We start from the raw sequence: 57,671 nt of genomic DNA, 5'->3' as shown, positions 1-57,671 counted from the left end.
AGCCAAAGGAGCGGTTGAAGTGCTTGAAGGTAGAACAATCAGGAAGATTGAGGATGAAGCAGAAAGAGAGAAATATATTCATGATAAAGAAGATGAATATGTAGAAAAATTCGCTAATCCATACCAAGCTGCTAAATACGGTTTTATTGACGATGTGATTGAGCCTCGGAATACAAGATTCAGAATTTGTAGAGGATTAGAAGTCTTAGCCACTAAAAAAGAGGTAAATCCTCCTAAGAAACACTCTAATATTCCACTTTAAAAAATCGCATATGGAACATCAATCATTAGTTGTGGAACTGAATGAAGGGTTAGTAGTGACCCTGGTAGGATTAGCATTAGTCTTTTTAACATTGACTTTACTCTTCTTACTCTTCTCTTATGTGATGCCAGTTGTTATGAAGGTGATTAGTAAAAAGCCTAAAAAAATTGTCATCAAAAATGATAAGCAAGAAGATCAATTAATCAGCTCTACAAAGGTATCAGGTGAAGTAAATGCGGTGATTGCAGCAGCAATTTATCAGTATTTAGAAGAAGCTCACGATGATGAAGCTACAATCCTGACAATACTAAAAGTTAAGAAAGCCTACTCACCATGGAGTTCAAAAATTTATTCTGTACATGGTAGTCAGCTCAACCGTTAATCTCACAAAAAATGAAAAAATATAAATTTAAAGTTAACGGAAATAACTACTCCGTTAAAATAAATGGAGTTGAAGGACAAACAATTGAATTAGAAGTGAATGGTACTCCTTATGCTGTGGAAATGGAGAAGGAAGTGAAAGCTTCTAAAACACCAAAATTAGTTCGTTCATCAGCACCAAGAACATCAGCACCAAAAGCGGTAACACGATCTGCTAAGAAATCGAATGTGGTTGCTCCACTTCCAGGTACAATTATGAAAATTAGTGTTCGTGAAGGAGATGAAATCAAGAAAGGTGATCTTCTAATGACGATGGAAGCCATGAAAATGGAAAACAATGTTTTAGCAGAAGCTGATGGTGTGGTAGGAACATTAAAAGTTCAAGAAGGTACAGCTGTTTTACAAGGTGAAGTCCTTGTAGAGATGGCGTAATTGATTTCATTTAATTGAGTAACATGATGAAAACAAAACGCTTATTTATCGTCTTCGGTGCCATTGCGGCTATTATGATTTCTTGGGCTACTGTTAGTGCAGCAAGTTTTAGTAATCTAACAATAGGTGAAGTGACACAAAATGCTATTGCAGCAGGTACAACACCAAGTTTTGGGACTATGGCCTTAAATGGTTTAGCTAATTTTATTTCAATGACAGGTTTTGCTAACCTTACTTTACCCAATTTGGCCATGATTTGTGTTGGTTTATTCTTTATATTTTTAGCGATAAAATATGATTATGAACCACTACTATTAATCCCGATTGGTACAGGAGTTATTATAGGAAATATTCCATTTGTAGAAGGTAACCAAATTGGTTTATATGAAGAAGGTTCTGTATTGAACTATCTTTATTTTGGAGTAGAAAAAGGTATTTACCCTCCATTAATCTTTTTAGGAATTGGAGCCATGACCGATTTCTCTTCATTGATTGCCAATCCAAAGCTTATGCTTTTAGGAGCAGCAGCGCAAGTAGGAGTTTTCCTCACTTTTATTGGAGCAATTGCTTTAGGTTTTGATTTAAGAGAAGCAGCATCTATTGGTATTATTGGTGGTGCAGATGGTCCAACAGCCATTTTCTTATCTTCAAAAGAAGCCCCACATTTACTAGGAGCAATTGCGATTGCAGCCTACTCATATATGGCCCTAGTACCTGTAATTCAACCGCCAATTATGCGATTGATGACAACTCCTGAAGAGCGTAAAATTAGAATGAAACCACCAAGAACTGTTTCGAAAACAGAAAAAATTATTTTCCCATTGGTGGGGTTAATTTTAACAACGTTCATCTCACCTAGTGCATTGCCACTATTAGGGATGTTGTTCTTTGGTAACTTATTAAAAGAATCAGGTCATACAGAACGTTTAGCCAACACAGCCAGAACGTCAATGATCGATATTGTAACCATTCTTTTAGGAGTTACAGTAGGAGCTTCAACACAAACCAGTGAATTTATCACTTTAAATTCAATGAAAATATTCGCTTTAGGAGCAGCTTCATTTGCTGTAGCCACCTTCTCAGGTTTAGCTTTTGCAAAATTGATGAATGTGTTCTTAAAAGGAGACAACAAAATAAACCCACTCATTGGAGCTGCAGGTGTATCAGCAGTTCCAGATTCTGCAAGGGTAGTACAACAAGAAGGGTTAAAAGCAGATCCCTCGAACCACTTACTTATGCATGCAATGGCACCGAATGTTTCTGGTGTGATTGGTTCAGCTGTGGCAGCAGGTATATTGATCAGCTTCTTGACTTACTTCGCTCAAATAGGAGGAATTTAATTTTTTATCATATTTAATGAAGGTGTTTTCATCATGAAAATGATAACACCTTCAACACAACACTTAATATTATGACAAAGCAATATGTAAGCGCAGCGGAAGCTGTCAAGTTAATTAAGTCAGGAGACAGAGTTGTAGTTCAAGGTGGTGCTGGTACTCCACAAGCTTTAGTAAAGGCAATGACAGCTAGAGCTCCTGAATTAAGAGATGTTGAAGTTTGCCACATACATACTGAAGGTTATGCAGACTATGCAAAAGAAGAATATGCTGATAGCTTTAAGTCAAATAACTTTTTTATTGGTGGTAATGTAAGAAAAGAAATTTGGGCAGGTAATGCACAATACGTTCCAGTATTTTTATCTGATATCCCGAATTTATTTAGAAGAGATATTTTACCATTAGATGTTGTTTTAGTAAATGTTTCAACTCCAGATATACATGGCTATTGTTCATTAGGTGTATCAGTTGATATCATGGTAGCAGCTGTTGAAAAAGGAAAAACTATTATTGCTCAAGTGAATAAACAAATGCCTCGTTGTATGGGGGATGGTATCATTCACATTGACCGCTTTGATGCTATTATTGAAGTTGATGAGCCTATATATGAAATGAGTTTCTCCCAACCATCTGATGTAGAGCAACAAATAGGTGCTCATGTAGCATCTTTAGTGGAAGATGGTGCTACATTACAAATGGGTATTGGTGGTATTCCTAATGCTGTTTTGACCTATTTACATAATCACAAAGATTTAGGAGTTCATACTGAAATGTTCTCTGAAGGATTAATTGACTTATGTGAAAAAGGGATAGTCAACGGTGCCAAGAAAAAATTAAATCCTCATAAAATTGTATCAGGCTTTGCAATGGGAACGAAGCGTCTGTATGATTTCATGAATGATAATCCTGAAGTAGAAATGATGGATATTGCTTATGTAAATGATACCGCGAACATTCGTCAAAATCCTAAAGTTACAGCAATAAATTCTGCTATTGAAGTTGATTTAACAGGTCAAATCTGTGCGGATTCAATTGGTACTAGAATGTACTCTGGTGTTGGTGGTCAAATGGACTTTATGCGTGGAGCAGCCCTTTCTGAGGGAGGTAAGCCAATTACAGCACTTCCATCGATCACAGCAAAAGGAGTATCGAAGATTTCACCTTTCTTACAACAAGGTGCAGGAGTAGTTACAACAAGAGCTCATGCTCGCTTTGTTGTAACAGAATATGGTATTGCAGATCTTTTTGGCAAAAACTTAGCACAGCGTGCACATGCTCTTATAGCAATCGCTCACCCGATGCATAGAGAGAACTTGGACCGTGAAGCGAGAGAACGTTTTGGCAGAAGTTATTCATCATTTTCTTTAAATGTACCTGAGTTGGTATAATCAAAGAGAAATGTTTAAATTGTAATACCAATACACACTAAAATAACAAAGCAATGGCTGAAAAATTATTTTCAGACTTCGAACCAATCAGTAAAGAGACTTGGAAAGAAAAAGTAATCACTGATTTAAAAGGAGCTGATTTCGATAAAAAGCTGGTATGGAAAACTGAAAATGGAATGATGATCCAACCATACTTTACAGCAGAAGATAGAGTAGAAAAAACGGATGTATTATCCGATCTAAAAAATATATTACCTTCAAATGAAGAGGAAGGTTTAAACTGGAAAAGCTATCAAAGAGTTGTCGGAAAAGATAACGCAGAAGTGAATACCAATGCACTTTACCTACTAGATAGAGGTGTAGAAGGATTAATTTTCGATGTAGATAGTATTAAAGATTTTGATATTGAACTAGCCTTCAAAGGAATCAGTATTGAAATGATCAGCATCGGTTTTGAAAATGTAAAACATCCTCGTACTTTAATTAGAGATTATGTAGGGTATTTACACATTCATGGTGTTTCATTAAATCACGTATCTGGTTACATCAACTTTGACCCAATCCATCAATTTACAACTACAGGTGTACTGGATGAAGAAGGATTCCAACGTTTATCAAGATTAATTTCTTACACAGAAGAAATGCCTGCTTTCAAAGTAATGGCAATTTCATCAAGTGCTTTTGTAAACGCTGGTGCAAATCATGTTCAAGAATTAGCATTTACATTAAATACACTAGTTGAGTATATTGATCAGTTAGCGAAGTTCGATGTTGAACCTATCAATGTATTAAATAATGTAGTCTTCCAAGCAACAGTTGGAGGAGATTATTTCCATGAGATTGCAAAATTCAGAGCATTTAGATTATTAGCATTAGAAATTGCAAAATTATACAATAAAGATTTCTCATCTGAGAATATTGAAATTGTTGCAAATTCTTCACTATGGTCTAAGTCATTATATGATCCAAATGTAAACATGCTTCGTAATACAACGGAAGCAATGTCTGCAGTATTGGGTGGAGTTGATGCTATCAATATTGAAGCACATAATGCTTCTTATGAAGAACCAACAAAACAATCTCAACGTGTTGCACTTAACATCTCTCACATCTTGAGAGAAGAGGCTTACTTAGGTAAAGTGGCTGATCCTGCAGCAGGTTCTTATTACATTGATACATTGACTGAAAAGTTAATGGATGCAGCATTGATGCTTTTCCAAACTATTGAATCTGAAGATGGTTTCTTAAAAGCCTTTAAAGACGGAGGAATCCAAAATCAAATTCAACATACGAGAGATCTAAAGGAAAAAATGATCGCTCAAAGAAGAAGTGTGTATGTTGGGACTAATAGATATCCAAATCAACAAGAAATGATCAACCCAGAACAAGTAAAAGTTACTCACGATCATGTTGCAGAAGTTGAGTTATTATTACCACAAAGAGCCACACTTCAGTTTGAAAATCTTCGTTTAAAAACGGAAAAATATGTCCACGATGGAGGGCAAAGACCAAAAGTGTTCAACACTCTTTTTGGTAACCTTGCAATGAGAAAAGCTCGTTCGACTTTCGCAATGGATTTTTTTGGTACAGCTGGATTTGTATCTGAAGAGCAATTCTACAATTCAGTAGATGAAGCAATTCAAGGTGCTATTTCATCTGATGCCGATGTCATTGTAATGTGTTCTTCAGACCCAGAATACCAAGAGCATGTTGCAACTTTTGCTAAGGCTTTTAAAGCTTCTGAAGCAAAAAATAAAAAACTAATCTTGGCGGGTTATCCAGGTGAGCATGAAAGTGATTACACTGCTGCTGGAGTAGACGGATTTATTCATGTAAAGACAAATGCAATTCAAGCCTTGAGACAGTTCCAACTGGATTTGGAAATTAATTAAGAAAAGGTGCAAATGTTTTTGATTTAAAGAACGAAGAAAATGAAACCAGATTTTTCAAAATTAAATATAAATGATATCAAAGTTGTCACTCCTGAGAAGCTTGTGGAAGAACAAAACAAGCCATGGACAACTGCTGAAGGTATCGATGTAAAGCAAGGTTTTTCTAAAGAAGACACGCAATCAGCTGAACATTTAGCTTTTGGTGCAGGTTTACCTCCTTTCTTAAGAGGTCCTTACTCAGCAATGTATGCTTTACGACCTTGGACTATTCGACAATATGCAGGTTTTTCAACTGCAGAAGAGTCTAATGCGTTTTATAAAAGAAACTTAGCAGCTGGTCAAAAAGGGCTTTCTGTTGCCTTTGACTTAGCTACTCATAGGGGGTATGATTCTGATCACCCAAGAGTTGTAGGGGATGTAGGAAAAGCAGGTGTAGCGATTGATTCAGTTGAAGATATGAAAATTTTATTCAATGATATTCCATTGGATAAAATGTCAGTATCAATGACAATGAATGGAGCTGTGATACCTGTATTAGCCTTCTACATTGTTGCCGCTGAAGAGTCAGGAGTTTCAAAAGAGAAATTGAGTGGTACTATTCAAAATGATATTTTGAAGGAGTTCATGGTACGTAACACATATATTTACCCTCCAAAACCATCAATGAGAATCATCTCTGATATCTTCTCATATACTTCTAACAATATGCCGAAATACAACTCTATTTCTATTTCGGGTTACCATATGCAAGAAGCTGGAGCTACTGCTGATATCGAATTAGCTTATACGCTTGCAGATGGTTTAGAATACTTAAGAGCTGGTAAAGCAGCTGGATTAGATATTGATGCATTCGCACCTCGTTTATCATTTTTCTGGGCAATTGGTATGAATCATTTTATGGAAATTGCGAAAATGAGAGCAGGTCGTATGTTATGGGCGAAAATTGTAAAACAATTTAACCCTAAAAACCCTAAGTCAATGGCACTGAGAACACATTCTCAAACTTCAGGTTGGTCATTGTCAGAGCAGGATCCCTTTAACAACGTAGCTAGAACCACCATTGAAGCAATGGGTGCAGCGTTAGGACATACTCAGTCTTTACACACCAACGCATTGGATGAAGCAATTGCATTACCAACTGACTTCTCAGCTCGTATTGCTCGTAATACACAGCTATATTTACAAGATGAAACCAATATCTGTAAGGTTATTGATCCTTGGGCAGGGTCTCATTATGTAGAATATTTGACGAATGAAATTGCTCAAAAAGCTTGGGGACTTATTGAAGAAGTTGAAGAGCATGGCGGTATTGCAAAAGCAATTGAGAAGGGGATTCCAAAAATGAGAATTGAGGAAGCTTCTGCAAGAAAACAAGCACGTATTGATTCTGGTCAAGATACAATCGTTGGTGTAAACAAATACATCTCTGATGAAAAGACTGAAATCGACGTACTTGAAATCGATAACACTGCAGTAAGAGAAGGTCAGATTGCTCGTTTAAATAAAATGAGAGAAGAGCGTGATGCAGAAAAAGTAGAATCTGCTTTAACTGCCATCGAGAAAGCTGCTGCAACTGGTGAGGGGAACTTACTTGAGTTAGCTGTTGAAGCAGCAAGATGTAGAGCTTCTTTAGGTGAAATTTCTGATGCTATGGAAAAAGATTTCGGAAGATATAAGGCAACAATTCGTAATATCTCAGGAGTTTATTCTCATGAAGTAGCAGGTGACAAAGCATTTGCTGAAGCGAAAAGTCTAGCCAACGAATTTGAAAAATTAGAAGGAAAGCGTCCAAGAGTAATGATCGCAAAAATGGGTCAAGATGGTCACGATCGAGGTGCAAAAGTTATTGCAACTTCATTCGCAGATATCGGATTCGATGTGGACATGGGACCTTTATTCCAAACTCCTGAAGAAGTAGCACGTCAAGCAGCAGAAAATGATGTCGATTGTGTAGGTGCATCTTCATTAGCAGCAGGACATAAAACATTGATTCCACAATTAATTGAGGAGTTGAAACGCCTCGGTCGTGAAGATATCATGGTATTTGCAGGAGGTGTAATTCCTGAGCAAGATTACCAATTCTTATATGACAACGGAGTATCAGCAATCTTTGGACCTGGTACTAAGATACCTGTTTCAGCGAAGAAAGTACTTCAGTTACTGTTAGAAGAGGATGAAGTGGAAAAGTAAATGTCTAAATGAATTATTATAATAATTTGTGAGATAAATATTGGGGTACTGCTAATGCGATTGCAGTACCCTTTTTTCATTTTAATATAATTCTACTAGTTTAGTATATCTATCTATTTAAAAAACAAACTATGAAATATTACTTATTATTATTTTTATTAATATCAACACAACTTTTACATGCTCAATCTTCAAAAGTCATTGAAACAAAAACGGTAAAGAGTGAGATTTTAGGAAAAGAAAAAAAATATTCAGTTTATCTACCATCAGGTTATGATAAATCTGATAGAAGTTACCCTGTATTATATTTACTTCATGGTTATAGTGATAATCACACAGGTTGGATACAATTTGGTGAAGTGCAAAGGATAGCAGATAAAGCAATTAAAGAAGGGAATGCTACACCAATGATTATTATTATGCCAGATGCCGATACTGATCGTATTGGTTATACTAATACAATTGATGGGAATTGGAATTATGAAGATTATTTCTTCAAAGAGTTAATGCCTCATGTGGAGAAGACTTATCGCATAAGAAATGAGAAACGTTATCGAGCTATTGCTGGTTTAAGCATGGGAGGTGGAGGCACCTTCATTTATGCCTTAAGACATCCAGAATTATTTGCTGCAGCTTGCCCTTTGAGTGCATGGTTTAGTGAAGCTGACCCTGAGGAAAGAAGGGGTGAAGTTGATGAATACTATAAAGGGAAATCAAAAAAGGAAATACAAGAACATATCGACCGAAATAATCCCCTGAAACTTGTTGAAGCATTACCTGAAAAAATTGAATGGAAAAATCAACTCAGGTGGTATATAGATTGTGGAGATGATGATTTTCTTTATGAAGGGAATAGCAAAATGCATATTCTAATGAGAGATAAAAAAATACCTCATGAATATAGAGTTAGAGATGGAGGTCATTCATGGACTTATTGGAGAGAGTCATTACCAACAGTTTTAGCGTTTATTTCTCAATCTTTCCATCAATATTAAAACGAAAGAGTCTATCATTAGTACTAAGTTTGATAGACTCTTTTTTATTTTATTTCTTCACTGTCATCAGAATTTTTAGGTCTTTTGTCATCTTCATTGAGATATAATGTTTGTGTAGGGAATGCAAAATCAACCCCAATGTCTTCCGCTAACTTTATAATCGATAACATGACTTCTTCTCTAGCTTTTAATTCAATTATTCTATCAGGTGTCGTAATATACATTTGAAAAATAATATCTAATGAACTTGGTCCAAAAGTATGTAAATTAACATAATAAACATCTTCTCTATTCAACGGGTGTTTTTCAATGATTTTCTTAATTCCTGAAGTAAATTTTATAATTTTTTCTCTTGGTGTACCATAAGTGATTGATATGGTAGTAAGGAACCTTCTATAATTTCTTTTCCCTTTGTTATCTACTTTATTATCAGATAATTGATTATTTGGGATAACAAGTAATGAATCTTCAAATGTTCTGATTTTTGTAGATCTAAAACCAATTTCTTCAACAATGCCGCTTTGTGTGTCGATTTCAATATAGTCACCAACTTTAAATGGTTGATCTGTAAACAGCATAATTGAACTGAAGAAATTCTTCACGGTATCTTGAGCAGCAAGGGCAATAAGAATACCGCCAAATGAAATACCTGCCACAAGTTTATTGATATCAAAACCTATAAAATTTAAGGTGCCAAGTGTACCAATTATTAGGCTTAGAATTTTTAAAGACGTTGATAGTAGAGGAGTTAAACTTCTATTCAACTTCATCTTATTATATCTGTTTTTTCGATAGATATTATATACAGTTACATCTGAAACACGGTATAGAATTACAGTACAATAAATTCCTATTAATAGTTTTGTAGACATATTTAAAAAATATGAAAACGAACCTGTTAAAAGTAATAAGGGTATTGACCAATAGAAAATTGTTAATGAAATAGTGATAGTTATTGTATGTAATGCTTTTGCTAATAACTGTCTAAAAGCTTCTGTTTGAAGTTTCTTAAAAAAGAAATTAGTAATTATAAAGTAGAGAAATTTATCTAATGCATATCGTAATGTAAACAATGATAGTAATATAAAAGAGGTTAGTAAAATTTTCCATATCCTTACACCTAATATTGAAAAACCATTTTCTTTAAATTTTGTAACATATACTAAAAAAGATCTTGTGTAAGTAGGATAAAATTCTTCGTATAAAGAATGAATCCTATTAGCTGTAAAGCGTGAATAATACCAATTTCCATCAGAATATTTTACAAGATATACATCTGGAAGTTCTTTAGATAATGTAAACCTTACTCTATCTGTTTTTTTATCAATATAATTTTTTTTTAAACTTAAATTAGTATTGTAAGCATAGATATCATTTGCTCTTAATATAAGCTTTAATTCTGTTGCTAATTTGATCCTTGTTTCTAAATCTCCTATTCTTGGATTAAATACATTCGCAGCTATCTCCGGGTGAAAATTATCATCAGATAAAAAATCGATATGTGTATGAAATGTATGGTAAGGACTGCTTAAAGAGTATTCCAAATTACCTACTTTTTTAAATTTGTAAAATTCATGATCTTTTGGGAAACTCTCCAATGAATCAATAACTTGAGCAAAAGTTTGATTAGAATAAATGACAAATAATAATGAAAGTAATAGCCTAAGCTTCATAATTAAAATATTGATAAAGTAAACAAGAGGCACCTTTTAATGATGCCCCTTGATCAAAACTATACAATTATATTTTATTATGGGAGAGTCGCTTCATAATATCCAACAGCATCTAGACCTCCTGTAGCAGGTGAATAAGTTCTATAGAAAACTCTCACTACATTATTTTCTTCAATCTGAATTGTACTTTGAGCATTTAAGATATTTCCAATTTTTGTATCAATATCTTCTTGTGAATTATTTCTCAAGTCAAAGTTTGGATAACTTTCACCTTGAGTTTTATAATCAGAATCAGTTAAAGTGTATTCAAGGTCAGTATTTTGCTCTTCCACTAACATATAATTATAAATAGGAGATAATTCCCATCCTGATAATTCCGGTTTCCATTTATAAGCCGATGTAGAATCTATTGTAGTACTACCATTATAATAAGCATAAGTGACATTTAAAATATCACCCTCAACACCATAATAGATTTGATCAATAATTTGCACTACACCGCATGAATCATCATCTGGTGGAGCAGTACTAGAAAAGTTGTTATACCTTGCTACATTATCATTACAGGAGGTAGCATAATCATCTTCTGTTAGAGTATAATCAATCTCAATAGGAGCCTTAGCAGTGCTATCTTCTAACTCATTATGGATATCTTCTAATGGGTTACAGGCAAAATACCCTAAAGTAAAGAATAAGAGACCTGCTATTTTATATATCTTTTTCATACAAATATGAGCTATATGTCAATTTTAGAAAGTAACTTTTAGTGATGTAGACCAAGTTGTACCAGCACCATAATAAACAGTAGCAGAAGTATAATCGTGCGTACTTCCATCTCTTGCATCAGAAACATATTGTACATTACCTACATTATTAACCTTAGCATTTAATGATGCGTTAAATGGACCCATTGGGAATTTATATGATGCATATAAATCAAATAAATTATAGGTAGGTACCTTCCAAGGATCAGTAGCATCCTCTGGTGAATTAAGGTCTGTAACTTGAAAATCAGCATATAATCGATCATATATATTCCAATCACAACCTACTTTTAAACCCGCGATGACTTGATAAGACGCACCAATTGCACCTGTAGTTTGTGCAGCATCACCAACATGAATACCTTCTGCATAAACATTAGTAGTACCAATTTCTTGTTGCTGATCATTGTAAATTGGAACATTAAGAACATTACTATTCCATTTCCAATCTCCGTATGAGAACATAGCTGTTATGTTAAATTTATCAGTTGGACGAATAACTAAATCTACTTCGATCCCCATATGCAAGGCATCAATACCTGGGATATTTACAGAATACGTTTCTCCATTATCAGGATCTCTTTGAGAATCTCTATAGAATTTATCTTTCCAACTTGTGTAATAAGCATTAACATTACCACTAATTAATTGGCTTCTATACCCATAACCCAATTCAAAACTTAATGCTTTTTCATTGATCACACCTTCATTAACTTCATTGTCATAAGTTGGCCATATACTATTAAAGAAAGGCTGTCTAGAGAAGTAACCAAGGTTGAAAAATACATTATGGCTTTCATTTAAATTATAATTTACACCACCTTTTACATTATAACCTATAAAGCTTTGCCAATCAGTTTCTTGATCAGCTCCAACATATTGGAAATAATCAATTCTTTTTGCAGATTGATTAGATAAGGAAGCAGAAACAAAAGCTGATAACGCTTCGTCTGAATATTCAGCCTGTGCAAAAAGGGCTTGCCAGGCTACAATGCCATCATTATTATATTGAACTTTATCACCAACTTGAACTACACGGTCCATTGATTGAGGTGATCCAGGTTGAATTACACCACTTGAACCAGCTGGGTCAACATAAAATTCACCACCAAGAAGATCTTTAACTTCTCGATAATGATTTCCTTCATACCAACGAAAATCAATACCACCAGTAAAAACAATTTCGTCAGATAGATTTGCTGTTAATGTGGATAAACCACCATACCAAGAGTGATTATTTACACCGTTAACAATAATACTTTCAGATCCTTGTCGACCAGCGGCAACGTTTTCGTCAACTATTCTATCAATATCTATCACTCCGTCTCTTCTGTAGGGGGAGCTCCATGCTGCAGCAAATTTTGAGGTGTTACCAGCAGTAGTAGATCCACCTCCACGACCAATTGAAGCATATACAACTGTCGCTAAATCTAATTTATCATTAATTGTCCAATACCAATTAAGACCCATTTGAGGTTTATGATAATAGTTTTCATAAATATTAAATTCTCTACCATCTCTGTAACCAAAATCAGGATTATATTTAATTCCTCTTCCTGATTCCTGATAATCAACCATATTCACTCTATTTCTTCTTTGACCATGAACTTGTGGTGCTCCAAAAACTGAAAATGAAAGTTGGTGACTATCATTAATTTGCTTAGCGATATTAGCAAAATAAGAATATCCTTCAAATGCTGTAGCTTCTACAAATCCTAATCCAGTAGTTTTTGACCCTGATACTGTTACAGCCCAACCATTCTCTGTTTGACCAGTAGAAGCAGTAAAGGCTATTTTATTGTAATTATTGTTCCCAATACCATAAAATACGTTACCTCCTTTTTTAGCATCTGTTGTTCTAGTTAATATATTAATAGTTCCTCCAACAGAAGGTACAGCAACTTTGGCGGCTCCTAAACCTCTTTGAACTTGCATTGTTCTTGTTACATCGGATAAACCAGCCCAGTTTGACCAATATACAGTACCGTTTTCCATATCATTAACAGGTACACCATTGATCATTACCGCAATATTTTCCGTAGAGAAACCTCTTAAATTTATTCTAGAATCACCATAACCACCACCTTGTTTTGTAGCATAAACACCAGGAGTTGATTTCAGAATTTCTGGAAATTCTTGTGTGCCAAGTTTTTCTTCTAATACTTCAGGTTTTATAGTTGAAACGGCTACAGGAGTTTTTCTATCAACGGCTACTGAAGCAACAACTTCAACTTCTGCCAAACCAATTGCATCAGAGAGCATATATTGCATTCCTAAGTCTTCTTCACCACCTGATAAGGTTAAAGTTTTTTCAATGGATTGAAGACCGACAAATGAAATTACTAAAGTGATTTCTCCAGACTTGGAGGTTTTTAAAACGAAATTTCCATCAAAATCTGAAGTAGTTCCTGTCGTTGTCCCTTTAATGACAATCGAAGCTCCTATAACAGGTTGATCAATTTCTTTCTCTATTACTGTACCTGTAACGATAGTAGTTACCTCTTGGGCATAAAGTGAGTAAGTAATAAGTAAAGAAAGAAGAAGGGTTAATACCTTTTTCATAAGAAATAGTTAAAATAATAATTGTAGAGTTTATCCTAATATAAATTGGTTTTAGAATCCTCTAAGTATAAGTTTTCTATAAATATAAAGAGATAACAGAATAATTCTTAAGTATTTAACCCTACTTTTTTAAAAAAAGAACCCCAACATGAGAATCTTCATGTTGGGGTTAAAAATTATACAATTTATAATTTATTGTTTGATCCAAGTACTTGTAGTACCATCAAAAATATATGTCCTTGACACAGTGTTAGTGCCATTGTCATAATATTCGTAGTATACTGTAACTTCTTGATCCGCTACATTTAATTCAGAATAATTTGTCTCTAAAATTAAAGCTATTTTAGCATCAATTACATTATCAACAGTAATACCACTTCCTTCAGGGAATTCACCAGGCTCATTATCATAGTAACCAAAGTTACCATATCTATCATCACCAGTTAATGCATAATCAGCAGAAGTTAAAGTAACTTCAGCAGCTTTAGATAACAACCATACACCTCCATCAGTACCAAATGAATATTTGAATTTATCCATAGCGCCACTATTTAATACAGGTGCGATTTGCATCCATGAATCACCCTTCTCAAATGTCATCGATTGAATAATTGTTCCAAGTTCGCTACCAGCATAATACTTGTATAAGTATTGAATCTGATCACCTTCTTGTGCATATGGCATACTAGATGCTGCAAATTGCGGTAAATAGTTTTCAGGAGCTACAGAAGAACTGAAGTTATTATATCTACCAGGAGCACCCATTGCATCATAATCTTCATCAAATAACATGTATAGAGTAGGAGAGCCTGAATAAACATCAAAACCATCTGCCTCTTTTTCAAAAGCTTTATGAACTAATACTTTGTTTAATTCTTCCTCAGGAGTACCTTCTTCGTAATTTTCAATAACGCTATAAGATGTCATTACAACAAAACCTTCTTCGCTATCAGCATACATTGCATCAAGAATTGATGGCATTGCACTTCCTGCTACAACTTCATTGATAAATGCATCATCAACATCTACTTGTTGTTCTTGAATTTCATAAGAACGTTTTTGTTGAGTAGTAGTAGAATTGCTATAGAATGCATATTCAACTGTGAATTTATTACCAATAACAATTTCATCTGGATAGTTTGTTCTCAAGATGTCATTGATTTTAGCATCAATTACATTATCAACTTGCACACCGTCAGGATATTCACCAGCTTCATCATCATACCAACCGAAGTTATTATACTTATCTCCAGTTACGGCATAATCATCGTTATTCAAAACAATTGTAGTTAAAGACTCATCTAAATCAATACCAACTGTAACAGCACCTTGATTAGCATTTAAATAATCTTCTTCAGATACATAATACGGATCGTTAAAAGATGGTGCATCTACTAAAGTTTGAACTGTATAACTAACTTCAACCAATTTACCGTCAGTATATTGATTAGCTCTGTAATTGTTCAATAGGATAGAAGGAATTGTATCTTGTGCTTCTTCTACAGTAGTGAATACGTGATCATCCTCTGAAATAACATAAGTAGCAGGAATCTCATCATTATCTCTCTGTAAGGCTAGATCATCGTTTACAAATTCATTGATCTCTTTGTATGGATCACAAGAAGAAAGACCAATTACTAATGATAATATATAAATAAATGACTTTTTCATTTTTTGATTATTATGTCGTTAAGATTAGAAGTTTAATTTCATACCCATGTTCCAAGTTCTACCTGAACCATAATAGATTCTTGTAGCACTGAATGCTGTATGATCTGAACCGTCTTGAGCATCAGAAATATACTCTACATTGAATAAGTTGTCCACGTTACCATAGATAGTTGATCTGAAGTTACCGATATCGAATCTATAACTTACACTTAGATCTACTAAGTGGAAATCTTCCATTTTCCAAGCTTCGCTTCTATCTTCTGAATTTGTTCTACGAGTAGGGTCGAAGTCAGCATAGTTTTCACCAAAGAAGTTGTAATCTAAACCTAACCTTAAGTTTCTTACTAATTCATAATCAACACCTAAGGCAGCAGTAGTTTGAGCTGAGTTACCTACGTGTAAGTCTTTAATGTAAACACTGATTGTTTCAACAACTTGATTATCTTCATCAAATACTGGAATATCAGTTAAATCATTATCCCATCTCCAGTCACCAACTGATAACATACCTGTTAATGATAATCTATGGTTGATTTGGTATTTAGCATCAAGTTCGATACCCATGTGAGTAGCATTTACACCTAAAAGGTTAGCAAAACTATTTTGGCCAATGTTTCTAGTGAATGATCTATCTTTCCATTGTGTATGGTAAACGTTCACGTTAGCATTGAATTTTGAAGATCTAAAGCCATATCCTAATTCATAAGACATAATCTTTTCGTTTTCAGCATCAACGTTAGCATCGTTTGTATAGTTAGGGAATACAGATCTAAAGAATGGAGCTCTTGAAATATAACCAGTGTTAAAGAATACATTATGATATTCATTGATGTTATAGTTCAAACCAGCTTTAAGATTGTAACCTAAGAAATCAATAGCATCAGACTTTTGATTTTCTGGAGTGTAGTTAAAGAAATCGTAACGTACATAAGTGGTGTTAGAGATTGCAGCAGAAACGAATGCAGAAAGGTTGTTTTTAGAGTATTCTAATTGACCAAATCCACCTAACCAGTATACTTCACCATCATTATGGTAAGCTACTTTATCACCTACTACAGCTTTTTTATTAGGCGTATTTACATTTGAATTACTTACATAATAGTCACCACCTAATAAGTCTTCGATTTGACGGTAGTGCTCACCATAGTAGTATCTAACATCTAAACCACCCATTAAAGTAAGGTAGTCAGTTAATTTATTTTCATAAACTGAAAGTGCACCTAACCAAGTATGATTATTATTTGAAGATCTTAAAATAGTTTCAGATCCTAAACCTTGCTCAGCTAAAGCAACATTTTCATCTCTAATTTTTTCGAAATCAATTGTACCGTCTGCTCTTCTATAAGCATCATTATCCTTACTAGTTCCAAGGAAACCAGTACCTCCACCTGTACCAATTGATACATAAGCTGAAGTAGATAAGCTAGACTTATCATTGATTGTCCAGTAATGGTTTAATGAAATTTGAGGTTTATGGTAGAAGTTTGTATTCAAATTATACTTTTCACCATCTAAATAACCCCAATCTGGATTGTAGCGAATACCACCGTATTTTTGATAATCTTCAATACCAGCATTAAAACCTGATCTTTGATCATGTTCTTGTGGAGCACCAAAAGCCGTAAATGAAAGCATATGTTTGCTATTCAATTCTTTTGATACGTTTAAGAAATAAGAGTAACCTTCAAATTCTGTAGCATCTACAAATCCTTGACCTGAAGTTTTAGAACCTGAGAAAGTAACGGCAAAACCGTTATCCATTTTACCAGTTGATAATGTTACACCAATTTTCTCTCTACCATTATTACCGATACCATAAAAGATATTACCACCTTTTTCAGCGTCTGTAGTTTTAGTTAAGATATTGATTGTACCACCAATTGAAGGAACAGCTACTTTAGAAGCACCTAAACCTCTTTGTACCTGCATTGATCTTGTAACGTCAGATAAACCTGCCCAGTTAGACCAGTAAACAGTACCGTTTTCCATGTCATTAACTGGTACACCGTTAATCATCACAGCAATGTTTGCAGAATTAAAACCACGAAGGTTAATTCTTGAATCACCGTAACCACCACCTTGCTTTGTTGCGTAAACACCAGGAGTCGATTTTAAAATTTCAGGAAATTCTTTAGTTCCTAATTTTGTTTCAATTGTTTCAGGGTTGATTGTTGAAACAGCTACTGGAGTTTTTCTATCAATAGCAACAGAAGCAATCACTTCCACTTCATTTAAACCAATAGCATCAGAAGCCAATGTAATAGCTCCAAAATCTACGGGGTTACCATTTAGATTAACTTGTTTGGTGATTTCTTCAAACCCAACAAAAGAAATCACGACTGTTTGATTTCCAGTTTTTGAAGTTTTAATTTTAAAATTACCATCAAAGTTTGAAATGGTACCAACTGTTGTTCCTTTTAAAAATACAGAAGCACCGATTACAGGTCTCCTGTTGAACTATCAGTAATTGTACCTTGGATAGTTATCGATACCTCTTGAGCAAAAAGAGATAAAGAAACTAACAACGATAGAAGTAACATAAACGACTTTTTCATAAGTTGAAATAAGTTTGTTTAATAAGATGATTAGAAATTGAATAAGATTGAGGCAAAGCTAAATTTATTTTTAGTAAATATTTAGATTTTTTAATAAGTTATTAATGATGATTATCTAAACATCTATTAATCAGTGGCTTATAGAGGATGAATAAATGTTAATTAATGGTGAATTAACATTCAAAATTGGTTTATTTATAAATAAAAAGGACAGTAGATATTGTTTATATATTGTAATTTAACAATTTAACAGAATAATATATTGATTTTAAGACTTGTGCGGTGTGTTTAAAGTTATACTTTTACTAAGTCTAATAATAAATTTTTTAAATTTATTTGATATAAAAAATCCCTCCTAATTACCGTAGTAACTAGAAGGGATATATATAACACTTAAAACTTTAAAGTTCTTAAGCTAAGCTTAATTACTTCTTGTCTTTAAGTTGTTGTTTCAAGTTCGCTAATGCGTCTAAATCACCTAAAGAAGTTGTAGCTTCTTCGTTTGATGCAGGAGCAGCTTTAGCACCACCTTTCTTAGCAGCAGCTTTCTTAGGAGCAGAAGTTGCAGCAGACTCATTGTAAACGTGTACATGAGAAAGGATGATTTTCTTGTCGTCTTTAGAGAATTCTAAAACTTTGAAATCTAATGATTCACCAGTTTCTGGCATAGAACCATCTTCTTTCTTAAGGTTTTTAGAAATTGCAAATCCTTCGATACCGTGAGGTAATTCGATTACTGCACCTTTATCGTTCTTAGAGATAATAGTACCTTTGTGAACTGAATCAGGAGTAAATACAGTTTCGAAGTGCTCCCAAGGATTTTCTTCTAATTGCTTATGACCTAAAGCTAAACGACGCTCTTCAGGGTTGATTTCTAATACAACTACGTCTAATTTCTCACCTTGTTTGATGAACTCAGATGGATGCTTGATCTTCTTAGTCCAAGATAAGTCAGACACGTGTACTAAACCGTCGATACCTTCTTCTAACTCAAGGAATAAACCGAAGTTAGTTAAGTTACGAACTACACCTGAATGCTTAGTACCAACAGCATACTTCTCTAAAAGATCTTTCTTAGTCCAAGGATCTTCAGTTAATTGCTTGATACCTAATGACATCTTACGCTCGTCACGATCGATAGTTAATACAACTGCTTCGATTTCGTCACCAACTTTGATGAAGTCTTGAGGGTTACGTAAGTGTTGTGACCATGACATTTCAGAAACGTGGATCAGACCTTCAACGCCTGGCATGATTTCTAAGAACGCACCGTAATCAGCAACGTTTACGATTTTACCTTTAACTTTAGCTCCAACTTCAACATCAGCACCAAGAGAATCCCATGGGTGAGAAGTAAGTTGTTTCATACCTAATGAGATACGCTTCTTATCATCATCAAAGTCAAGTACAACAACGTTAACTTTTTGGTCAAGCTGCAATACTTCCTCTGGATGAGAGATACGTCCCCAAGAGATGTCTGTAATGTGAAGAAGACCATCTACACCACCTAAATCGATGAATACACCGAAGTTTGTCATGTTTTTGATCACACCTTCCAAGATTTGACCTCTTTCTAAGTTGTTTAGGATACGTTGCTTTTGCTCCTCTAAATCCTTCTCGATAAGGATCTTATGAGAAACTACAACGTTGTCATTAGCGTAGTTAATTTTAACTACTTTTAATTCCATTTTCTTACCAACGAATACGTCGAAGTCACGGATAGGCTTCACATCAATTTGAGAACCTGGCAAGAATGCCTCGATTCCGAATATATCAGTGATAAGACCACCTTTAGTTCTACGCTTAACAACACCTTCGATAACAACGTCGTTATCAAGAGCATTTTGGATATTCTCCCAAGCGCGAACGATTTTCGCTTTTCTTCTAGAAAGAACAAGTTGACCGTTATTGTCTTCTTGTTGCTCAACAAATACCTCAACTTCGTCACCTACTTTTAGGTCTGGAGTGTCACGGAATTCGTTTGAAGGAACTAAACCATCAGATTTGAAACCGATGTTTAATACTACATCGCGGTCAGTAATAGATACTACAGATGCTTTAACAACTTCTTTTTCATTAAGTTGATTTAATGTACCTTCGTACATTTTAAGCATTTCTTCTTTTTCCGCTGCTGAGTAACCGTCGCCGAATGCCGATTGTGAGTTTTCAAACTCGTCCCAGTTGAAGTCTTGTGATTGTTCTGACATAATAAATATGAGCACTATTTACACTCTTACGCTAGTGCTATGACGCAAGAGATTAATTGTAAATTATTGAAAATGTGTTATTTCCAGAGCTAGTACGTGGAAATTCACCTTTTGATTACAGAGCTAGTACGTGTAATCAGCATGCAAAGGTAAGAATTAATTTTATTAATTAGAAAAATCAGCTCTAATTTACTGTTAACTAGTTTGAACTAAATAGTAAACGTTGTTTAATTAATAATTTTTCTAATTAGATTTTTTGTAAAAAAAAAGAGTGAAGTACATCTAGCATACTTCACTCTTAATAATGATATTTTTAAGTAATTAGCTTAACACTTCAGTGGGAGGTGCAAACCAATTTCCATCTTCATCTATTAATTTTATCAACTCATCAACTGCTTCTTCCTCTGATACGGATCTTTTTACAACTTCTTGTCCTCTGTATAAAGTGATTTTTCCTTTACCAGAACCAACGTAGCCATAATCAGCGTCAGCCATTTCACCAGGTCCATTTACGATACAACCCATGATACCAATCTTAACACCTTTAAGATGATCTGTTCTTTTACGAATCATAGCAGTTGTTTCTTGTAAGTCAAACAATGTACGACCACAAGAAGGGCATGAGATGTACTCCGTTTTTGTCATCCTTGTTCTTGCAGCTTGAAGAATACCAAATGCAAGACGATTACTATTTTGTAATCTATCTTCTAATGATTCATTTCCTTCATAAGAAAGCACTACACCGTCTCCAAAACCATCAATTAATAATCCTCCAATATCCGTTGAAGAATAAAGTTGTAGTTGATCTGGAGTTAAACCATCGTAATTTCTCTCAATAACTACAGGTAATTGTAATTCATTCTGATATAATTTAAAGAATAAAGCTCTTAATTCAGGCATAGCGTGAGTATTAACAGTAGACACAATTAATACTATATTTTTAAACTCTTTAAATTCAGCAATAACCTCATCATTAACCTCGTTAATCGAAATTTTAACGAAATTCAATTCATTATTAATTTCAGAGGCATCTTTGAACTCGTGTAAAGTATAAAGAGGATATGCATCCTTATTTTTACTCCAAATTGAAGCATTAATAATATTTTTTAAACCATTTGGAGCCATGAATGGTAACTCTTTATTACCAGTGTAAATAAAATCAGCACCATGGTCAGTCATAGCCCATTTATCTGTTGCTGGAAGATAATGGTGTCCAATTGCTTTCAAGCTTTGCATTGAAATCTCACCAACTTCAGAAAAGTTAGCAATAACTCTTGGTACATTATGATCTCCAAAAGATTGTACCTCTATAGTTTTTCTTCTCTCGTATTTAAAAGGACTTTTAGGTGAAACTGTAATATCTGTTGTAATAGATTGACTTGTTTCTTTTCTATTTTCATATCGATTAACTAAAGCCTCCGCAACAGGTGCTTCAGCTTCGGGTGCTTCAGTAAGAGATACTCGAACTGTATCACCTAAACCATCTTCTAATAAAGTGCCAATTCCAACTGCAGATTTTACGCGTCCATCTTCACCATCACCAGCTTCGGTAACACCAAGATGTAATGGATAAGGTTTCAAACCTTCTTCCTCCATTTTTTGAACAAGTAATCGATATGCTTGTACCATTACTTGCGTATTACTCGCCTTCATGGATAATACAATTTGATGATAATCTAGTTCATCACAAATTCTTAAAAATTCTAAAGCAGATTCAACCATTCCAAGGGGAGTGTCACCATATCTACTCAAAATTCTGTCAGAAAGAGAACCGTGATTTGTACCGATACGCATCGCCGTTCCATATTCCTTACATATTTCAACTAAAGGGACGAACTTTTCTCTAATTCTATCTAATTCAGCTTGATAAGTAGCATCGTCATATTCAATGAAGTCAAATTTTTTCTTATCAGCATAATTTCCAGGGTTAATTCTAACTTTCTCTACAATTTTAGCAGCGACTTCTGCTGCATTTGGTGTAAAATGAATATCAGCAACTAAAGGTACATTAATACCTCTCGCTTTTAACCCATCTTTAATATTTTGAAGGTTTTCAGCTTCTTTTTTACTTGGTGCAGTAATTCGAATGTATTCACATCCAGATTCTACCATACGAATAATCTCTTCGATAGACCCTTCAGTATCCATTGTGTCAACAGTAGTCATGGATTGAACACGAATAGGGTTGTCACCACCCATAGGAATACCACCAATATTAACAGTTACGGTTTGCCTTCTAGAATAGGCGTTAATATCGTTGCAGTAAGTATATTTTTGAATATCTTCTTTCTTCATTGGAATGCTTATTTGCGACAAAAATAAAGATAAAATTTATATTGACGGAAGAATTATTGTTATATGTTTAGAATAACCTGATTCGTAATGATTTGTTTTTAGACATTAAACAAATTTATCATAAAAAAAGAGGTCCAATTTAGGACCTCCACCTGTTGTCATATTTTCATCAGAAAAGATTATACATTCATTAATGAATCTCTTCTTCTCATTTTTCCTGCTGGAATACCAAACATCATCTTGAAACGTCTACAGAAGTATGCAGTATCTTTATAGCCAACTTCTGAGCCAATAGCACGGATACTTTTTCGTGAAGTACGAAGAAGTTCAACGGCTTTTTCCATTCTTTGGTATTCAATATAATCTTGAGGATTAATTCCTGTTAGCATTTTAAAGTATTGCCCCACATAATCCTCAGATACGTTTGCTACATTAGCTAGGATTTTGTTTGATAAATCACTAGAAATGTTGTCTTTGATAAAGTTAAAGATATCAATCAATCGAGGATCTTTGAAGTAATTGCTATTTGTTGCAATTTGTTCAACAAACAGTTTCTTCTCAAGTACATGTCTGAATACTTCAATAACAGCGTACTCTGTAAGGTTTGTTGCGATTCTGTCTTTACCAGGCTTGTCACCTAATGATTCAGAATAAATTCTGTCAATAGCTTCACTAATATCATCATGTCTTGGGATGATAAAAGGAGGGATGTCTAATGAATTAAAAAAGTTTACGGAATCGAATGCTTTAGCGTCAAAAGTAACAGATGTGAAGCTAGTATGAATTGTGTGCAATGAAACATCATCATTGATCTTTCTTAAATAAGAATCTCTATCATTGATAAAACTCTCATTCGTTACTTCAGTAGTATTTGTATTACCAAAAGCAATCTCAATAGATTTACCTCCAGGAATAAATACTAAGTCTCCAGCGTGAGCAACTTCATTTTCGTTTACAGTAATGTCACCTGCTTTTACCTGTATTAAGGTATTTTGAACATCATAAAAGTTAGAAACTTTTACAGAACGGATAACATTTAAACTGTTTGATCTGATGAATTTGATGTTTAACGATTCAATAATCTTGTTGTAATCTTCAATCATAGTCATTGTAATTAAAAAGGGAGAAATAACTACTACCTACCTAGCTTTGGGTTTCGATATCAGTTATACAAAATGTGCAATTTATTTTTACTTTCAGTTATCGATTTTCATTGTAAGAATAGGAGAATAACCATGTAGTTTATAGTTAAATAATAGTTCCAATACTTAAATAAAGTAATAATGAATCTTAAAATCAAGCATTTTTTTATCTTTTTTTTAATTATATAGATAAGATCAATCTTGATATTGTGCAAATTTGTATAAAAATTATCTTTTTTAAAAGAAAATGTGAAAATTATATTTATCTAATTTCAATGTTTTAGATACAATCGTTAACATATAAAAAAAGCCCAATTTGTAAATTGAGCTTTCATTTTATAACTACTAAAAATGTATTTAAATCTTGTTATAAGAGCTTTAAATACACTTTTAGTCATGTTATTTTATTGTTGTATAATGACCTTGACCATATAGCAAAGGTTTAAGATGTTCATTTTCATTAAGATTAACGTTAGTGATTTCACCAATAAATATACTATGGGTAAAACCATCATAAAAATCTTTCAAATTGCATTGAATATTTGCTAAAGCTCCTTCTAATATTTGACAATTTTCTTGAATTGACCAATCCCCAAGCTGAAATTTATCTTCACCATGTAGGCCTTTATATCCAGCGAAACAATTTGAAATTTCAGCCATTTCTTCTTGAAGAATATGAACTGAAAAAGATTTATTTTCTACTATCTGATTATGAATGTCACTATTTTTATTTACAGATACCAATAAACTAGGAGGAGTATCAGATAAAGAGGTTACAGCTGTTGCAGTCATTCCATTTTTACCAGCCTTACCGTCAGTACATACAAGCGTTACTGTAGCTGTAAGGTGACGCATAGCGTCTTTAAAAAGTTGCTTATCCATTTAAAAGATTAGATGTATTCTAATTTATTTGTTTTTTAACTTTTGATGCAGTCGACCATTCTCTAATTCTAGATGAATAATCTTCTTTTTTGCCAAATTTAATTCTTCTTTTGTTTTTATCATCATAGATAAGCTCTCCTTCATTGTTTTTTCTTGAATAATTAACTGTTCATTTCTGATTTGTGCTTTATCCAATAGAATACGAAGTTCTTTTTCCTTTTTATCTTGTTCTGAAATATCTTGAATATATGCGATTCTCATTAATCCATTTTCATTATTGATCTCAGTAATGAAGATTAAAGCAGTAAAAACTTCACCAGATGAACGTTTCAATTTCATTGTTCTTCTATTGTTTACTGCTTTATCAAAATTATTTCCTAATAATGATGTGATGTTTTGACCTTCAGATATAATACTTGTCTGGAAAATATGTGAAGCTGCAGGATTAAGTTTTATAATTTCACCTTGTTCATCAAAAGCAATCATAGCATCCATTGCTCTTTCAAAAAATAGAATACTTTCTTCTTCTTGTGCTTCCAATTGCTTCTGTTTTTCTTCCATTTCTTTTTTCGTTTCCTCTAAAAGAAGCATGTTTTCCTTAAGTGTCTCTTCTTTATTTACTAACTCATCATTTGTTTTTTGAGCATCCTCTAATAAAGAATTTGTCTTAAGCGTTGATTGAATTGTTCGAATTGTTAAAGCAATTGAAGGTGCAATTTCAGTCAAAAGTGCTCTTTCCTGAGTATTATATTCTCTAATAGAGCCAAGTTCAATGACACCTACTACATCGTTTTTAATCGAAAGAGGGACGAGGAAAATATTTTTTGGAATTGCTTCTCCTAAACCTGATTGTATTGGAGTGTAATCTGAGGGAATATCAGAAATTAAAGTAGGTGTGTTTTTTAGAAAAACTTCACCAACTTGGCCTTCACCTTTTTTATATACATCACCAACTTTTTTTCTTCTATGTTGACTATAGCATGCAGTGATTTCTAAACAATCTTTTTCTTCATTATAAAGATAGAAAGCTCCTAATGTTGATTGCGTGTATTCAGTAAGTTCTCTTAGAGTCTTTGTAGATAACCTTTTAAGATCTTTTACAGAAAGTAAAAGTTCACTAATGGAAGATAATCCTGAGGCAATCCAACCTTGATTTTCAACATTCTCCTTTTGAATTCTTACTTGATTTCTCATTGAGATTAATAGATTTCCTAAGATGTCATTCTCATGGATATCATATTCTTCGTATAACTTTCCATTCTCAATATCTTGAGCAAGTTTTGTATTTTCGTCAATATGCATCTGATCTTCAAGAAATATCGCATAACGAGCATTTCTAAAACTTTGTTTCTTTAATTGATTAGCGATAAATAAACATGCTGCATAAAAACTAAAAGTAACAATAGGAATAGATACTAAACCTTCATATGATTTGTTTTCACTACTTCTTTTGTATATATCAGTAAGCCACATATCTGTATCAAGAAGCACCAAAGAAATGTACATTAGAGCAGTTAGCATAAAATATACTGTAAGCAAACTAGAATTTTGATAGAGGGCTAATAATGCAAGGATTCCAAAAAATGCAAATTGTCCATATGGAGATTGAGGAGAAACCATCAAGTATTGTACTTGATACAAGAAAAAAGTAAAAGCTAAAATAAATCTAGTAGAAGAGGAATTTGATGAGCTATATAACAATATGAAATAAGCAACAGTACTTGCAGTGGCTAATCCTAATGCTAATATCCAGTTACCAGTTTCAAAAGATAGACCAATAGCAAGAATAAAAGACCCAATAAGGGTATATTGCATAGCTCTGTCTAACCTCTTAAAGTTTTCTAAATAATAACTTTCAACTCTTTCTCGGGTGGGGGTGAACTTATCAACTTCTTGTTCTATAGACATATTTTATTTTTTTAATTATTATTTGCTTCCTCCTGAAGAACCAACTTAATTGTCATCATAAGGAGGTTTAGTTTTAATACGATATCCTTGTGAAGATATTGCAGAACCGCAAAAAATTCCTACTGCTATTCCCTCACTTTGTGAATTTGAGGCAATAATATTTGTAGGTACGTTCGCTAAAGGACTAGCAAAAAGTCCTCCATTTGCCATTTGAGACCTAGCTTGACTTAAAAAATCAAAGGCATCTTCTGTCATTGAATGAATTTCTACTGTTATAGTATCATTAATACTGTACAAAGGAGCATTATCTTCTACTTCATCTTCGGATAAACTAGGGTTGATACCACTTCTTACTGGAGGTATAAAATAAGTATCTTCATCGATTACATTTCCATAATCACTTCTTCCAGGAGTAATATCAAAAGTAAGAAGCATTTCATCTCTTTTATTAAGAAAACTTCCATTTTTATATGTTTTTATCCAATAACAGTCATTTGGACCAACAAAATCTTTTGCCCATAATTCACCATAGATTTTTTCATCTTCTTCATTTTCTTCAGAAGAAGTTTTAAAAACTAAAGAATCAATTGATGGAGTCCTTTCTAAAGATGTATAAGATTCTAATTGAATGTCTTCTCCTCCAAACTCTACCGATACAATTAACTTATAATAATTGTTATAAAGTCCATCTTCATTTTGTTCAAAATCATTTGATCTTTGACGAACAATTAAGGTGTCATTTTGAGTGGGAGGTGTCCATGTATAATAACCATTGCTATCATATATGAAGTCAATTGTCTTATTGTTCACTAAATCAATCACTTGGACTGTCGCATTTTCTACTAATGGAGGTGCAGATGTGTCAAAATATCCATTTGTTGTCACTAATCTAATTCTTTGCTTTTCAAATTGATTATTGATCCAACCGTCTACTACAATTTGATTTCTTCCTTCAATTAAATTGACATCTATCACATCTTCACAAGATAAAAGTGAAAGAAAGATTAATAGGATGCTTATATATTTTAGTTTATTCATAATTACCATTTGAAGTTAAATGAAACAGATGGGATAATAGTACCAATTACAGAGAGTTGAATTGCCTCATTTGGAGCAGGTGAACCTTCGTTTGGTCTTGCGTCAGTTGGTTGGAAATAGATTGAATAAGGGTTCTTTCTAGCATAAGTATTATAGAATCCAAATACCCAATAATGTTCCCATTTTTTACCTTCTTTCTTTTTTCCGTTTAATGTGGCAGAAATATCCAATCTATGATAATATGGTATTCTTTGATTGTTTCTCACACCATCTACATTGTGTGGTATTCCGTAGCCTTGAACTTGGATTTGATTGGTTGGAAATGTAGAAGGAGTTCCTGTAATGAAAGAGAAATTTGCCGACAAGGACCATCTTTCATTTATTGTGTAAAAACTACTCATTGTCAAATTATGCATTTGATCAAATCGAGTAGGGTAATATTTACCTTGGTTAATACCTTCTGTTTTCTGTTCTGACCTAGCTAAAGTATAGCTAAACCAACCTGTTAGTTTTCCTTTCTTTTTTCTTAAATATAATTCTAAGCCATAAGCTCTACCTACTGAGTTTAATAAATCACCTTCTAGGTAAGAATTTAATAATAAATCCGCACCATCGATATAATCAATTAAATTTTTCATTGGTTTGTAATACACTTCAGTAGAAAACTCAAACATATTATCATTAAGATTTCTAAAATAACCTAAGGCATATTGATCACCTACTTGTGGCTTAATATTATTTGTACTAGGTGACCATACATCTAAAGGAGATGCTGCAGTTGTGTTAGAAATCAAATGAATATATTGAGCCATATGATTGTAACTTGCCTTAATCGAACTTTTCTCATTCAATTGATATTTTATGGCCAATCTAGGTTCTAGGCTGTAATACGTTTCCACAGGCTCCCAATTACTATATTCTTTCTCTGAACCCTCAATTGGTTCTTTTCTTGTATTTGGAGATACAGATTGTTCATATTCATAGGTAGTAACAGGGCCCATGTATGTAAATGAACTTGCTCTTATACCATATTGTACTGTTAATGCATTAGTTATTTTATGATCATTACCTATATAAATAGCATTTTCCCACCCATATTGATTTTGTAGAGCAAAGGGAGGTAATTCTTGTCCACCACTCGTGGCGGTAGTTGTTCCTGGTGCAAAATCATATATTATAGATTGGCCACCAAAAGTAATGGTACTATTATTCCCTACATACCAAGTGAATTCAGGTTTTAAAGAATATGTTTTTATCCTACTTTTCCAGTTAAATGAATCTGTATCATCTTGACTAAACTCTAAATTGTAATCATAATCAGAAATATATGCTGTAGTATTTAAGAATAATTTATCATTAAATAAATGATTCCATCTTAATGTACCCGTTACATTTCCCCATCCAGAATTAAAAGTTGAAGCAGCACCAAAAGTATCACGCCCCCAATAACCCGATAGAAAAATTTTATTATTTTCATTGATATCGTAATTAACCTTTGCAGTCAAATCCCAGAAATTAAACTTTGAATCAGCTAAATCATCTGATAAAAAGGGTTTGGCAAGAATATCAATATATGATCGTCTACCTCCAATTAAAAAGGACATTTTATCTTTGATGATGGGAGCTTCAACTGTAAGTCTACTAAATATAGCACCAATACCACCTTGTACTGCTAGTTTTTTTGAATTTCCTTCTTTCATTCTAACATCAAGAATAGAAGAAATTCTACCTCCATATTGTGCTGGAATTCCACCTTTAATTAGTTTTACATCTTTGACAGCATCAGGATTAAAAACGGAGAAGAAACCGAAAAGGTGAGATGAATTGAAAACAGGAGCTTCATCAAGTAACACAAGGTTTTGACCAACTCCACCACCACGAACGTTAAATCCAGTAGCACCTTCACCAACTGTACTTACACCTGGTAATAATTGTATTGATTTAATAACGTCAACTTCTCCTAACAAAGCAGGTACTTTCATAATGGTTTCAATTTCCATTTTTTGAGTACTCATTTGAACATCAGTTACATTGGCATCTTCACGTTCACCAGTAATCAATACTTCTTCGAGTTCAGTATCTAATGAAAGGAGTTCAATATTTAATTTTTTATTTCCATCTAAATTTATTTTTGTAGTATAAGATTGGAAACCAACGTAGGTAGATAATATAGTATGTTGCCCTTCAGGAAGTGATAAAGAGAAGAATCCGTAAGCATTCGTTGTTACACCTGCTTTCAATTCCTTAGAATAAATGGTAGCGCCAATTAAAGTTTCACCAGTAGAACTATCTTTTACATAACCACTTAATGTAAAGTTTTTTGATTGTGCGAAAATAGAAGAGGTAAAAAAAAGTGAGGCTATAATTAATAAGAGTCTTAAGTTTGACATATAGCTTATTGTAAGAGAGTTGAGTTTAATTTGAATAAAAAGTAATACAATTTCAGCGTTAATTTGTTTGTTAAAATTAAAAAAAATATTCGAAAACCTTAGAAACTTATTAAATTACTTAAAGAAACACCAAAAAACACACTTTACTAAGATATGATGAACAGAAATAAGATGCTCAAAAAAGTAAAAGCATCCTCAAAATATGATGTTATTGTGATAGGAGGAGGAGCTTCTGGATTAGGTGCTGCTCTAGATAGTACTTTAAGAGGATATAAAACTTTACTTTTAGAGAAATATGATTTCGCAAAAGGGACATCAAGTAAAAGTACAAAATTAGCCCATGGAGGTGTGAGATATTTAAAGCAAGGTGATGTAGGGATGGTAAGAGAAGCTTTAAGAGAAAGGGGATTAATGAAAGAAAATGCACCTCACCTTGTTCATGATCAAAAGTTTATTGTTCCTATTTATGAATGGTGGGACGCACCTTTTTACACTACTGGACTTAAAGTGTATGATGTTATGTCCGGTAGTTTGGGTCTTGGGCCTTCCGAAATGATATCGAAAGAAAAAACACTACAACATATTCCAACACTAAATCAAGAAGGATTGATTGGAGGAGTAAGATATTATGATGGTCAATTTGACGATGCTCGTTTTGCCATGTCTCTTGCTTTAACAATTGCAGATTACGGAGGAGAAATCATTAATTATGCAGGAGTAATAGGTTTAAGAAAAAATAAAAGAGGTAGAGTACGAGGTGTAAAGTTTTTAGATGCTATAAATAAAGAGGAAATTATTGTTAAATCTAAGATGGTAATTAATGCTACAGGTGTTTTTGTAGATGAAATTATGAAACTTGATGACGCAAACCATGAAAACTTGGTGGCACCAAGTCAAGGTGTACATGTAGTATTAGATGCAGATTTTTTACAAGGTGAATCTTCCATTATGGTGCCTCGAACTAGTGATGGACGAGTCCTATTTGCTGTGCCTTGGTATAACAAAACTATTGTTGGAACCACTGATACGAGTATTGAAAAGATTGATATTGAACCTAAGCCTTTAGAAGAAGAAATAAACTTTATTTTAAAAACAGCAAGTCAATATCTTGTAAAATCTCCAAAGAGAAGTGATGTAAAAAGTGTTTATGTTGGTCTTCGTCCTTTAGTTAAAAAACAAAGTCAGGAAACAAAGAATATCTCTAGGTCTCACAAAATAGTTCATAGCGATTCAAGTCTTATTACAATCATTGGTGGTAAATGGACAACATATCGACAAATGGCAGAAGATGCTATTGACTACACAGAAAGAATAGCAGGTTGGGATAGTGTAAAATGTATGACAAAAGAAGCACTACTTCATGGTTTCCTGAAAAATGTTGATAGAACAGATGTAAGAAGTGTATTTGGTAAAGATTTAGATAAAATTCAAGAGAGAATAGATCAAAACCAACGTATGTCAGAAGCACTACATGAAGATTTACCTTATTTATTAGCAGATATTGAATGGGTTGTAAAAAATGAAATGGCTTTAAATGTTGAAGATGTTTTAAGTAGGAGGACAAGATGTCTCTTATTAAATGCAAGAGCAAGTATTGAAGTAGCGCCAAAAGTAGCTAAAATTATGGCAGAAATTTTAGGCAAAAATAAAAAGTGGCAAAAGGATCAAGTGGAGAGTTTCAAGCGATTAGCTGAAGATTATATTTTATTCTAGATCAATGTTTGATAAAATTATTATTTGAAAATTTTAATTTGATCTTAACAAGGTATAATGTGAACCGAATTAGGTAAACACATAACATCAATCAATAGTTTATTATTCAAAAATAAGAGAGTAACTAACTGATTGAATTATGGAAAAATCTATACTGAACTTGTTGCTTATCGTAACTTTATTTTCTTGTTCTAATAGTTTTGATACAGAAAATGAACATGTACCAAGTATTCAACAAGAAAAAATAATTATTAGTAGTGATACGACAATTGATGCAGGTCAATTTAATTATGTATACATAGATGTATTAGAAAATGTAACACTAACATTTGGAACAGTAATGATATCTTCATCTACGGTTCGTTTAAGAGAAGGAGCTTCAATTAGTGTATTGGGATCTGCAAATTTTCATCAAGTTGATCTAATTACTGATGGTCAGAATTCTTTATGTACGCCAACGGGTGGGTCAATTACTGTGGATGGTATTCCTATAGATATGCCGTCAGATGGTTCTTGTAAAGACTTAGATACAGATTTACCAGTTGAGATGTTATATTTTAATACAATTTTGATAGACAATAAAGTACAATTAGAATGGGCGACTGCAAGTGAAGTGAATAATGAGAAATTTATTATAGAAAGAAGTATCGATAACAAAACTTGGGAATCTATCGGGGAAGTAGAAGGTGCAGGTAATTCAAATGTAAAACTTGAATATTCATTTTTAGATGATGATCTTCCAAATGCTACTATAATTTATTACAGGATACAACAAGTAGATTTTGACGGAAAGATTACCCTTTATGGTCCCAATGCTGTTTCAATTTCTAACACTGATCAAGAAATTTTAGTATATCCAAATCCGATAAAAGAAGGAGAGTCGTTAAATGTATTATCTGATAAAAATGGGATAGAAGTAGATATATTTAATTCAATAGGACAATACTTAGGTACTTCATTTACTGAAATGAATTACTTGGAAATAGAAATGAATTTTGGAGCTGGTATGTTTATATTAGAAATAAACTCAGATGGAAATTCAACTACTGAAAAAATTATAGTTAACTAATATAGATGCATTTTGTCAAATAAAGAGATAACGAATTAAGTTGAGTTATCTCTTTTTTTAGTTTATTTGTCTTCTGTATTAAATAAATAAAAAAAATGAAAAAAGAAATTGTTATTCCTCAAGGTATTCAAGGGTTAATCTTCGATATGGATGGTACACTTGCTGATACAATGCCGACACATTATTTGGCTTGGAAAAAAACTTTAGCATCAGTTGGTTATGATTTTTCAGAAGAAGAGTTTTATAGCTTAGCAGGAATGTCAACGGAAAAAATTTTAGAAAAAATTGGTACTGAAAATAATATCACAATGGATATTCAGAAACTAGCAGATCAAAAAGAAAAAGAATATCTAAATCTAATTGGTGATGTAAAACCAATCGAACCAATTTTTAAAATTGCTCAAGATCATTTAGGAAAAATCCCAATGGCAATTGGTACAGGTAATATTGATGAATTAATAGAACATACGCTAACTTCTTTAGGAGTATATCATTGGTTTGATGTAAAAGTTGGTGCAGATCAAGTAGAATTTCCAAAACCACATCCAGAAACTTTTTTACAATGTGCAATTCGCATGGGTGTTGAACCAAGATATTGTTTAGTTTTTGAGGATGGTGATCCTGGTATTCAAGCTGCACAAGCTGCTGGTATGAAAGTCGTAGATGTTCGAAAATATATTTAATAAATAAAATATTACATAAATAAAAATTAAAGGTAAATAATTGTTAAGTTATTTAAAATAATTGTATAAATTGCTGTATATCATCATGATATTACAAATTAAACTTCAAAGCTGGTTAAAATATATTATGATGATTAATCATTCTTTACTATTATTTTAATTTTTTATCATGCGTTTATTTTTAACTTCTCTCATTCTGGGAGTCCTTACGTCATTTTCATCTTTTGCCCAAAGTACAATGTTAGAAAATGGCCTAAACATTCGTTTACATCTTGGTTTTGCTGGTTCAACATATGCTTCAATTGGAAGTTTTTATGATGGAGGAGCGGTGAATTTTGGCTTTGAAATTGGAAATCGCTTTTATGTTTATAAAAATGATGTTATTGGATTGGCTGTTGATGCAAATTGGGCTGACTTATCAATAGGGGTATAAAGCACCTTTGATGGCAGTACAGTAAGTGTTTTAGAATTTGGGTTTGTCGAAGTTGGGCCTTTATTCACTTTTGCTATTTCTGATAATTTTGCAATTGAAAGTTATTGGAATTTAAGACCTACATTTATTGGAGTAATTGGAAGTGATGTATACGATGAAGTTGTACAAGACCCAGCTGGTATTGGAATTACAAATGCTACGGGTGCAGGAGTAAGATTTAACAAAATGTATGCTGGCCTTGAGTATGTTTTTGGAAATATCTCAGAGATTGATCCACTATATGAAGGATCAATCATGGGTGCAAACCAAACAAGAATTGTTTTTGGTATGAAATTCTAAAATGCTTTTTAAAGCTATATTTTGTTTTAAAAAACAAAGACATAAACCCCTATTAATTTTCTTATATAATTAGAGAATGATAGGGTTTCTTTTTTTGAACTTCTATTAAAAATAGGTTATTAATTTACTGAAAACTAATGTGTTAAAAGTACACTTTTAAAAATCCCAGTTAATTCTTTGTTAATAAATCAAATTAAGATAAAAAGAAATTATTCGTAATTAATTCAAAAACAAAGGATTATTTAATGAACCTTTTAAAACTTCTTGATGTCTTTGTTAATGACTGACAATAGTCATGTTTTAAAAGGATTGGTTTCCCTAATATTGAGCCGTTTTAAAAATCAATAATAAAAAAATACGAAGACATGAGTTTAATCGTAGACGTTCACGCAAGACAAATTCTTGATTCAAGAGGTAATCCTACAATCGAAGTTGACGTAACAACTGAAACTGGTACAATCGGTCGTGCTGCTGTTCCTTCAGGAGCATCAACTGGTGAGTATGAAGCAGTGGAATTACGTGACGGTGGTTCTGAGTACCTTGGTAAAGGAGTTTTAAAAGCTGTAGAAAACGTTAATGAAATTATTGCTGAAGAATTAATCGGTGCATCTGTATTTGAACAAAATGCAATCGATATGGCAATGATCGCTTTAGACGGTACTCCAAATAAAGCAAAATTAGGTGCTAACGCAATTTTGGGTGTATCATTAGCAGTAGCTCAAGCGGCTGCAGCTGAATTAGGTCTTCCTTTATATAGATATGTAGGTGGTGTTTCTGCAAACACTTTACCTGTACCAATGATGAACATTATCAACGGTGGTTCTCACTCTGATGCTCCTATCGCATTCCAAGAGTTCATGATCCAACCTGTTTCAGCTCCTGATTTTACAACTGCTATCCGTATGGGTTGTGAAGTATTCCATGCATTAAAGAAAGTAATTCACGACCGTGGTCTTTCTACTGCAGTAGGTGACGAAGGTGGTTTCGCTCCAGCTTTCGAATCAACTGAGGATGCTTTAGATTCAGTAGCATTAGCTGTTAAAAATGCTGGTTACGAGTTTGGTAAAGACATCACAATCGCTTTAGACTGTGCTGCTTCTGAATTCTTCGTAGACGGTAAGTACAACTATGAGAAATTCAACGACATGAAAGGTGGCGTGAAAACTTCTCAAGAACAAGCTGAATACTTAGCTGCATTAGCTGAGAAATACCCTATCACTTCAATCGAAGACGGTATGGACGAAAACGATTGGGATGGTTTCAAAGCTTTAACTGACCTTTGTGGAGATAAAGTACAGTTAGTAGGTGACGATTTATTCGTAACTAACGTTGAGAAATTAGAGCGTGGTATCAACGAAGGTATTGCTAACTCTATACTTATCAAAGTAAACCAAATTGGTTCATTAACTGAGACAATTGCTGCTGTTGATATGGCTCACAGAGCTGGTTATACTTCAGTAATGTCACACCGTTCTGGTGAGACTGAGGATAATACTATTGCTGACTTAGCTGTAGCATTAAACTGCGGTCAAATCAAAACTGGTTCAGCTTCACGTTCTGACCGTATGGCTAAGTACAACCAATTACTTCGTATCGAAGAAAAATTAGGTGGTACTGCTAAGTACTTAGGTTTGAAAGCATTCAAGCAAGAGTTTAACTTCTAAGAAATTAGAAGAAAAAATATATGCAATTGGTGGAGGCTATCCTTAAGGGTAGCCTCTTTTTTTATTCATAAAGCACCTAATGTATAAATAATTTGCAAGAAAAGGTTGTTGTATTTAATGTTATTTTATTTAGATTAAATTTAAATAATATTTGGAATTAATCTAAATAAACAATAATATTGCCTTAATAATTACAACAAGTTATTTCATTCATTTTTTTTATGAAAATCTATTCTACACTGACTAATAAAATTATTGCAACAGCAATTGTTGCTAGTTCTTTTTTTGCATGCAATACAGAGGATGCAGAAACAATCCTACCTAATACCCCATCATCATATAATTTTGATAATGTAGATTATTCTGGTCAAACAGCTAGAATTTTTATGCTTGATTCTCTAGAACGTTACATTAAATCTGGTAACGATGGTGTAAAAGTATTATCTGCTTCAGATATGAATGATATTTACACAAATTCATCTGGAGAATTATTTGGTTCTTCAAAGGATGTGGAAAGTAAAACATATGATGATGCTGGATTACAAGTAAATGTTAAGTCGGAAGTTGAAGCTTATTTTGATAAAGCTGAAGCAAGTTCTGGTAGCATGGAAAATATCTATGGAGGTCGTCTTTTTGATGCAGATGGACATGAACCAGCTCAAATGGTAGCTAAAGGTCTAATGGGAGCTACTTTATATTATCAAGCAGTATCTTATTACTTATCAGATGAAAAACTTGATGCAGACAATGAATCAATCACAGAGGGTAAGGGTACTGATATGGAACATTATTGGGATGAAGCTTTTGGTTACTTTGGAGCAGCAGTAGATTATTCTACTAATGATAATGCATCGAACTGGTATTGGGCCAAATATGCTAAATCACGTGCTTCAGTTTACGATATTTCTGATGAAATTTTCAATGCTTTTATTTTAGGTAGAGCAGCGATTACAGCTAAAGATTATGATCTTCGTGATCAACAAAGAGATATTATTCGTTCAAAATGGGAGGAGTTGGTTGCAATTAATGTTATCCATTACTTGAATGCAGTTTTAACAGATGATAATGACGCAGATAGAATGCATCACTGGTCAGAAGCGGTAGCATTTGCATGGGCATTACAATATAATTCAGCTAAGTTGATTACAAATAATGATTTAGAGTTAGTGTTATCAAAACATGGTAATAATGTGGATGAGCTAACTACTGATAATGTAATTCAAATTAAAAATATTCTTCAAGGGACATATGGTTTTTCTGCTGAAGTCATGACAAACCTTTAATCTCTTTATTTTCATAACCTCAATTTTAATATCATAGGTTGAGGTTATGATTATTTTATTCTGTCTAATATGAAAAGCACAACTAAGTTAATTATCCTATCTTTCGTACTTTCTTTATTTGGATGTACTACTGATGATTCAACAACAATCTCATTAAATTTTTCACAATCAGAGATGTTGAAGAATTATACCAATAACCTAATTGTTCCTAAAATTAATAATTATCAAGCTTCAATTGTAGCTTTAAATGATAAAGTAATTGCATTTGTTGATACACCAAATCAATCTACATATCAAGCTGTTATTGATGCACAAGAAATTGCCTATCAAAATTGGGCACAAGTAAATGCGTTTCAATATGGACCTGCATTGGAGATAGCTTTTTTAGCATCATCAAATACTTTTCCTACAGATTATACAAAAATTGAAGAAGATGTTGACCAAGAAAATTTAAACCTAGGGGCTGTGTCTTCAAATAATAAAAAAGGATTACCTGCAATAGATTATTTGTTATTTAATGACTCAGAGGAAAATACGATAAACACATATATTAATAACTCTTTAAGAGGTACTTATTTAAAAGCTGTATCAGAAGATTTACTTTCAAAAGCCAATCATGTAAATGATGCTTGGAATAGTGATTTTGCAACTGATTTCTCTACAAACGAGGGCAATGATCCAAGTAGTTCTCTTTCATATATAGTGAATGAATTTAATAAAGCTTTTGAAAGATGTAAAAATCAAAGAGTTGGTTATGCTTTAGGTAAAAATTCTTTATCGGGAGCACCAAGTCCAAGATCAGTAGAGGCGTACTATAGTCAACAAAGTTTGGAATTATTAAAATTAAATGTGACATCATTAAAAAACTTTTTTAGAGGAAATGATGGTATAGGATTAGATGATTATTTAACTGCTTATTATGATGCCGGATCTATTCAAGAAGATCTTTCAGCTAAAATTTTAAATCAATTTGATTTGATTGATGAAAAATTAGAAGCATGTGAAAATCCATTTTCTAACCATATTGAAGCACAAGACGAAAAAGTAGAAGCTCTGTATACAGAAATGTCAAATTTAGTAGTTATGATAAAATCAGAAATGCCATCTGCTTTATCAGTAAAAATTACTTATCAGGATTCAGACGGAGATTAATTAATGATTTTATATAATCTGATATATAAGAGAGTCTCAATAGCACCACTAGTTGTATTTCGAATGATTTTCGGAATTATGATGGCTTTGAGTACGCTAAGATTTTGGTTGAATGGATGGGTCGAAACTCAATTCATTCAACCTAAATTCTTTTTCCATTATTATGGATTTTCATGGGTACAACCTCTTAGTGAAGTAGGTGTGTATACCATTTTTGTTTTAATGATAATAGGTGCAATTGGAATTGCGATTGGTGCTTTTTATAGACTTTCTTCTATATTATATTTTCTTACTTTCACCTATGTAGAACTTATAGATGTTACTAACTACTTAAACCATTATTACTTTGTAAGTTTGGTGGCATTCATCATGATTTTTTTACCTGCAAATAAAAGATTTTCAATTGATGTAGTTTTAAAACCTAAAATTTATAATTCAACTACGGAAGCTTGGACTATTAATCTTATAAAATTGCATTTAGGAATCGTGTATTTTTATGCAGGTTTAGCAAAAATTAATGAAGATTGGCTGTTAAAGGCACAACCATTAAGATTGTGGTTAGCATCAAAAGGCAATATGTATTTAATAGGACCGCTATTAAAGTATAAATATACAGCATTTTTATTTAGCTGGTTTGGATGCATCTATGATCTGTTTATCCCTTTTTTCCTACTTATAAAAAAGACAAGAGGTGTTGCCTATTTCATGGTTATTGTATTTCATATAATGACAGGGATTTTATTTCCAATTGGCATGTTTCCATATATAATGATTGTTTCAACATTAATATTCTTCTCAGAATCTTTTCATGAGAAAATCTTAATTTTTCTAGAAACACTTTTTAATCAAAATAGACTTAATCAAACTGAGGGAGACTTAAGTATTAATCTTAATTTTCAGAAAGTCATTAAATTAGGACTTATGTTATTTGTTGTTTTTCAATTACTTTTTCCATTTAGGTATGTTTTATATCCAGGTAATTTATTTTGGACAGAACAAGGTTTTCGTTTTTCATGGAGAGTAATGTTAATGGAGAAATCAGGGAACGCAACTTTCTATGTTTTGAACTCTGAAACTGGACATAAAATAGAAATCAATAACAGTGAATACTTAACGCCACTTCAAGAAAAAATGATGGCAACTCAACCTGATTTAATTTTGCAATATGCACATTATTTGAAAAGTATATATTTATCAAAAGGAATTATAAATCCGAAAGTATATACAACTGCTTATGTTTCATTAAATGGACGCTCAAGTCAAAAATATATTGACCCTTCTATTGATTTAACGACACTAGAAGATACTTTTTCAACTAAAACATGGATACTACCTTTTAAAGGTTAAATTATATGATTAGGTTACTTTTTATTTTATTTTTTATCTTTTCTATTCAATCCTTTGGTCAAAATATCACTGGAACAATTATTAATACAGAGACTCAAAAAGGAGTGGAGGGTGTCGATGTATTTATAAAAGAGACTAGTGTTCGTGTTAAAACGAATAAGAAAGGGGAGTTTATTCTCACTAATTTAATTCAAGGAAAAGAGTATAATATTGGTGTCTTTAAATATGGTTTTTCACCATTAGAAAAAACTATTAAAATTTCCGATAGCAATATTGTTGTCAAATTTGAGATTCATGTCCTTGAACAAGTTCTAGATGAAGTGGATATTGTCAACAAAGAAGATAATACACAAATTACTCGTTTGGAAGCAGTTGAGGGTACATCAATTTATGAAGGAAAGAAAAGTGAAGTAATTCAAATTGATAACTTAACCGCAAATTTAGCAACAAATAATTCAAGACAAGTTTATAATAAAGTTCCTGGTTTAAATATTTGGGAAAGTGATGGAGCAGGAATACAATTAGGAATTGGTGGCCGAGGTTTATCGCCTGATCGAACTTCTAATTTTAATACAAGACAAAATGGTTATGATATTGCAGCTGATGCCTTAGGTTATCCAGAAAGTTATTACACACCACCTTTGGAAGCTGTTGATGAAGTTCAAATTGTTAGAGGGGCCGCATCTTTACAATATGGAACTCAATTTGGTGGATTGTTAAACTTTAAAATGAAAAAGGGAAATTCATCAAAGCCTTTTGAATTTGTATCAAGACAAACTGTAGGTTCATTTGGTTTATTTAATTCTTTCAATAGCATTGGAGGAGAAAAAGGAAAATTGAATTACTATGCATTCTATCAATACAAAGGAGGAGAAGGTTGGAGACCTAATAGTGACTTTGATGTAAATACATTTTATACTGGATTGAAATATGAAGTGAATGATAAGTTGAAAATTGGCTTTGAAGTGACACATATGAATTATTTGGCTCAACAACCTGGAGGTTTAACAGATGATGAGTTTTATCAAGATCCAAGAGCATCTTATACAAATCAAAATTGGTTTAAAGTAAATTGGAACATAGCATCAGTAGATTTAGAATATAAATTAAATTCTAGAGCGAAAATTGAAATGAAAACTTTTGGACTGTTAGCGAGTAGAGATGCTTTAGGAATTAATTTGAATAAAGAAGATCCGTATAATGAACCAAGATTGTTAGTTTCTGATCAATTTAGAAATATTGGAACAGAAATAAGATATTTACAACATTATGAATTGAAAGGTAAACCATCTGTTTTTGTTTTAGGAACTAGATTATATCACGGTAATGACAATAAACAACAAGGTGATGCTTCTGATGGAAGTGATGCTAATTTTTCTTTTTCTAATAAAGATTCATTGTTGTCAGACCATGATTTTAATATAAGAAATTACGCTTTTTTTGCTGAAAATATTTTTCAATTATCTGATAAGTTTAGTATTACACCAGGTGTACGTTTTGAATTAATTAATACCTCAGGAAAAGGGTATTATCAACAGACATTTTTTGAAGTTGGCGATGATGGCTTGATTGATGAAATTACACAAGCACAACCTGATACTATCGAAAATGCAAGGTCAATTTTCATCGCAGGTGTTGGTCTAAGTTATAAGATCAATCATGAAGTAGAAGTATATGCCAATATTTCGCAAAATTATAGAGCAATTACTTATTCAGATTTAAGGTCATTAAATACAAATGTTAGAATCGATCCTGATATGAAAGATGAAAGTGGCTATTCTGCAGACTTAGGTGTAAGAGGTCAAAATGAATTTATAAATTTTGATTTTAGTGCTTTTTATTTAAGATATAATGATAAAATTGGTTTAGCTAATCCCGCGAATCCAATTCGTACAAATATAGCGGATGCTTATACTCTGGGAGTGGAGGCCTATGGTGAAATTAATGTGATGCATTTTATTAATAAATATTCTGATTTTCATTTTGATATTTTTGGAAATGTATCTTTTATTGAAGGTAAATATATTTCAGAGGACCGTGTCTATGATGGAAATCAAGTTGAGTTGGTACCTCCATTCAATATAAAAACAGGATTAAATACTGGTTATAAGCAATTTAATGTAGCATTACAATATACTCACGTTGATAAACAATATACGGATGCTGCAAATACTGAAAAGGCATTACCAGATGCTGTATATGGTCCAGTTCCAGCATATAGTGTGATGGATCTATCAATGAAATATTCATATAAATGGTTTGGTATTGAATCTGGAGTGAACAACTTGACTAATAAAATGTATTTTACGAGAAGAGCCACAGGATATCCAGGGCCTGGTATAATCCCATCAGACGGAAGAAATTACTATTTTACTTTACAATTTAAGATTTAGTTTATACTATCTTTTATAGTTTTAATCATATTCCATTGATTATTTTGATAAATTTCTTGGAACCTAATATGTTTATGATAAATTTGTAATAATGGATAATGAGATATTATTCATTTATCTCAACGTTCAAAGCATTTATCTAATTTACATCAATTGATTATTAAAAGATGGCAAAGAGTATAGACGAAACTAAATTACAACGAATAAAAGAAGCTACAATCGAAATGGTTGTTAGTAAGGGATACGGAGGGGCGTCTGTTTCGTCAATTGCAAAAAAAGCTCAAGTAGCAGATGGATATTTATATAGACATTACCCAAGTAAAGCTGCTTTAGTTCAGGCATTATATTCTTCTAATATTGAATATTTTAGAAATATTATTTTCAAACACATGGAAAACAAGGAATCGCTAAAAGAGGTGATTCAATCTTTCTGTGTTGAGATATTTAATTTAGCTAATGATAATCCATCAAGAGCAAAGTTCATTAATATGTTAATGAATGACTATACCTTTTTGATGTCAAAGGAGATGACACTTAAAATACCTGAATCTTCAAAAGCGATGGTAATAAGAGGGCAAGAAACAGGAGAAGTAGATAAAAAAATTACTGTAGAAATGTTTAATGCAGTCTTCCCTGCAATTCCTATTCAGTATGCTTCTTCTAGAGCAACAGGAGTGTTTAGTCAAGATCCTTTAACAGAAGAGGATGCAGCAATTGTTACAACTTTATGTATGAAAGCATTGAAATAAACTCTTTGTTTTTCATAATTAAAATATTACAAGCTATTCAAATATGGATAGCTTTTTATTTTGTATTCACTTTTATTGTATTTTATAAAGAAATTCATTGTGTTAGTTGTTATAATGCATTTTTTTTTATGATGAGTAATAAAATTTTAACTAAAAGTTATATTTTTGATGTACGAATCATCGTGAAATAATACAAATAATTTTAGCGTAGGATAGTGTTGAATGTTGGAAGGGGCTAAATTATTTTAATTAGAATGATTGTATGGGAGTAGTAGCCCATACTTTTTATATTACTGAAGGTTAGAGGGACTAGTTTTACTTTGTTCCTCTTTTTTCTTTCTTTTGTATAATTATTCAAACCACTTTTCTTAATTTTTTAATCTTCAAATGAGATTCTTATTTACTTTTTTAGCGATCATTCAATGTAATGTTGTTTTCTCTCAGTCCATAAGAGAAGTAAAAGATGTTTTTGATTCCTTTTTATTAGAAGCAAAAAATGGAAATTATAATTTTAAACCTGATTCAACTGCTTATCTTGATACACTCTACATCAACAAGAAAAATCATAAGCTAACTTTCTTTCTAAGTAAGCAATGGGAATATAGTCCTATACGAAAAGAAACCATAAGCGAATTAAATTCTGTTTTGAGAGGTAAGTTAGGTAAGACCTTTCAGAAATATGACCTAGAGTTTTATGTAGGAACATCAAAAGATAAAGTTTTACAAAAAGAAGCTAGAAAGAAAAAATGGCCAATTACTCCTAAATACAAACTAGAGTCTTTGATTCCTAATTATTATTTGTATGCTCATGAAGAAATAAATGATAAAAAGCTCAAAAAAGATACAGCTCCCCAAAAAATACACGTAAGAAGAGTTGATACTCAAAATCCTAAATATTTAACACAAGGTTTATATGGAAATCATCTTGCAATTTGGAACAGTCATGGTTGGTATTATGAGCAATCATTAGATAGGTGGGAATGGCAAAGAGCCCGTTTATTTCAAACAGTAGAAGATTTACTTCCAACATCAATTGTTTTACCTTATTTAGCCCCTATGTTAGAAAATGCTGGAGCTAATGTTTACATACCTAGAGAAAGAGATATTCAAAAAGATTTATTAGTTATTGATAATGATGGTGAAAGGAATGGATATTATGAAAAAGAAGGTGTTGTTGCTGGACCTTCTGGTTTTTTGAATAAAAAATTCTACAATCAGTCTGAAAACCCATTTCTTCTAGGTACATCAAGAAAAATTAAAGCGAGCCATAAAGAGAGTATTGCTTTTAGTTGGAAAACAGAAGGAAGGATAAATGGAAAATTTGCAGTTTATATCTCATACAAAAAGTTAGATGAACAGGCTGAAGATGCAAAGTATATTATCCATCATAAAAAACAAAAAACAACTTTTATTGTCAACCAATCAATGGGTTATGGTACTTGGGTTTATCTAGGTACTTTTGAATTTGATGGTAGTGATGGAGAAGGAGTGTATTTGTCTCAAAAATCTTCAAAATCAGGAGTTTATATTTCAGCAGATGCTGTAAGATTTGGAGGGGGAGTTGGAAATATTGTAAGAGGAGAAAAGAGTAGTGGTAGACCGAGATACATGGAAGCGGCGACTTATAATTTACAATATTCTGGCGTACCTGAACACGTATACTCTCCAAATGAAGGTGAAAATGACTATAAAGATGATTATCAATCAAGAGGTGAATGGGTCAATTGGATGAATGGAAATAAATTTGCTTTAAATCCTGATGTCGAAAATGAAGGGATAAATCTTCCTATTGATTTGGCCATAGCTCTACATACTGATGCTGGTATTTCTGAAAGTGATACTACGATTGGAACATTGATGATCTATAGTACAACGAATATGAAGAAACAGGAAGTTTTTCCAAATGGTCAAAGTAGATTATCCAACAGAGATTTAGCAGACATTATTCAAACAGAAATAATTAAAGATATAAGAACCTTACATGATTCGACATGGAATAGAAGAGAGATGTGGGATAAAAGATATAGTGAAGCAGTATATCCCGAGGTGCCTACAGTATTGATTGAATTACTTTCTCACCAAAATTTTAAAGATATGTGGTATGGTCTCGATCCTTCATTTAGGTTTGATGTGGCTAGATCAATTTACAAAGGAATTTTAAAATATCAGGCTTCCCAAGAAAATAGAAAGTTTACCGTTCAACCTTTGGCTCCAGGATCATTCTTTTCATCTTTAAAAAATGGAAAAGCTTATTTATCATGGGTACCAACAGTAGATAAATTAGAAGAATCTGCAGAAGCTAAATATTACAAACTTTATACAAACATTAATAATCAAGGTTGGGATAATGGTAGAATAGTAAAAACAAATGAAATTTCAATACCAATTACTAAAGGTGATTTTTATAGTTTTAAAATAACGGCCTTAAATGAAGGAGGAGAAAGTTTTCCTTCAGAAATCTTATGTTTAAGTGATTTTGGTAACTCTCCAGTTTTGATTGTAAATGCATTTGACAGGACCGGACCACCCTCCAAAGTAATAAGTAATCAATACGCAGGCTTTACAAACCAAGATAATGGGGTAGCTGATAAAGTAAATCTATCTTTTACTGGACAACAATATGATTTTAATCCAAAATCTCCTTGGTTAGACGATGATGCACCTGGATTTGGAGGTAGTTATGGAAATAAAGAAGGAAAAGTAGTAATGGGTAATACTTTTGATTATCCAGAGATACATGGTCAGTCACTTTATTACTTAAAAAGATCCTTCATCTCTTGTAATAAAAATGCATTGGAGAGTAGAAAAGTAAAAATGAATGATTATGAAATTGTTGATATAATTTTTGGAGAACAAAGGTCTTATCATCAAAATAAAAAAAGAGGTAAGAAAGAATTTATTTTGTTTTCTGAAGCCCTTAAGGCTGAAATTAAAAACTACTTAAATAAAGGTGGGAAACTATTTTTGTCTGGTGCATATATAGGATCAGAGCTATTTTACCAAGAAGACGGAACTCCGAAAGGTAGAAAACATCCAGATGTACTTTTTGCAAAAAATACTTTGCATTTTATTGGAAGAACAGATCAAGCAGATGTAGTTGGTGATGTATTTAGTGTAAACAAACAATTTTCAGAATTCAATAATACCAAATATTCTAAATCTTATAATAATAACGTATATGTCGTAGAATCTCCTGATGCAATAGAACCAAGTGGAGATAATACAAGTCAAATATGCCGTTATACAAGTAATAATAAAGGAGCGGGTGTGATGTATAATGGTGAGAAATCTAAAATTATTATTACCGGATTTCCTTTTGAAACTATCCTTTCAGAGGATAAAAGAATTCTTTTAATGGAGCAATTCTTAGATTTTTTCACGGAATAATTTAATTAATTGTAAAAATATTGAAAATAATACACTTTCGAATTCTTAATAAATTGAAAATTAGTTAAGGTACTTAAATGTTTGTCTACCCTATGAAATAATCCACGTTATATAATTTGAAACTAAAGACATTTTATAAAGTCTTAGAACAACGCGAAAGGTTCTTTTCACTTTATAAACTATAACTGACAAACAAAAAATAAGTCTCAATATGATTGAGGCTTTTTTTTTGTTTTTTATATTTTATCATCAATCGAACAATTGTATCTTCACGTATATTTTAAACTCAATGAATAATATGGAGAAGATTCTGATTAAAAACGCTCAGATAGTAAATGAAGGTAAGGTTTTCACTTCTGATCTTAGAATAGTTGACGGTCGCATTGATAAAATTGCACCTTCTATTCAAGAAGAGGGGGAAAAAGTGATTGATGCATCTGGTAAATTTTTATTACCTGGTCTTATTGATGATCAAGTTCACTTTAGAGAGCCTGGTCTTACTCAAAAAGCAAATATAGAAACAGAATCAAGAGCTGCAGTATCAGGAGGGGTAACTTCATTTATGGAAATGCCAAATACAAAGCCTCCAACTGTTACAATTGAAAAGCTTGAAGAAAAATATGAGATTGCTTCTAGAACATCATTGGCTAACTATTCATTTTACATAGGAGCTTCCAATGATAATCTAGATGAAGTATTAAAAGCTGATCCTAGAAATGTGTGTGGAATTAAAGTTTTTATGGGCTCATCAACAGGTAACATGTTGGTCGATAATGAAGAAACTTTATCGAATTTATTTAAGCATGCTCAAATGATTATAGCATCACATTGTGAAGATGATCCAATGATTGCTGAGAATCTAGAGAAATATAAAGAAAAATATGGTGAAGATATTCCAATGGAATGTCATCCAGAAATTAGAAGTGCAGAGGCTTGTTATTCATCTTCATCCAAAGCAGTGGCATTAGCTAGAAAGCATGGAGCTAGACTTCATATTTTGCATATTTCAACTGCAAAAGAACTTGATTTATTTGATAATGATATTCCCTTAAAGGATAAAAAAATTACATCTGAAGCTTGTGTTCATCATATGTGGTTCTCTGATGAGGATTATAAAGAAAAAGGAGCGTTTATTAAATGGAATCCAGCTGTCAAAACAAAATTTGATGGTGATAGCATTTTACAAGGAGTTCTTGACGATAAAATTGATGTTATAGCAACTGATCATGCTCCTCATACAATTGAAGAAAAATCAAATAAATACCTTAATGCACCTTCTGGAGGTCCATTAGTTCAACATTCATTACAAGTTTTAATGGATTTTTATAAGCAAGGTAAAATGTCACTAGAAAAGATTGTAGAAAAAGCTTGTCATAATCCAGCTATTTTATTTGATGTTGAAGAAAGAGGTTATATAAAAGAAGGTTATTGGGCAGATATCGTACTTGTGGATCCAGATTCACCTCAGAAAGTAGAAAAGTCAAATATTAATTATAAGTGTGGTTGGTCTCCATTTGAAGGTCATACTTTTTCATCAACAATTACACATACAATTGTTTCAGGTCATTTGGCTTATGAGAATGGCAAATTTTATGAAGATCAAAAAGGAAAACGTCTATCTTTTACTCGATAGAGCTTGACTTAAATTATATAGAAGAGAGTAATTATAGTATTATTCTCTTTTTTATCTTTGATAATCAATAGGATGTAGAAAATTGTCTTTTTTTATATTTTTTCTTTAGAAAATTAAAAACAATTCATCTATATTTGCACAGCAAAAAAATGGCGATCGTAGCTCAGTTGGTTAGAGCATCGGTTTGTGGTTCCGAGGGCCGTGGGTTCGAATCCCATCGTTCGCCCATAAAGCTTCCAAGAAATTGGGAGCTTTTTTTGTTTCCAAATATTATTTCATGTAATGCATTAATCTAAGTTGATATTACTTATTATAATTTGTTTACAGAATAAAGTTTGGAGAATTCTTAATTTGTGATGTATATTTGCACAGCAAAAAAATGGCGATCGTAGCTCAGTTGGTTAGAGCATCGGTTTGTGGTTCCGAGGGCCGTGGGTTCGAATCCCATCGTTCGCCCATAAAGCTTCCAAGAAATTGGGAGCTTTTTTTGTTTCCAAATATTATTTCATGTAATGCATTAATCTAAGTTGATATTACTTATTATAATTTGTTTGCAGAATAAAGTTTGGAGAATTCTTAATTTGTGATGTATATTTGCATAGTAAAAAAATGGCGATCGTAGCTCAGTTGGTTAGAGCATCGGTTTGTGGTTCCGAGGGCCGTGGGTTCGAATCCCATCGTTCGCCCATAAAGCTTCCAAGAAATTGGGAGCTTTTTTTTATAAAAAAAGGCCTGTGATAGGCCTAATTTTTTAACTAGCAATTAGATGCTTATTGTCACTCATAATTATTGAAATATGAATTTCAACTTCATCAGATAAGTCCTCAATGTCCTCATACAAATCATCATCACTTTCTGATATATACCAAATAATCGAGATGATCTTATTTTTTTGAGTCCATTGCTTCAAATTTGCTAGGAGCTTATAAATACCTTTAGAAGAAGGAGTGTTAAAATAGCTAAGACCTAAATTCAATGAAAAAGTATCATTTTCGTTTAAATATAAGTCAATCCATTCATTAATTTCATCATATAAGTACAAAGCATTTTCGTGATATGACTCCCCAGAAATAATCCCTTTACCAGTATCAGCATCTAAAATTACTTGTGGTATTTGAATGTTCTGAGAAGAAGCGTTAATAGACAAGTTTTCCATATAGATAGTTATTAAGTTAGTCTTACAATCGGAATACACAATACAATGTTACCATTGTGTTAAGCAATGATAATGTAATTCATACACTTAACCAATTTTTTAGGAATAAATTTATAAGAAATATTAAGAATTGGTTAATTTTCTTCTTAAAATACCTAAACCAATACTGCCAATTGCTTCAATTGTTTCAATCTTTTTAAGATCAACACCTTCAGGTATTTGTGGATCAATTAAATATGAATTACAATGATTTGGTGTATGATAAATTAAGTTTGCAGCAGGGTATACTTGTAATGATGTTCCAACGACAATAAAAATATCACTTTCATTCGTAATACTAATTGCTTTTTCCATGAGTGGGACATCCTCACCAAACCAAACTATATTAGGTCGTAGTTGACTTCCTTTCTCACAAAGATCTCCAATATTTAAAATTGGTTGATCCATTTCGTAAACTAATGTTTCATCTGAAGTGCTTCTAGATTGAAATAATTGACCATGAAGATGTATAACATTTGTAGATCCTGCTTTTTCATGTAAGTTATCTACGTTTTGGGTGATGATTGTTACATCAAATTTTTTTTCTAAATCTGCTAGAATTTTATGTCCTTCATTTGGTTCAGCATGAATTGCAGTTTTTCTTCGCTCGTTATAAAAATCAAGAACTAATTTTGGATTCTTATCCCAACCAATAGGAGAGGCTACATCCATAATATCATGTCCTTCCCATAATCCATCGCTACCTCTAAATGTAGCGATTCCACTTTCAGCACTTATACCAGCACCTGTTAATACAGTAATTTTTTTCATAAAGTCTTAATTTCTATCTAAACGTAATAAAATAGACGTGGTTTTCTCAAATAAAGAAAGTAATATTGTCTGAACTTTTTAAAGAAAAAAATTATTTAACAATGAAAGCTTGGATTCAGGCATTTAGATTAAGAACACTTCCATTAGCACTGTCGAGTATTATATTGGGAAGTTTATTAGCCTACAAAGAACTAGAAGAGTATTTTAATTATGAAATAGTTGGCTTATGTGTTTTGACTACAATATTCTTACAAATACTATCAAATCTAGCAAATGATTATGGAGATACTGTAAATGGAGCAGATCATGAAGAACGTGAAGGTCCTTCAAGAGCAGTTCAAACAGGTGCGATCACATTAAAAGCTATGAAAATAGCTATTTTTATATTTAGTGGCTTATCACTTTTTTCTGGGCTTTATTTACTTTATATAAGTTTATCTACTTGGGAAGAATTTTTATACTTTTTAGGATTAGGTGTTCTTTCAATAATTGCTGCGATCACCTATACAGCAGGTAAAAAACCATATGGATATGCAGGTTTAGGTGACTTAAGTGTTTTTATCTTTTTTGGACTAGTAGGGGTAATGGGAAGTTTCTATTTACAAGTGAAAACATTAGATTTTCTTTTACTACTACCTTCAGCATCTTGTGGTCTTTTAGCGGTTGCTGTGCTTAATGTAAATAATATAAGAGATATTGAATCTGATATTAAAGCAGGCAAGAAATCTGTACCGGTTAGAATAGGGCGAAAATGGGCAGTGCTTTATCATTGGTTGTTATTATTTTCGGCAATGGGTTTTGCATTATTATATGTAACATATACCTATACATCACCTCTTCAATGGATTTTCATGTTAACATTTCCACTGTTAAGGAAAAATGGTTTGGCAGTAACTCACTTGAAAAAACCTTCTGAATTGGATCCTTATTTAAAACAAATGGCAATTACTTCATTGTTATTTTGTGTAGCATTTGGTGTCGGTCAAATCTTACCATTATATATTGATTTGAAATTTTAAATAAGGAAGTATTTAAATTAAAAAAGCGACTAAATCTATTCTTAAGATCTAGTCGCTTTTTGTTTTTAATATCAATTGAATTAATTTTTTACTCTGTTGATATCATATAATGGTTCGCCTTTATAGTTTTTATTTAATACTTGCTTACCATTGTAAAGTACTTTGATTTGATCAGCTTGTTTTACTGGATCTCTTGGCATAGGATCAGGTAAATCTGATCTCATACGAACTCTTTCAAGAAGTTCTTCCCTAGGAGGCATTTCATCAAATCTATTTTTAAACCCTGGTAAATACATATCAGGTTTTTTGATCTCACTTGGTGGTAAAATATTAGATTCAGAACGAGTATTATAAATAATATTTTCTACCTCATTATTTTCCATAAAATACAAAGTCATAGATTGACAGGAAGATTTATTTAATGCATGAACATATTTTTTATCTTCAGTCAAATTAAAGTAACGAGTCATGCCATTACCTTTTACGTCAACTTTATTTATTTGATTTTTCTCAAAATGAGCAATAATCTTTTTACCTTTTACTTGATTAAAGTTGCCAATTGTATCTTCAGAGATAATGAAACCATTTCTATTTAAATAAAGACGTTCTAAACCTTTCGATGTAATATCAGTCCTGATCGTCGTTGCTGTCATTTGAGATTTTTGAGCCCAAATTCGAGGGTCATCATAGAAATAAATCATTGAATCATTATAAAAATAGACTAATGAGTCACATCTTGATTTCATATCTTTAGACCACATCGATACATTATGGTAGGCATATAAAGTATTTTCTTGAGTGGTTGTATCATTGATCGAATGTAGAGTGTCAGCGGCTAAATAATACATATCCATCCAATTACCTTTAATAGGTTTAGACATTAATGCATCACCATAAGCAAAAGTAGATGAATCTTTATGGATAACAACATCAGCATAAATCATGGCTGTATCTTCCTTGCTAAAGAACACTACATTACCAAATGCCTTACTATCTCCAGTATCTTTATTTGTGTCAATTTTATCTCCAATTAAAATGTATTTATCATTCTCTACAACAGCAGATCCTTCAAAATGAACCATACCATTTGAGTTGTTATAAGTACCTGCATTGGCAACAACATCTCCATCTTTACTAGTAATAGTGGTTCTTGTATTAAAAGTAGAGATCTTAGTTTCTCTGTCATAAACTAATTTTTCAGTTTCTAAGTGTTGTAATTGAACAGAATCATCCATAACAACATCTTTAATGAAGATTAGCTCTTTCTTTTGTAGATAACCTTCTATAGAAGTTAAAACCATTGACTCTTGAACAACAGTACCACCAGTCAGATATTTAGCTTCTTTAGTTGCTGTATAATAATATAATTTGTCAGTCGTAAGTGTAACTTCTTCGTCTACAAGTTTTACTATTTTACCAGTAATTATTACTTCACCTTTTGTTTTTCTGTAGTCTAATTTGTCACCATAAATTTTAGTTTTCTTATCAACAACAATAACATTTCCAGTCGCCACTACATCTTCAGTTTTACTATTTTGTCGTGCTTCATCACAATAAATAGTTGTTGTTTGTTGTGTTAAAACTACTCTCTGTCCTGGTTTACTGTAGAAAACTCTATATCCGGGTATACCCTTAGAACTAGCAGCTCTGATTCTAACTCTATCTTGAGAAGGTGTCTGACCAAACGCTTGGAAACTGAGTAGAACAGAAATTAAAATAAAAATGCTAAAATTAATTTGTTTCTTCATTGTATTTTTACTGCTTATAAAATGTAATCACTAGATGTGAAGGGGAAATACTTCTACTAACTGTGATAACCTTTGTTTGTAGTCTTCTTTGATAAATACTACAAGAGTGCAAATTTATCCTTGTTGAGTCTAAAAACAATACTTAATTCACGTTTAATAGAAAAAAATCTGTAATTAATTTAATTCCAAGCCTTAATTTTAATTTTGAGAAGATTTTAAACTGTATATGTTAGACATTTATAAATCCTTAAATGACCAATTTTTAACTTTTCTTAATCGGTTGGATAAGGAAATAATCAATAGTAAAATTTTATTAGCATTTAGTGGGGGTGTAGATTCTGTAGCCTTAGCTTTATTTTTTATTCATAATAAAATTGATTTTTCAATAGCTCATATGAATTTTCAATTAAGAGGGGAGGAAAGTCTTAAGGATGAGGAATTTGTGAAAGAATTCGCTAAAAAGTATAATATTGATTGTTATACAAAAAAAGTAGATACAAACAATTTAGTCCAAACAACGGGAAAGTCAACGCAAATGATTGCTAGGGAGTTAAGATATGATTGGTTTGATGAATTAATTAATCAATCAAATTATAATTTTTTAGCAACTGCTCACCATCTTTCTGATCATGTTGAGACCATTATATTTAATTTGACAAAAGGTACAGGCATTGAAGGTTTACACGGAATTCTCCCAATTCGAGGTAATGTTATCCGCCCATTAAGGTTTATGAATAAAGAACAAATTGTACAGTTTGTTGAAGGATTGAATATAAAATGGCGAGAAGATCAGTCAAATAGTAGTACAAAATATGCAAGAAATAAAATTCGTCATAAGGTTATTCCATTATTAAAAGAGATTAATCCTTCTGTTGAAAAAGCTTTTGATCATACTTCTAAAATTCTAAAACAAATAGAATATTTATTTTTTAATGAACTTCAAAACTTCAATAATAAATATATAATTGAAGGTGATGATGAATCTTTAATTCGTTTAAAAGAGATCGGTCAGGATGAATTAATTCTACTCTATTATTATTTAAAACAGTTCGGGTTTGATTATTCATTGGTTGAAAACATATTCGGTAAAAAAGAACAACCTTCCTTAGAGTTTTCATCCAAAAAGAAGGAGTATACATTCCATACAACTCATAAAGAGGCAATTTTAATAAAAAATAAAGTAGTTGAAACTAATGAAAGTGAAATTATTCTTTTACCTGATGATAACTCAGCATCATTTAAAAACCATTCCTTCCTATTAAAAGAAAAAACGATTGCTTCTTTTGATGAATTAAAGTCGAATGATAGTGTATTGGTCCCCATTGACTATTTTCCTTTGAAAGTTAGAAATGTAAAAAAAGGAGATAAGATAAGGCCTTTTGGAATGAAAAAAGGGAAGAAGAAAGTTTTTGACTTATTACAAGATGAAGGTATACCTAAATATTTAAGAGAGGGTATTGTTGTTCTTTTGTCAAATGAGGATGAAATTTTAAATGTTTTTGGTATTAGAAATTCAGAAAGTTTGAGAATAACAAATTTTCCTTGCAAATTGATAGAGATTTCAATGATTAAGCCAGAATAACATCTTTTATGTTCAATATATTTAAGAAAACATATAACAGTGACGAAAGAAATCTCTTTGATTTTATGAGAAGGGGTATTCTATTTTCAAAACTAACAAATGATGAATTAGCTAAATTTGCTCCACATTTACATTTAAGACATTATACAAAAGGAGAAGTTATTTTTTTTAGAGATGATCCTAGCCAAGCTCTTTATTTGATATCAAGGGGAATCGTGACGCTCAATATTGATATTGAAGATAAGTTTGAAGATTTAGTACACCTAAAAGCAACAGAAACTTTTGGTGATAATGCTATTCTTGAAGGAACAAGTAGGCCGTATAATGCAGTTTGTTTCTCTGATCATGCCGATGTTTATGTTATTCCACAGGCAGTAATTCATAATATATTTGAAGAGAATAATAAAATCAAAGCAAAGATGATGACGAGTATGGCGGAGATATATGACAGATTTACAGGGCATTTGTTCCGTGCATACAAAGAATCTTTTGGTTTCTTTGACTTAGGAAGAGCATTTATGCCGTTTTAAGATGAACTTTATCACAAATAAAATATGACAAATGTCATATAATTTCGATGTTTTTTGTATTTTTGCGTCACAACTTCCGAGTTGATCTTTGTACCTAATCATAAATAAAGGTTAACTAAGATAATTATGAAAAGCGAAAATACAACAAACAACGAATCGTTTTATAGAAGATTTGGAGTGATTACAGTCTATGCTGTTTTCTTCCTTATTTTGGTAGGTGGAATTGTACGTAGTACTGGTTCAGGCATGGGTTGTCCAGATTGGCCACAATGTTTTGGAACATGGGTGCCCCCCACTGATGTAAGCCAACTTCCTGACGATTACAAAACTATTTTTGCCGTTCAAGGCAGAGAAATCGCAGATTTTTCTACTTTTAAAACATGGGTTGAATATGTCAATCGTTTAGTTGGTGTTTTAATTGGTTTTTTCATTTTTCTTACCTTAGTTTTTTCTTTATCCTATATAAAAAAAGATCCAATTGTAACCTGGTTCTCATTTTTAGCCTTCATTTTAGTAGGTTTCGAAGGATGGTTAGGTTCTAAAGTAGTAGCGACAGATTTACATCCTGTTTTAATCACTGCTCATATGTTAGTGGCTTTGATTATCGTCGGTATATTAATTTATGCTGTAGCAAGATCTAATAAGAAAGAGTTGACTTACAAAGACCCCGCTAATCTTCCAAGTATTAATAAATGGTTAGTAGGAATCTTGATTCTATCATTATTTCAAATTGTATTAGGAACTCAAGTAAGAGAATCAGTAGATATCGTTGCTAAAAGTTTTGACAATCAACAAAGAGAATTGTGGGTAGACCAATTAGGTAAAACATTTATTGTTCACAGGTCGTTCTCCATTTTAGTATTACTTCTTAATGTGATGTTTGTCAAGAAGATATTTAAGGAAACAGAAAATAATCACCCTTCAAGATATTGGTCGAAAGTTTTACTAGGCCTTTTTGGTATTGTAATACTTTCAGGAGCAATAATGGGACATTTTGCAATCCCAGCATTCTTACAACCAGTACATTTATTATTAGGATCTCTAATAGTAGGGTGCCAATTCTATATTGCATTATTGGTTAATCACACAAAAGTATTGCAATCCAATAATGTAAATAACAATAAGACACTCAAACAAGAACAAGCAACAGCATAATATGTTAGTAGCAGAGGCAAATAAGCAAGAACAGATCATTTCTCAAAGAAAGAGTAGGTTTAAAGACTTCTATGATTTATTGAAGGTTCGACTTACTGCAGTAGTTGTGTTTTCAGGTATTTTTGGATACTTATTAGGAACTGATAATGCATCAGCAATAGATATTATTGCTCTTGCGATAGGAAGTTTTCTAATTACTGGATCAGCTAACACTATAAATCAAATTCTTGAGAAGGAATATGATAAAATGATGAAAAGGACTATGAATCGTCCATTGCCATTAGGAATAATATCAAGAAAAGAAGCAGCAATTTATGCATTATGTTTAGCTGTTTTAGGTAGTGCAGTAATGTTTACATTTTTAAATGTTTATGCTACTTTGTTATCTATTTTATCATTGATATTATATGCCTTTGTATATACACCTCTTAAAAGAATTACTCCACTATCTGTTCTAGTAGGAGCATTTCCAGGTGGTTTCCCTCCAATGATTGGATGGGTTGCTGCAACAGGATTTATTGGGATAGAAGGATTGACTTTATTCTCATTACAATTTATGTGGCAATTCCCTCATTTTTGGGCTATTGCTTGGGTCGCAGATAAAGATTATAAAAAGGCAGGCTTTAAAATGCTGCCTTTCAATGGAGATAAAAATGTAAATACTGCTATTCAGATTTCTATTTACACTATGTTTCTTTTACCCATTGGATTTTTACCTAGTATTTATAATATGACAGGTGAAGTTTCAGGAGTAATTGCAGCATTAGCTGGTGCAGGATTCTTATTTCAAACATTTGGTTTAATCAAAAACAAAACTGATAAAGCCGCATTGAAGATTATGTTTACATCATTCATTTATCTTCCTATTGTTCAAATTGTATATTTAATTGATAAGCTTTAATAAACTATGTCAGTAGCAAATACTCCCCAACAGCAAGCAAGTATGCATCCAAAGAAATTTGCGATGTGGTTATTTATCGTGAGTGTAGTCATGATTTTCGCTGCATTTATTAGTGCGTACATTGTGAGGCAAGCAGAAGGTAATTGGTATGTTTTTGAATTGCCTAACATCTTGTACGCGAGTACAGCTGTTATTCTTTTAAGTAGTGGTACTTTACATTGGGCTTATTTAGGAGCAAAAAATGATAACCAAAAACAACTTAAAGGAGCTTTAATTTTAACAACGATTTTAGGTTGTGCATTCTTATTATTACAGCTTCAAGGTTGGGGTGATTTGGTAGATATGAATGTTTATTTTTCTGGTACACCAACAGCTGATGATCCATGGGCAGGAAATCCAGCAGGTTCATTTGTATATGTTTTTACGGGATTACATGGTCTTCACATTGTTAGTGGTGTGATCTATTTATTGATCATGTTAGTTGAAACATTAAGAAATAAAATCAATTCTTCTTCAATTGTAAGAATGGAGATGTGTGCTCATTATTGGCACTTCTTAGGGGTATTATGGGTTGTTATTTTTGCATTTTTGCTTTACAACTAAAAAAAGTGACAATCGTCATAAAAAAATAACACAAATGTCATAAAATAGTTGTTATTGTATAAAATTGACTATTTATTTGTGTTGAAAAATAAAATTCAAACAGACACTATAAAAAAACTCACAATTTTTTATGTCATCATCTACAACTTTGAAAAATCCCACAATTACTAAATGGGATGGTGGAGAAAGACCAATGAAAGCAACTTATGGAAAACTAATGATGTGGTTTTTCCTAGTTTCAGATGCTTTTACATTCGCGTCTTTATTAATTGCATATGGAGTAGTAAGGTATATGCACCCAGCTTACGAAGGCGCTTATTCGGCGTTTGAGTTCGCAACAAGTTCAGAAGACTTTTAC

42 protein-coding genes and 3 tRNA genes (2 of these 45 running past the window's edge) are annotated in these 57,671 nt (G+C 32.3%); 30 read left to right on the top strand and 15 right to left on the bottom strand.

Annotated features, from left to right (window positions below; translation table 11 throughout):
• The 8 genes from ACXAHM_RS06575 to ACXAHM_RS06540 all read left to right on the top strand — a co-directional run.
• A protein-coding gene (locus tag ACXAHM_RS06575; RefSeq protein WP_474959615.1) for an acyl-CoA carboxylase subunit beta crosses the window boundary here: on the top strand, positions 1-262 show its end. The gene continues 1,301 nt to the left of window position 1, outside the view; the window shows 262 of its 1,563 coding nt (coding positions 1,302-1,563); the start codon falls outside the window, past its left edge; it ends in the stop codon at positions 260-262.
• A gap of 10 nt (positions 263-272) precedes the next feature.
• Entirely contained in the window at positions 273-644 is a 372-nt protein-coding gene (locus tag ACXAHM_RS06570; RefSeq protein WP_474959614.1) for an OadG family transporter subunit, read from the top strand.
• An 11-nt stretch (positions 645-655) separates the two neighbouring features.
• Positions 656-1,075, top strand: a complete 420-nt coding sequence (locus ACXAHM_RS06565) for a biotin/lipoyl-containing protein (protein WP_474959613.1) — start codon at positions 656-658, stop codon at positions 1,073-1,075.
• A gap of 23 nt (positions 1,076-1,098) precedes the next feature.
• On the top strand, positions 1,099-2,415 hold the full coding sequence (locus ACXAHM_RS06560; RefSeq protein ID WP_474959612.1) for a sodium ion-translocating decarboxylase subunit beta: 1,317 nt from the start codon (positions 1,099-1,101) through the stop codon (positions 2,413-2,415).
• 71 nt (positions 2,416-2,486) lie between these two features.
• A complete protein-coding gene (locus ACXAHM_RS06555; protein WP_474959611.1) occupies positions 2,487-3,800 on the top strand; it encodes an acetyl-CoA hydrolase/transferase family protein in 1,314 nt (437 codons plus the stop codon).
• A 53-nt stretch (positions 3,801-3,853) separates the two neighbouring features.
• A complete protein-coding gene (locus ACXAHM_RS06550) occupies positions 3,854-5,692 on the top strand; it encodes a methylmalonyl-CoA mutase family protein (protein WP_474959610.1) in 1,839 nt (612 codons plus the stop codon).
• Positions 5,693-5,731: 39 nt separating this feature from the next.
• Complete coding sequence (scpA, locus tag ACXAHM_RS06545; RefSeq protein WP_474959609.1) at positions 5,732-7,882, top strand: methylmalonyl-CoA mutase; 2,151 nt, start codon at positions 5,732-5,734, stop codon at positions 7,880-7,882.
• A gap of 131 nt (positions 7,883-8,013) precedes the next feature.
• Complete coding sequence (locus ACXAHM_RS06540) at positions 8,014-8,877, top strand: alpha/beta hydrolase (protein ID WP_474959608.1); 864 nt, start codon at positions 8,014-8,016, stop codon at positions 8,875-8,877.
• A 44-nt stretch (positions 8,878-8,921) separates the two neighbouring features.
• Here the strand turns inward: ACXAHM_RS06540 and ACXAHM_RS06535 are convergent, their stop codons facing one another.
• From ACXAHM_RS06535 to ACXAHM_RS06480, 12 genes are all read right to left on the bottom strand, one after another.
• Positions 8,922-10,550, bottom strand: coding sequence for a mechanosensitive ion channel family protein (locus ACXAHM_RS06535; protein WP_474959607.1), 1,629 nt, complete (start codon positions 10,548-10,550; stop codon positions 8,922-8,924).
• Positions 10,551-10,627: 77 nt separating this feature from the next.
• Positions 10,628-11,275, bottom strand: coding sequence for a hypothetical protein (locus ACXAHM_RS06530; RefSeq protein WP_474959606.1), 648 nt, complete (start codon positions 11,273-11,275; stop codon positions 10,628-10,630).
• Positions 11,276-11,299: 24 nt separating this feature from the next.
• The gene (locus tag ACXAHM_RS06525; protein WP_474959605.1) at positions 11,300-13,876 is read right to left on the bottom strand and encodes a TonB-dependent receptor; all 2,577 of its coding nucleotides are present in this window, start codon (positions 13,874-13,876) and stop codon (positions 11,300-11,302) included.
• Between the two features lie 192 nt (positions 13,877-14,068).
• Positions 14,069-15,547, bottom strand: a complete 1,479-nt coding sequence (locus ACXAHM_RS06520; RefSeq protein ID WP_474959604.1) for a hypothetical protein — start codon at positions 15,545-15,547, stop codon at positions 14,069-14,071.
• Between the two features lie 24 nt (positions 15,548-15,571).
• Positions 15,572-17,944 carry a TonB-dependent receptor gene (locus tag ACXAHM_RS06515; protein WP_474959653.1) on the bottom strand — a complete coding sequence of 791 codons (2,373 nt, stop codon included), beginning with the start codon at positions 17,942-17,944 and terminating at the stop codon, positions 15,572-15,574.
• Positions 17,945-18,527: 583 nt separating this feature from the next.
• Positions 18,528-20,309 (bottom strand): 30S ribosomal protein S1, encoded by a 1,782-nt coding sequence (gene rpsA / locus ACXAHM_RS06510; protein ID WP_474959603.1) that lies wholly within the window; start codon positions 20,307-20,309, stop codon positions 18,528-18,530.
• A gap of 321 nt (positions 20,310-20,630) precedes the next feature.
• Complete coding sequence (gene ispG / locus ACXAHM_RS06505; protein WP_474959602.1) at positions 20,631-22,604, bottom strand: (E)-4-hydroxy-3-methylbut-2-enyl-diphosphate synthase; 1,974 nt, start codon at positions 22,602-22,604, stop codon at positions 20,631-20,633.
• A gap of 179 nt (positions 22,605-22,783) precedes the next feature.
• A complete protein-coding gene (locus tag ACXAHM_RS06500; RefSeq protein ID WP_474959652.1) occupies positions 22,784-23,704 on the bottom strand; it encodes an AraC family transcriptional regulator in 921 nt (306 codons plus the stop codon).
• A 441-nt stretch (positions 23,705-24,145) separates the two neighbouring features.
• On the bottom strand, positions 24,146-24,628 hold the full coding sequence (locus tag ACXAHM_RS06495) for a flavin reductase family protein (RefSeq protein WP_474959601.1): 483 nt from the start codon (positions 24,626-24,628) through the stop codon (positions 24,146-24,148).
• Between the two features lie 24 nt (positions 24,629-24,652).
• Complete coding sequence (locus ACXAHM_RS06490) at positions 24,653-26,536, bottom strand: GAF domain-containing protein (RefSeq protein ID WP_474959600.1); 1,884 nt, start codon at positions 26,534-26,536, stop codon at positions 24,653-24,655.
• Positions 26,537-26,581: 45 nt separating this feature from the next.
• Positions 26,582-27,574: a DUF4249 family protein gene (locus tag ACXAHM_RS06485; RefSeq protein ID WP_474959599.1), complete on the bottom strand. Its 993-nt coding sequence runs from the start codon at positions 27,572-27,574 to the stop codon at positions 26,582-26,584.
• Between the two features lie 2 nt (positions 27,575-27,576).
• Positions 27,577-29,964, bottom strand: coding sequence for a TonB-dependent receptor (locus tag ACXAHM_RS06480; protein ID WP_474959598.1), 2,388 nt, complete (start codon positions 29,962-29,964; stop codon positions 27,577-27,579).
• A gap of 171 nt (positions 29,965-30,135) precedes the next feature.
• Here ACXAHM_RS06480 and ACXAHM_RS06475 point away from each other — a divergent pair, with 171 nt between their 5' ends.
• The 15 genes from ACXAHM_RS06475 (at position 30,136) to ACXAHM_RS06405 (ending at position 48,495) form a co-directional block, all read left to right on the top strand.
• A complete protein-coding gene (locus ACXAHM_RS06475; RefSeq protein WP_474959597.1) occupies positions 30,136-31,677 on the top strand; it encodes a glycerol-3-phosphate dehydrogenase/oxidase in 1,542 nt (513 codons plus the stop codon).
• Between the two features lie 139 nt (positions 31,678-31,816).
• On the top strand, positions 31,817-32,746 hold the full coding sequence (locus ACXAHM_RS06470) for a T9SS type A sorting domain-containing protein (protein ID WP_474959596.1): 930 nt from the start codon (positions 31,817-31,819) through the stop codon (positions 32,744-32,746).
• 95 nt (positions 32,747-32,841) lie between these two features.
• Positions 32,842-33,429, top strand: a complete 588-nt coding sequence (locus ACXAHM_RS06465; RefSeq protein ID WP_474959595.1) for an HAD family hydrolase — start codon at positions 32,842-32,844, stop codon at positions 33,427-33,429.
• Positions 33,430-33,598: 169 nt separating this feature from the next.
• Positions 33,599-33,862, top strand: a complete 264-nt coding sequence (locus ACXAHM_RS06460; RefSeq protein WP_474959594.1) for a hypothetical protein — start codon at positions 33,599-33,601, stop codon at positions 33,860-33,862.
• Positions 33,863-34,566: 704 nt separating this feature from the next.
• Positions 34,567-35,865 carry a phosphopyruvate hydratase gene (eno, locus tag ACXAHM_RS06455; RefSeq protein ID WP_474959593.1) on the top strand — a complete coding sequence of 433 codons (1,299 nt, stop codon included), beginning with the start codon at positions 34,567-34,569 and terminating at the stop codon, positions 35,863-35,865.
• A 221-nt stretch (positions 35,866-36,086) separates the two neighbouring features.
• Positions 36,087-37,148, top strand: a complete 1,062-nt coding sequence (locus ACXAHM_RS06450) for a DUF4856 domain-containing protein (RefSeq protein WP_474959592.1) — start codon at positions 36,087-36,089, stop codon at positions 37,146-37,148.
• 69 nt (positions 37,149-37,217) lie between these two features.
• The gene (locus tag ACXAHM_RS06445; protein ID WP_474959591.1) at positions 37,218-38,300 is read left to right on the top strand and encodes an imelysin family protein; all 1,083 of its coding nucleotides are present in this window, start codon (positions 37,218-37,220) and stop codon (positions 38,298-38,300) included.
• A gap of 3 nt (positions 38,301-38,303) precedes the next feature.
• Positions 38,304-39,647: an HTTM domain-containing protein gene (locus ACXAHM_RS06440; protein ID WP_474959590.1), complete on the top strand. Its 1,344-nt coding sequence runs from the start codon at positions 38,304-38,306 to the stop codon at positions 39,645-39,647.
• A gap of 5 nt (positions 39,648-39,652) precedes the next feature.
• On the top strand, positions 39,653-42,040 hold the full coding sequence (locus ACXAHM_RS06435) for a TonB-dependent receptor domain-containing protein (protein WP_474959589.1): 2,388 nt from the start codon (positions 39,653-39,655) through the stop codon (positions 42,038-42,040).
• 167 nt (positions 42,041-42,207) lie between these two features.
• A complete protein-coding gene (locus tag ACXAHM_RS06430) occupies positions 42,208-42,789 on the top strand; it encodes a TetR/AcrR family transcriptional regulator (protein WP_474959588.1) in 582 nt (193 codons plus the stop codon).
• 387 nt (positions 42,790-43,176) lie between these two features.
• Positions 43,177-46,176, top strand: a complete 3,000-nt coding sequence (locus ACXAHM_RS06425; RefSeq protein WP_474959587.1) for a golvesin C-terminal-like domain-containing protein — start codon at positions 43,177-43,179, stop codon at positions 46,174-46,176.
• 298 nt (positions 46,177-46,474) lie between these two features.
• Positions 46,475-47,809 carry a dihydroorotase gene (locus ACXAHM_RS06420; protein WP_474959586.1) on the top strand — a complete coding sequence of 445 codons (1,335 nt, stop codon included), beginning with the start codon at positions 46,475-46,477 and terminating at the stop codon, positions 47,807-47,809.
• 152 nt (positions 47,810-47,961) lie between these two features.
• A tRNA-His gene (locus tag ACXAHM_RS06415) sits at positions 47,962-48,035 on the top strand.
• 156 nt (positions 48,036-48,191) lie between these two features.
• Positions 48,192-48,265: transfer RNA gene (locus ACXAHM_RS06410), tRNA-His, on the top strand.
• Between the two features lie 156 nt (positions 48,266-48,421).
• A tRNA-His gene (locus ACXAHM_RS06405) sits at positions 48,422-48,495 on the top strand.
• A 65-nt stretch (positions 48,496-48,560) separates the two neighbouring features.
• Here the strand turns inward: ACXAHM_RS06405 and ACXAHM_RS06400 are convergent.
• Entirely contained in the window at positions 48,561-48,965 is a 405-nt protein-coding gene (locus ACXAHM_RS06400) for a DUF1987 domain-containing protein (protein WP_474959585.1), read from the bottom strand.
• Positions 48,966-49,088: 123 nt separating this feature from the next.
• Entirely contained in the window at positions 49,089-49,775 is a 687-nt protein-coding gene (locus ACXAHM_RS06395) for an SIR2 family NAD-dependent protein deacylase (RefSeq protein WP_474959584.1), read from the bottom strand.
• 101 nt (positions 49,776-49,876) lie between these two features.
• Between ACXAHM_RS06395 and ACXAHM_RS06390 the strand changes: the two genes are divergently transcribed.
• Positions 49,877-50,794, top strand: a complete 918-nt coding sequence (locus tag ACXAHM_RS06390) for a 1,4-dihydroxy-2-naphthoate polyprenyltransferase (RefSeq protein WP_474959583.1) — start codon at positions 49,877-49,879, stop codon at positions 50,792-50,794.
• 80 nt (positions 50,795-50,874) lie between these two features.
• Here the strand turns inward: ACXAHM_RS06390 and ACXAHM_RS06385 are convergent, their stop codons facing one another.
• A complete protein-coding gene (locus tag ACXAHM_RS06385; RefSeq protein WP_474959582.1) occupies positions 50,875-52,542 on the bottom strand; it encodes an OstA-like protein in 1,668 nt (555 codons plus the stop codon).
• 280 nt (positions 52,543-52,822) lie between these two features.
• Here ACXAHM_RS06385 and tilS point away from each other — a divergent pair, with 280 nt between their 5' ends.
• From tilS to ACXAHM_RS06355, 6 genes are all read left to right on the top strand, one after another.
• Positions 52,823-54,124, top strand: a complete 1,302-nt coding sequence (gene tilS / locus ACXAHM_RS06380; RefSeq protein ID WP_474959581.1) for a tRNA lysidine(34) synthetase TilS — start codon at positions 52,823-52,825, stop codon at positions 54,122-54,124.
• Positions 54,125-54,132: 8 nt separating this feature from the next.
• On the top strand, positions 54,133-54,654 hold the full coding sequence (locus tag ACXAHM_RS06375) for a Crp/Fnr family transcriptional regulator (protein WP_474959580.1): 522 nt from the start codon (positions 54,133-54,135) through the stop codon (positions 54,652-54,654).
• A gap of 126 nt (positions 54,655-54,780) precedes the next feature.
• Positions 54,781-55,809, top strand: a complete 1,029-nt coding sequence (locus ACXAHM_RS06370) for a COX15/CtaA family protein (RefSeq protein ID WP_474959579.1) — start codon at positions 54,781-54,783, stop codon at positions 55,807-55,809.
• A 1-nt stretch (position 55,810) separates the two neighbouring features.
• Complete coding sequence (gene cyoE / locus ACXAHM_RS06365) at positions 55,811-56,710, top strand: heme o synthase (protein ID WP_474959578.1); 900 nt, start codon at positions 55,811-55,813, stop codon at positions 56,708-56,710.
• Positions 56,711-56,716: 6 nt separating this feature from the next.
• Positions 56,717-57,313, top strand: coding sequence for a cytochrome c oxidase subunit 3 (locus ACXAHM_RS06360; protein WP_474959577.1), 597 nt, complete (start codon positions 56,717-56,719; stop codon positions 57,311-57,313).
• A gap of 130 nt (positions 57,314-57,443) precedes the next feature.
• A protein-coding gene (locus ACXAHM_RS06355) for a cytochrome c oxidase subunit 3 (protein ID WP_474959576.1) crosses the window boundary here: on the top strand, positions 57,444-57,671 show its start. It continues 528 nt past the right edge of the window; only the first 228 of its 756 coding nucleotides appear in the window; it begins with the start codon at positions 57,444-57,446; its stop codon lies off the right edge, out of view.

It is taken from the genome of Flammeovirga sp. AWQ4_249, from assembly GCF_056161045.1.
The sequence above is the reverse complement of the archived record's forward strand: the minus strand, read 5'-3'. Positions and strand labels throughout refer to the sequence as shown.

Coding starts and splice junctions, on each gene's coding strand:
- ACXAHM_RS06520 (WP_474959604.1), bottom strand. CDS start 15,547: ATGAAAAAGTCATTTATTTATATATTATCATTAGTAATTGGTCTTTCT.
- ACXAHM_RS06435 (WP_474959589.1), top strand. CDS start 39,653: ATGATTAGGTTACTTTTTATTTTATTTTTTATCTTTTCTATTCAATCC.
- ACXAHM_RS06420 (WP_474959586.1), top strand. CDS start 46,475: ATGGAGAAGATTCTGATTAAAAACGCTCAGATAGTAAATGAAGGTAAG.
- ACXAHM_RS06465 (WP_474959595.1), top strand. CDS start 32,842: ATGAAAAAAGAAATTGTTATTCCTCAAGGTATTCAAGGGTTAATCTTC.
- ACXAHM_RS06480 (WP_474959598.1), bottom strand. CDS start 29,964: ATGTCAAACTTAAGACTCTTATTAATTATAGCCTCACTTTTTTTTACC.
- ACXAHM_RS06385 (WP_474959582.1), bottom strand. CDS start 52,542: ATGAAGAAACAAATTAATTTTAGCATTTTTATTTTAATTTCTGTTCTA.
- ACXAHM_RS06535 (WP_474959607.1), bottom strand. CDS start 10,550: ATGAAGCTTAGGCTATTACTTTCATTATTATTTGTCATTTATTCTAAT.
- ACXAHM_RS06550 (WP_474959610.1), top strand. CDS start 3,854: ATGGCTGAAAAATTATTTTCAGACTTCGAACCAATCAGTAAAGAGACT.
- ACXAHM_RS06430 (WP_474959588.1), top strand. CDS start 42,208: ATGGCAAAGAGTATAGACGAAACTAAATTACAACGAATAAAAGAAGCT.
- ACXAHM_RS06530 (WP_474959606.1), bottom strand. CDS start 11,275: ATGAAAAAGATATATAAAATAGCAGGTCTCTTATTCTTTACTTTAGGG.
- ispG (WP_474959602.1), bottom strand. CDS start 22,604: ATGAAGAAAGAAGATATTCAAAAATATACTTACTGCAACGATATTAAC.
- ACXAHM_RS06390 (WP_474959583.1), top strand. CDS start 49,877: ATGAAAGCTTGGATTCAGGCATTTAGATTAAGAACACTTCCATTAGCA.
- ACXAHM_RS06565 (WP_474959613.1), top strand. CDS start 656: ATGAAAAAATATAAATTTAAAGTTAACGGAAATAACTACTCCGTTAAA.
- ACXAHM_RS06440 (WP_474959590.1), top strand. CDS start 38,304: ATGATTTTATATAATCTGATATATAAGAGAGTCTCAATAGCACCACTA.
- cyoE (WP_474959578.1), top strand. CDS start 55,811: ATGTTAGTAGCAGAGGCAAATAAGCAAGAACAGATCATTTCTCAAAGA.
- ACXAHM_RS06475 (WP_474959597.1), top strand. CDS start 30,136: ATGCTCAAAAAAGTAAAAGCATCCTCAAAATATGATGTTATTGTGATA.
- rpsA (WP_474959603.1), bottom strand. CDS start 20,309: ATGTCAGAACAATCACAAGACTTCAACTGGGACGAGTTTGAAAACTCA.
- ACXAHM_RS06460 (WP_474959594.1), top strand. CDS start 33,599: ATGCGTTTATTTTTAACTTCTCTCATTCTGGGAGTCCTTACGTCATTT.
- ACXAHM_RS06360 (WP_474959577.1), top strand. CDS start 56,717: ATGTCAGTAGCAAATACTCCCCAACAGCAAGCAAGTATGCATCCAAAG.
- ACXAHM_RS06370 (WP_474959579.1), top strand. CDS start 54,781: ATGAAAAGCGAAAATACAACAAACAACGAATCGTTTTATAGAAGATTT.
- ACXAHM_RS06470 (WP_474959596.1), top strand. CDS start 31,817: ATGGAAAAATCTATACTGAACTTGTTGCTTATCGTAACTTTATTTTCT.
- ACXAHM_RS06570 (WP_474959614.1), top strand. CDS start 273: ATGGAACATCAATCATTAGTTGTGGAACTGAATGAAGGGTTAGTAGTG.
- eno (WP_474959593.1), top strand. CDS start 34,567: ATGAGTTTAATCGTAGACGTTCACGCAAGACAAATTCTTGATTCAAGA.
- ACXAHM_RS06525 (WP_474959605.1), bottom strand. CDS start 13,876: ATGAAAAAGGTATTAACCCTTCTTCTTTCTTTACTTATTACTTACTCA.
- ACXAHM_RS06495 (WP_474959601.1), bottom strand. CDS start 24,628: ATGGATAAGCAACTTTTTAAAGACGCTATGCGTCACCTTACAGCTACA.
- ACXAHM_RS06400 (WP_474959585.1), bottom strand. CDS start 48,965: ATGGAAAACTTGTCTATTAACGCTTCTTCTCAGAACATTCAAATACCA.
- ACXAHM_RS06395 (WP_474959584.1), bottom strand. CDS start 49,775: ATGAAAAAAATTACTGTATTAACAGGTGCTGGTATAAGTGCTGAAAGT.
- ACXAHM_RS06490 (WP_474959600.1), bottom strand. CDS start 26,536: ATGTCTATAGAACAAGAAGTTGATAAGTTCACCCCCACCCGAGAAAGA.
- scpA (WP_474959609.1), top strand. CDS start 5,732: ATGAAACCAGATTTTTCAAAATTAAATATAAATGATATCAAAGTTGTC.
- ACXAHM_RS06560 (WP_474959612.1), top strand. CDS start 1,099: ATGATGAAAACAAAACGCTTATTTATCGTCTTCGGTGCCATTGCGGCT.
- ACXAHM_RS06425 (WP_474959587.1), top strand. CDS start 43,177: ATGAGATTCTTATTTACTTTTTTAGCGATCATTCAATGTAATGTTGTT.
- ACXAHM_RS06485 (WP_474959599.1), bottom strand. CDS start 27,574: ATGAATAAACTAAAATATATAAGCATCCTATTAATCTTTCTTTCACTT.
- ACXAHM_RS06450 (WP_474959592.1), top strand. CDS start 36,087: ATGAAAATCTATTCTACACTGACTAATAAAATTATTGCAACAGCAATT.
- ACXAHM_RS06375 (WP_474959580.1), top strand. CDS start 54,133: ATGTTCAATATATTTAAGAAAACATATAACAGTGACGAAAGAAATCTC.
- ACXAHM_RS06445 (WP_474959591.1), top strand. CDS start 37,218: ATGAAAAGCACAACTAAGTTAATTATCCTATCTTTCGTACTTTCTTTA.
- ACXAHM_RS06540 (WP_474959608.1), top strand. CDS start 8,014: ATGAAATATTACTTATTATTATTTTTATTAATATCAACACAACTTTTA.
- ACXAHM_RS06555 (WP_474959611.1), top strand. CDS start 2,487: ATGACAAAGCAATATGTAAGCGCAGCGGAAGCTGTCAAGTTAATTAAG.